The 57671-nt window shown below is 44.5% G+C and carries 41 protein-coding genes (2 of these 41 running past the window's edge); 15 read left to right on the top strand and 26 right to left on the bottom strand.

The window, feature by feature from the left end:
- Together GPLA_RS04500 and GPLA_RS04495 are read right to left on the bottom strand one after the other, a co-directional pair.
- Nucleotides 1-1167: the 5' portion of a M24 family metallopeptidase gene (locus tag GPLA_RS04500; RefSeq protein ID WP_007103653.1), read on the bottom strand. The gene continues 93 nt to the left of window position 1, outside the view; 1167 of the gene's 1260 nt are visible here — the first part of the coding sequence; its start codon is at nucleotides 1165-1167; the stop codon falls past the left edge of the window.
- A 256-nt stretch (nucleotides 1168-1423) separates the two neighbouring features.
- Nucleotides 1424-2413 carry a GlxA family transcriptional regulator gene (locus GPLA_RS04495; RefSeq protein ID WP_007103652.1) on the bottom strand — a complete coding sequence of 330 codons (990 nt, stop codon included), beginning with the start codon at nucleotides 2411-2413 and terminating at the stop codon, nucleotides 1424-1426.
- A 144-nt stretch (nucleotides 2414-2557) separates the two neighbouring features.
- On the opposite strand from GPLA_RS04495, the gene GPLA_RS04490 reads away from it, so the two are divergent.
- Both GPLA_RS04490 and GPLA_RS04485 read left to right on the top strand, forming a co-directional pair.
- Entirely contained in the window at nucleotides 2558-4474 is a 1917-nt protein-coding gene (locus GPLA_RS04490) for a beta-ketoacyl synthase (RefSeq protein ID WP_007103651.1), read from the top strand.
- Nucleotides 4475-4813: 339 nt separating this feature from the next.
- Entirely contained in the window at nucleotides 4814-5317 is a 504-nt protein-coding gene (locus GPLA_RS04485) for a TFIIB-type zinc ribbon-containing protein (RefSeq protein ID WP_226993054.1), read from the top strand.
- Nucleotides 5318-5464: 147 nt separating this feature from the next.
- On the opposite strand, the gene GPLA_RS04480 is transcribed toward GPLA_RS04485, so the two are convergent.
- Both GPLA_RS04480 and GPLA_RS04475 read right to left on the bottom strand, forming a co-directional pair.
- On the bottom strand, nucleotides 5465-5683 hold the full coding sequence (locus GPLA_RS04480; RefSeq protein WP_007103648.1) for a hypothetical protein: 219 nt from the start codon (nucleotides 5681-5683) through the stop codon (nucleotides 5465-5467).
- Nucleotides 5684-5795: 112 nt separating this feature from the next.
- Nucleotides 5796-7043 carry an acyl-CoA dehydrogenase family protein gene (locus GPLA_RS04475; RefSeq protein ID WP_007103647.1) on the bottom strand — a complete coding sequence of 416 codons (1248 nt, stop codon included), beginning with the start codon at nucleotides 7041-7043 and terminating at the stop codon, nucleotides 5796-5798.
- A gap of 851 nt (nucleotides 7044-7894) precedes the next feature.
- Here GPLA_RS04475 and GPLA_RS04470 point away from each other — a divergent pair.
- The 3 genes from GPLA_RS04470 (at nucleotide 7895) to GPLA_RS04460 (ending at nucleotide 9515) form a co-directional block, all read left to right on the top strand.
- A complete protein-coding gene (locus tag GPLA_RS04470) occupies nucleotides 7895-8104 on the top strand; it encodes a cold-shock protein (protein WP_007103646.1) in 210 nt (69 codons plus the stop codon).
- A 336-nt stretch (nucleotides 8105-8440) separates the two neighbouring features.
- The gene (locus GPLA_RS04465) at nucleotides 8441-8956 is read left to right on the top strand and encodes an LEA type 2 family protein (protein WP_007103645.1); all 516 of its coding nucleotides are present in this window, start codon (nucleotides 8441-8443) and stop codon (nucleotides 8954-8956) included.
- Nucleotides 8957-9080: 124 nt separating this feature from the next.
- Nucleotides 9081-9515: a cytochrome b562 gene (locus GPLA_RS04460; RefSeq protein ID WP_007103644.1), complete on the top strand. Its 435-nt coding sequence runs from the start codon at nucleotides 9081-9083 to the stop codon at nucleotides 9513-9515.
- 100 nt (nucleotides 9516-9615) lie between these two features.
- Here the strand turns inward: GPLA_RS04460 and nhaD are convergent, their stop codons facing one another.
- The gene (nhaD, locus tag GPLA_RS04455; protein ID WP_007103643.1) at nucleotides 9616-11007 is read right to left on the bottom strand and encodes a sodium:proton antiporter NhaD; all 1392 of its coding nucleotides are present in this window, start codon (nucleotides 11005-11007) and stop codon (nucleotides 9616-9618) included.
- 312 nt (nucleotides 11008-11319) lie between these two features.
- Between nhaD and GPLA_RS04450 the strand changes: the two genes are divergently transcribed.
- Nucleotides 11320-11571 (top strand): hypothetical protein, encoded by a 252-nt coding sequence (locus tag GPLA_RS04450; RefSeq protein ID WP_007103642.1) that lies wholly within the window; start codon nucleotides 11320-11322, stop codon nucleotides 11569-11571.
- 72 nt (nucleotides 11572-11643) lie between these two features.
- On the opposite strand, the gene dgt is transcribed toward GPLA_RS04450, so the two are convergent.
- On the bottom strand, nucleotides 11644-13092 hold the full coding sequence (dgt, locus tag GPLA_RS04445; protein WP_007103641.1) for a dGTPase: 1449 nt from the start codon (nucleotides 13090-13092) through the stop codon (nucleotides 11644-11646).
- 183 nt (nucleotides 13093-13275) lie between these two features.
- Nucleotides 13276-14076: a hypothetical protein gene (locus tag GPLA_RS04440; RefSeq protein ID WP_007103640.1), complete on the bottom strand. Its 801-nt coding sequence runs from the start codon at nucleotides 14074-14076 to the stop codon at nucleotides 13276-13278.
- A 544-nt stretch (nucleotides 14077-14620) separates the two neighbouring features.
- Here GPLA_RS04440 and GPLA_RS04435 point away from each other — a divergent pair.
- Nucleotides 14621-17263, top strand: coding sequence for a TonB-dependent receptor (locus GPLA_RS04435; RefSeq protein WP_007103639.1), 2643 nt, complete (start codon nucleotides 14621-14623; stop codon nucleotides 17261-17263).
- Between the two features lie 91 nt (nucleotides 17264-17354).
- On the opposite strand, the gene GPLA_RS04430 is transcribed toward GPLA_RS04435, so the two are convergent.
- The 7 genes from GPLA_RS04430 to GPLA_RS04400 all read right to left on the bottom strand — a co-directional run bounded on the left by GPLA_RS04430 (nucleotide 17355) and on the right by GPLA_RS04400 (nucleotide 25140).
- Nucleotides 17355-20477 (bottom strand): tetratricopeptide repeat protein, encoded by a 3123-nt coding sequence (locus GPLA_RS04430; RefSeq protein ID WP_040513891.1) that lies wholly within the window; start codon nucleotides 20475-20477, stop codon nucleotides 17355-17357.
- A gap of 307 nt (nucleotides 20478-20784) precedes the next feature.
- Entirely contained in the window at nucleotides 20785-21702 is a 918-nt protein-coding gene (locus tag GPLA_RS04425; RefSeq protein WP_007103637.1) for a hypothetical protein, read from the bottom strand.
- A gap of 47 nt (nucleotides 21703-21749) precedes the next feature.
- A complete protein-coding gene (locus GPLA_RS04420) occupies nucleotides 21750-22397 on the bottom strand; it encodes a hypothetical protein (RefSeq protein WP_007103636.1) in 648 nt (215 codons plus the stop codon).
- A gap of 55 nt (nucleotides 22398-22452) precedes the next feature.
- Nucleotides 22453-22920, bottom strand: coding sequence for a hypothetical protein (locus GPLA_RS04415; RefSeq protein ID WP_007103635.1), 468 nt, complete (start codon nucleotides 22918-22920; stop codon nucleotides 22453-22455).
- Between the two features lie 34 nt (nucleotides 22921-22954).
- Nucleotides 22955-23215 (bottom strand): DnaJ domain-containing protein, encoded by a 261-nt coding sequence (locus tag GPLA_RS04410; protein ID WP_007103634.1) that lies wholly within the window; start codon nucleotides 23213-23215, stop codon nucleotides 22955-22957.
- 297 nt (nucleotides 23216-23512) lie between these two features.
- A complete protein-coding gene (locus GPLA_RS04405) occupies nucleotides 23513-24139 on the bottom strand; it encodes a methyltransferase family protein (protein ID WP_007103633.1) in 627 nt (208 codons plus the stop codon).
- Nucleotides 24140-24177: 38 nt separating this feature from the next.
- The gene (locus GPLA_RS04400) at nucleotides 24178-25140 is read right to left on the bottom strand and encodes an alpha/beta hydrolase (RefSeq protein WP_007103632.1); all 963 of its coding nucleotides are present in this window, start codon (nucleotides 25138-25140) and stop codon (nucleotides 24178-24180) included.
- Between the two features lie 566 nt (nucleotides 25141-25706).
- Between GPLA_RS04400 and GPLA_RS04395 the strand changes: the two genes are divergently transcribed.
- The gene (locus GPLA_RS04395; protein WP_007103631.1) at nucleotides 25707-26777 is read left to right on the top strand and encodes an oxidoreductase; all 1071 of its coding nucleotides are present in this window, start codon (nucleotides 25707-25709) and stop codon (nucleotides 26775-26777) included.
- A gap of 270 nt (nucleotides 26778-27047) precedes the next feature.
- On the opposite strand, the gene GPLA_RS04390 is transcribed toward GPLA_RS04395, so the two are convergent.
- On the bottom strand, nucleotides 27048-27968 hold the full coding sequence (locus GPLA_RS04390; RefSeq protein ID WP_007103630.1) for a family 16 glycosylhydrolase: 921 nt from the start codon (nucleotides 27966-27968) through the stop codon (nucleotides 27048-27050).
- A 316-nt stretch (nucleotides 27969-28284) separates the two neighbouring features.
- Between GPLA_RS04390 and GPLA_RS04385 the strand changes: the two genes are divergently transcribed.
- The 3 genes from GPLA_RS04385 (at nucleotide 28285) to GPLA_RS04375 (ending at nucleotide 31228) form a co-directional block, all read left to right on the top strand.
- A complete protein-coding gene (locus GPLA_RS04385; RefSeq protein ID WP_153810531.1) occupies nucleotides 28285-29682 on the top strand; it encodes a hypothetical protein in 1398 nt (465 codons plus the stop codon).
- Between the two features lie 147 nt (nucleotides 29683-29829).
- Nucleotides 29830-30621 carry a hypothetical protein gene (locus GPLA_RS04380; protein ID WP_007103628.1) on the top strand — a complete coding sequence of 264 codons (792 nt, stop codon included), beginning with the start codon at nucleotides 29830-29832 and terminating at the stop codon, nucleotides 30619-30621.
- A complete protein-coding gene (locus tag GPLA_RS04375) occupies nucleotides 30551-31228 on the top strand; it encodes a hypothetical protein (RefSeq protein ID WP_153810530.1) in 678 nt (225 codons plus the stop codon). The genes GPLA_RS04380 and GPLA_RS04375 overlap by 71 nt, the downstream gene beginning before the upstream one ends.
- 121 nt (nucleotides 31229-31349) lie before the next feature.
- On the opposite strand, the gene GPLA_RS04370 is transcribed toward GPLA_RS04375, so the two are convergent.
- The 4 genes from GPLA_RS04370 to GPLA_RS04355 form a co-directional block, all read right to left on the bottom strand.
- Nucleotides 31350-32729 carry an efflux transporter outer membrane subunit gene (locus GPLA_RS04370; protein ID WP_007103626.1) on the bottom strand — a complete coding sequence of 460 codons (1380 nt, stop codon included), beginning with the start codon at nucleotides 32727-32729 and terminating at the stop codon, nucleotides 31350-31352.
- A gap of 55 nt (nucleotides 32730-32784) precedes the next feature.
- On the bottom strand, nucleotides 32785-35946 hold the full coding sequence (locus tag GPLA_RS04365; protein ID WP_007103625.1) for an efflux RND transporter permease subunit: 3162 nt from the start codon (nucleotides 35944-35946) through the stop codon (nucleotides 32785-32787).
- 3 nt (nucleotides 35947-35949) lie between these two features.
- On the bottom strand, nucleotides 35950-37140 hold the full coding sequence (locus tag GPLA_RS04360; RefSeq protein WP_007103624.1) for an efflux RND transporter periplasmic adaptor subunit: 1191 nt from the start codon (nucleotides 37138-37140) through the stop codon (nucleotides 35950-35952).
- Nucleotides 37141-37601: 461 nt separating this feature from the next.
- Nucleotides 37602-39590, bottom strand: coding sequence for a GumC domain-containing protein (locus GPLA_RS04355; protein ID WP_007103622.1), 1989 nt, complete (start codon nucleotides 39588-39590; stop codon nucleotides 37602-37604).
- 502 nt (nucleotides 39591-40092) lie between these two features.
- On the opposite strand from GPLA_RS04355, the gene GPLA_RS04350 reads away from it, so the two are divergent.
- The 3 genes from GPLA_RS04350 to GPLA_RS04340 are packed head-to-tail and all read left to right on the top strand — an operon-like array spanning nucleotide 40093 to nucleotide 44388.
- The gene (locus GPLA_RS04350) at nucleotides 40093-40755 is read left to right on the top strand and encodes an ABC transporter ATP-binding protein (protein WP_007103621.1); all 663 of its coding nucleotides are present in this window, start codon (nucleotides 40093-40095) and stop codon (nucleotides 40753-40755) included.
- A 1-nt stretch (nucleotide 40756) separates the two neighbouring features.
- A complete protein-coding gene (locus GPLA_RS04345; RefSeq protein ID WP_040513881.1) occupies nucleotides 40757-43267 on the top strand; it encodes an FtsX-like permease family protein in 2511 nt (836 codons plus the stop codon).
- Nucleotides 43255-44388, top strand: a complete 1134-nt coding sequence (locus GPLA_RS04340; RefSeq protein ID WP_007103619.1) for a lipocalin-like domain-containing protein — start codon at nucleotides 43255-43257, stop codon at nucleotides 44386-44388. The genes GPLA_RS04345 and GPLA_RS04340 overlap by 13 nt, the downstream gene beginning before the upstream one ends.
- A 58-nt stretch (nucleotides 44389-44446) precedes the next feature.
- Here the strand turns inward: GPLA_RS04340 and GPLA_RS04335 are convergent, their stop codons facing one another.
- From GPLA_RS04335 to GPLA_RS04320, 4 genes are all read right to left on the bottom strand, one after another.
- The gene (locus GPLA_RS04335) at nucleotides 44447-46090 is read right to left on the bottom strand and encodes an AMP-binding protein (RefSeq protein WP_007103618.1); all 1644 of its coding nucleotides are present in this window, start codon (nucleotides 46088-46090) and stop codon (nucleotides 44447-44449) included.
- Between the two features lie 79 nt (nucleotides 46091-46169).
- A complete protein-coding gene (locus GPLA_RS04330) occupies nucleotides 46170-46952 on the bottom strand; it encodes an enoyl-CoA hydratase/isomerase family protein (protein ID WP_007103617.1) in 783 nt (260 codons plus the stop codon).
- A gap of 225 nt (nucleotides 46953-47177) precedes the next feature.
- Entirely contained in the window at nucleotides 47178-47750 is a 573-nt protein-coding gene (locus GPLA_RS04325; RefSeq protein WP_007103616.1) for a winged helix DNA-binding protein, read from the bottom strand.
- Nucleotides 47751-47826: 76 nt separating this feature from the next.
- The gene (locus GPLA_RS04320; RefSeq protein ID WP_007103615.1) at nucleotides 47827-51579 is read right to left on the bottom strand and encodes a hydantoinase B/oxoprolinase family protein; all 3753 of its coding nucleotides are present in this window, start codon (nucleotides 51577-51579) and stop codon (nucleotides 47827-47829) included.
- Between the two features lie 203 nt (nucleotides 51580-51782).
- Here GPLA_RS04320 and GPLA_RS04315 point away from each other — a divergent pair, with 203 nt between their 5' ends.
- Complete coding sequence (locus tag GPLA_RS04315; RefSeq protein WP_007103614.1) at nucleotides 51783-53009, top strand: Nramp family divalent metal transporter; 1227 nt, start codon at nucleotides 51783-51785, stop codon at nucleotides 53007-53009.
- A gap of 97 nt (nucleotides 53010-53106) precedes the next feature.
- Here GPLA_RS04315 and GPLA_RS04310 read toward each other — a convergent pair whose 3' ends face one another.
- The 3 genes from GPLA_RS04310 to GPLA_RS04300 all read right to left on the bottom strand — a co-directional run.
- The gene (locus GPLA_RS04310; protein WP_007103613.1) at nucleotides 53107-53553 is read right to left on the bottom strand and encodes a DUF3010 family protein; all 447 of its coding nucleotides are present in this window, start codon (nucleotides 53551-53553) and stop codon (nucleotides 53107-53109) included.
- A gap of 407 nt (nucleotides 53554-53960) precedes the next feature.
- On the bottom strand, nucleotides 53961-56864 hold the full coding sequence (locus GPLA_RS04305) for a TonB-dependent receptor (RefSeq protein WP_007103612.1): 2904 nt from the start codon (nucleotides 56862-56864) through the stop codon (nucleotides 53961-53963).
- 181 nt (nucleotides 56865-57045) lie between these two features.
- Nucleotides 57046-57671, bottom strand: partial view of an MFS transporter gene (locus GPLA_RS04300; protein ID WP_007103611.1) — the 3' portion only. It continues 646 nt past the right edge of the window; only the last 626 of its 1272 coding nucleotides appear in the window; its start codon lies off the right edge, out of view; its stop codon occupies nucleotides 57046-57048.

Genomic DNA, 57671 nt, shown 5'->3' with positions numbered 1-57671 from the left:
ATCCTCTAATCGAATACCGAATTCATCGGGTATGACCAGCATAGGTTCATTACTAAAACACATGCCTTTGGCGAGTGGGGTTTTGTTGCCGCCAACCAAATAAGGCCACTCGTGAATATCTAAACCAATGCCATGGCCGGTACGATGTGGGCAACCAGGTGTTTGATATTCTGGGCCTAAACCTTGTGAGGCTAAGTATTGCCGAGCCGCTGCATCGACGTCTTCGCATGGCACATCGATTTGGGCGGCGTTAAAGGCGGCAAGTTGTGCGGCTTTTTCATCGCCCCAAAACTGTCGTTGCCGACTCGTTGGCTCACCAAATACATACGTTCGGGTAATGTCAGATATATAGTCGTGTACTTTGCAGCCGGTGTCGATTAACACGACATCCCCTTCCTTGAGAATTTGCGGATCTTTAACACCATGTGGGAATGAAGTCGCGACCCCAAAAAGCACAATACAAAAATAATTGCCCGGCGCACCAACCTTTTGATGTGCTTGTTCAATGAAAGCTTCAACTTCTGTGGTACTGATTCCTGGGTGCAACATACTTGCAGTTGCTTGATGCACGGCCAGTGTCATATTCATGGCCCCTTGCATTAACGCTAGCTCGCTAGCGGACTTATGCATTCTACAATGGGCAGTAACCTCTTGTGCGTTGATGAGGGTTAAGCCAGCTTGGGCTTTATTGATACCGTCGAATATAAAAAACTGCGCGCTTTCGTCTATACCAATAGTGGCGGTATCGGCTATGTTTAGTTGTCTTAAGACGTCAACAAATAAGCCATATGGATTTTCATGCTCTTGCCAGCCGTGTATTGGCCCATCTATGACTTTAAACCCATTTAGACTGCCAATTTCAAAGTAAGGCGCGATATATTGCACAGCGCCTTTTGCGGGCAAAATTGCCCCTACCATGCGCTCACTGGCATACCATTTCATACCGGTAAAATACGTAAGGTTGGTACCTGCATTTAGATAAATAGCGGCGATATTATGGGCTTGCATATACCCTTGGGCTATAGCCATACGCTTTAAGTGTTCTGCTGGCTGAATAGGCACAAGGTATTGAGTCATATCGCTCAATGTGGCTAATGCTTGCTCAGGTGTTTGCGTGCCAATTCCTGTGCCGGTGCCTGTAATAGTGTCATTATCAAGAGTCGTCATTTTTTCTCCTATTTTTGGATGCCGATTAAGAACAAAGTTAAGCAACCTATAAAATGTTTAATAAAGCTATGATATCACTGACATTGGCAACACTGCGCCGATGTCAATTACATATTATTTTAACTCGTTCACTTATGGCCTGCGGCCACTTTACACGCTGCGTGTGCGGGGCATTCGCTCCGCGAACTGTGCGCACCTTCTGCCCTTCGCTTATCAAAGTATGCGGTTTTAAAAAGTGTCTAAAACATAGCTGTTTTCAATCAGCAGTAAATAACTTAGCACGCACAGTTGTTCTGTATTCTCGAGGTGAGGTGGCCAGTAACTTCACAAACAAAGAGGTGAAATACCCCACATCTTGATAGCCAATTTTATCTGCTACTTCACTTACGGTTAGATTACTTGTTTGTAATAAGTCTTTGGCGATTTCAATACGGACTTTTTGTAAATACCCTAGCGGTGTTTGGCCAGTGGCATTTTTAAAACGGCGGTTAAATGTGCGTACGCTCATTTCAAAACGCCCCGCGACCTCGCTCAGGTTAATCTGCCGGTTATAATTGTCTTGCAACCAAATTTGCGCTTGGACTATTTCCTCATCGGGGTGCTGTTTTGTGCTGCCTTCAAAATAACTGGTGTTTTCATAGGGGCGGCGAATTTCATGGGAAAAATTTCGCTCAACAACGCTGGCTATCGCTTCGCCATACAGTCGTTTAACAAAATGCACGGTGAGATCGGCCATCGCATTCACGCTCGCCGAGCAGTACAGATTGCTAGCTTGGGTAATGAAGTATTGACGCTTTAATTTGACTCTTGGGTAGTCTCGCTGAAACTGATCAAAATAATGCCAGTGAGTGGTGGCAGGTTTATCATTGAGCAATCCTGCTTCGGCTAAAAAACAACAGCCTGTGCCTACTGCCGAGAGCATGGCGCCATTTTCATAAGCTTTACGTAACCACGCTAAAATTTCGGGGTGTTTTTTTACAATTGGCCTAGGGTTTCGCCACAGAGCAGGTAAATAAATAATATCGCTGTCACCCACGTCTTCGAGTTTGGTATCGGGTAACAATGAAAAACCAATACTGGTTTTAATTGGCAGTTTATCTATCGATGTGGTTTGAATAAGCACGGGTTCAACTTGGCTGCCTTCTTTTGCACGAGCAGCACTTTCGGCGGCACGCAACATTTCAAAAGGCAAAGTCGCGCTAGTGGCCAGCATATTATTGCAAAGTAAAAAGGTAATTTTATGCACAAGTTGGCTTAGTCAATTTGGGAGATATTAGGCAAAGATAACGAACTTATGGCTAAAACACCACGCTTTATGGCCAGTATAACCCTGCCAGAACACAAATCTAGGCAGTAGACTGCGGGTACTCAAACATTTGGTATCTTAAATATGTCTTCATTACCGGTCATCGTTGGATTTGGCGGTTTTAATGCCGCAGGTCGCAGTTCATTTCATCATGCTTACAAACGAATGGTGATAGAAAGTTTACCTGCGAGTGAACAAGAAGAAACCCTGCTTGGTTTGGCCACAATGATGAAGTTGGTGCGTTGCGAAAACGGTCTCTTTATTGATAACGCGATGGAAAATAATCAACAAACCTTAACACCAGAAGAAGTGGTTGAACGTTTTTCAGAGCAAATTTTAAATTCGACCCTCATTCGCACTATCGAAAAAAGCCACTTCGATGTTAATGCCGTGCATTGGCACAAAAACATCACTATGCAATCAACAGACAAAACAGGCATTTGTTTTGAATTGCCCCGTAAACAATTACCTGATCCAATACCGACAAATTGGCAGTTAACTGATGTTGATAAGGACCGAGTGAAAGTTGAAATTATCGGCGAAGTCGATTTCAAAATAGACAGTTATCGTGAATGCCCAGTAAAAGTAGCAGGACAATTACCCAGCGGATTTAATCCCGAAGATCACTACAATGCTCGCTTTCATCCTCGCGCCTTACAAATGGCGATTATGGGCGCATCAGATGCCATTCGTTCATTAGGCATGGAATGGAAAACCATAGTTAATGCGGTCAAACCAGACGAAATAGGCGTATACGCCAGTAATGCCATGTCACAGCTGGATGAAAACGGCTTTGGGGGCATGTTGCAATCACGCTTAAAGGGCGGCCGAGTCAGTACTAAGCAGTGCCCGTTAGGCTTAAACACTATGCCTGCTGACTTTGTGAATGCTTATGTGCTAGGTAACGTAGGTCATACGAGTGCAATTGTTGGCGCCTGTGCCAGCTTCCTTTATAACCTCAGTGCTGCCGTTGAAGATATAAAAAATGGCAAGCGCCGTGTGGCCGTCGTTGGCAATGCCGAAGCCCCAATATTGCCAGAAATAATTGATGGTTATGCCACCATGGGCGCACTTGCCAGCGAAGACAATTTAAAACGTTTAGACAAATCTGAAACCGTTGACCACCGCCGCGCCAGTCGTCCTTTTGGTGAAAATTGTGGTTTTACCATCGCAGAATCGACCCAATACGTGGTGTTAATGGACGATGCATTGGCGTTAGAGCTAGGGGCGGATATTCATGGCGCAGTGAGCGATGTATTTATTAATGCTGACGGTTACAAAAAATCCATATCAGCACCCGGCCCAGGTAACTACATCACCATGGCTAAAGCCGTATCTGCGGCTCGCGCGATTGTGGGTGACGAGTCTGTTCGTGAGCGTTCGTTTATTCAAGCCCATGGTTCAAGTACACCTGCCAACCGCACCACAGAATCACGTATTTTTCATGATGTAGCACAGATCTTTGATATTCAAAACTGGCCCGTCACTGCGCCAAAAGCGTATGTGGGTCATCCGTTGTCGCCGGCGAGTGCCGAACAGTTAGTGGTGAGTCTGGGCGTGTTTAAGCATGGATTTATTCCGGGTATTAAAACCATCGATAAAGTAGCAGATGATGTATTTGATGAACGCTTAAATATTTCAATAACCGATATTGATAAAGGTCCTGGGAATCTTGATGTTGCCTTTCTAAACTCCAAAGGATTTGGCGGTAACAATGCAACGGCGACGTTATTATCGCCTCACGTTGTCAATACCATGCTCGCTAAGCGATACAGCACTGAAGATATTGCGGCTTATGAGTCTCGCCGTGAACAAGTACGTGAAAAAGCCAAGGCCTATGATCTATCAGCCAGTCAAGGCAACTTTGATACTATTTATCATTTTGGCCAGGATCTTATTCAAGAGGATGAGATTCAAATGACCGACCAAGAAATCCGTATTTCCGGATTTGCCAATCCTATCGACTTACGAATGAAAAACCCTTTTGAAGATATGATTTAGAACAAGTAGAAAAATAGAAAAACACAGAAAAAAGTCCGGCTAAATTAGCCGGATTTTTTATAAAAGTGACTTAGGTAAAATAGGCGAATACGGGACGGTGAATCGATGAGTAAGGGTTGCTGACCTTTGGTAGCTGAAACGACTTTGATCTGGTTCTAGGCTTTGCAGCCTAGTTGTTTCCTTTGTTTTTTTGCGAGAAAAATTAGCGAGATACTCATTGTAAGTCATTTTTATTTAGCCATTTATTAGCCCACTTAATCACTGTTTAAAAGAACAAATTGACTATGGAGGATGTTGTCGAGATTATTGTGTTTTCTGCGGGAATAGGGATGTTGGAATATGATGCTTTGTCCTCGAACTCATTCGCCTTTGAAAAAGGTGAATGTTGGTAAGGTGCCGGTTTTTGTTAGTGAGGCTTGTGCTGGGGTGTTTTTCGAAAACGCGACTATTCAGCACTTTGAAAAGCCTTCTGAAAGGCGTGGAGCAACCTTGGCTGCACATCTTGAGAAATTTCATGGCGAACGTCTTGGCTTAGACGAAAGAGTTAACTGCCCTACCTGTACGGACACTGTCATGCTCCGTCGCTTTTATAGCTTGTCTCATGCGGTTGAGATTGATGAATGTCCCGGCTGTGGCGGTATTTGGCTAGATACGGGCGAGTTAGCTAAACTGCAATCACTATTGCTCAATGAGAAAGAGCGTGCCCTACTGCGTGCGCAGCTTATTGAAACACATAGGCCAAGTGAGATATCCGGCTTGCCTCACATTAACGACAACTGGCTGCATCGCGACAACAAAATCAGCAACCTAATCGACCTTACGTTTTTTCTAACAGGTGATTAGAATCAGCACCATACCTATTAGTTGTGTACCCTCCCAAAAAAGCACAAGCAGCGACAGGCCTCCGATGCGAAATTCCGCTAATGGGGATGAAAGTAAGCTTGGCTTAGGTTTTACGTCTCTGAAGCTGTTTATTTTCTGATAATTTTTCTATCGGGCTCTAAGAAAGTCTTTATCCAGTGCGCCTGAGATATTACGCAGTTCATAATCAATAATTTCGGCAGTACGAGGGGCGCCTGCACTTTCTGTCATTTCTGCAACAGCAGTGATGATCAGTGCTTCTAGTGCGTCGCTGTGGTTAACCTTTTCTTGGTCCGCTGCAGCTAAAACATCAGCTATACATTGTTTTGCAATACTATATTTACTCATTTTTCTCTCCTCGGACAAAACCTGATATCAGATACAACAAAGGCCAGATATGCTGGCCCTTGTTAATTTGTTACTCACGCAATAGGCTTTAGTTAGCTTTAGTTAGCTTTAGTTAGCTTTTGTTACGTTCATATTCACGTACTTCATTTCGCCCCACCACCATATGATGAACCTCATCTGGGCCATCCGCATAACGTAGGGTACGCTGGCCTGCATACATAGCAGAAAGTGGTGACCATTGTGAAATACCGGTAGCACCATGCATTTGCATAGACTGGTCAATAATTTCGCAGACCCGCTCTGGCACCATCGCTTTGATCATGTGTATCCAAATACGTGCTTCTTGGTTGCCCAGCACATCCATGGCTTTAGCCGCTTTCAGTACCATCATACGCATGGCTTCAATGTCGATACGCATCTTCGAGATGACTTCAACGTTCTTACCAAGCTGATATATTTTTTTACCAAAGGCTTCTCTTGAGGTCGAACGTTCAAGCGCCAGTTGCAATGCTTCTTCCGCTTGGCCAATTGAACGCATGCAATGGTGAATACGACCTGGGCCCAAACGAACTTGAGAAATTTCAAAGCCACGGCCTTCACCTAATAACATATTGGTTTTAGGTACTCGCACGTCTTCAAGTTTAATGTGCATATGTCCGTGAGGCGCATGGTCATGACCAAATACATGCATTGGGCCAACAATCGTTACCCCTGGTGTGTCTAATGGCACGAGTATTTGTGACTGTTGTTTGTGTGCTGGCGCATCTGGGCTACTTTTAACCATGCAGATCATGATTTTACAACGCGGGTCACCGGCACCAGAAATATAATATTTCTCACCATTTATCACCCAGTCGTCACCGTCTTCAACAGCCAAGGTGGAAATGTTTTTTGCGTCAGAAGAAGCAACATTAGGCTCTGTCATGCCAAAACAAGAACGTATTTCACCTCGTAATAGCGGGGCCAGCCATTTTGCCTTTTGCTCAGGTGTGCCTACTCGTTCTAACACTTCCATATTACCTGTGTCAGGTGCTGAACAGTTTAATGTTTCAGACGCCAACGGTGCTTTACCAAGTTCAACGGCAATATAGGCGTAGTCTAAGTTAGACAAACCCTGTCCTGTTTCAGCATCTGGCAAGAAGAAATTCCACAGACCCGCTTCTTTTGCTTTGCTTTTAGCGCCTTCAAGCAATTCCATTTGACGGTCAGAATAGCTCCAGCGATCAGCAAGCTTTTCACCAATTGAATAAAATTCTTCTTGGATGGGAATAACATTTTCTTCAATGTGTTTCTTTACCGCGAGATAAAGTGGACGCACGTCCTCAGACATACGTAAATCATTTAAATCTTCAGTCGACATAATTGTTCCTTAAAATTGAGTGAAATCTGACGTGTTTTACTGACGCTTCATGACACAAATATTGAAGGTTAGATTTCAAATAAATCAGTCCAAATATAATATGTAAATGAAGTGTAAATGGCCAATTAAATCGTTACAAGAAACTGAAATTATTGATATTTTTTTAAAATATGTCTTTTTATAGCGCCTTTATAAAAGCGGATTATAGGGGTGTATCACTGTTACTTTTTAAAACGGCATTTTTAGCAAAGTGCGAGCAAACTATGCGCAAATAAAAATTTAGTCACCAGCTGTGCTTTTTAAAAATAAATGACCTCTAACGCAAATTTTACCATGTGGTTTTGTACTTAAAGTGTGTTAACAAGATCCCCTTTTGCTCTTCAATGAAAAGTATTGGGTCTTTAGTTAATTTCCATGGTTAATGTCCAGAAACTAGCCAAGAGTGGATAAATTTAGCGCCAGTGAGTTTTCACCACTCAGGGCACAAATAACCAGCAGATGAGTAAACGTATTTTTATACGTTTATAGCACCAACCTTGCTGACAATGGATGGCCTGTCATATTCAATATCCAGCATGGCTGTGAACACGCGAAGCGTTTTCTTATAGATATGGCGATAGTGATTTCATCTAATTTCTTGACTTACCCTATCAATTGGGAGTATTGTGCGCTCAAGCTTTGAGAGAAAGCTTATTTTTTGAATCCCACGATGTTAGTTATTAAGTAGTACTCTAGTCATATTAGTTTATTTGTAATTCTTCGCGTTATCCTCAGTAAAATAATCATTTTCTTCACATGCTTTATAGCCACAATTTTTTGGCGCATTTTTAATTATTTCTAGGATATCTATTATGTCTAATACAACTACTGGTTCAGTAAAATGGTTTAACGAAGATAAAGGCTTTGGTTTTATCGAGCAAGAATCTGGTCCTGACGTTTTCGCACATTTCAGTGCCATCGTTAGTGAAGGTTTTAAAACTTTGGCTGAAGGCCAACGTGTAGAGTTTACTGTTACTCAAGGTCAAAAAGGCCCACAAGCAGAAAACATCGTCTGTATCTAGACCTTGTTAATCAGCGCAGTTAGATGCTGCGCTATCGTTTCACTCATACACTTTTATGAGTGAAACCAATTCTCTTTTTATGTAAACGAGTATTGAACACAAAAACTCGTCGTTTTATTCCCACTCATAATTCAAGTCATTCCACCTTATACTCAATCTTTGTTCTTTTTCCTTGCATTAAAAATTTGATTAATTTTAATCAAAGCAAATCAGTATCCACTATGTAAACTCACGACAACCTTATCCTTGGCCCATATTCAAACTTGCGCTTATATTTGACTCCCCTGCCTGCTGCGGCGATGATGTTGCTTATTCTAAAATAGGGATATTGAGATTATGCCGCTTTACTCTGAACCGCATTCGACCTCAACGAAATTGAATCTAGTCTTTCTACTTTTCATGACTTTATTACTGTCATCTTGCGCCACCCTTAACCCTGATTTTGAGAAACCTGAGTTACAGTTAACCAACTTGAGTATGCTGCCGGCTCAAGGCCTAGAGCAGCGATTTCGTCTGACGTTTCGAGTGACCAACCCGAATAATATCTCTTTCCCGGTAGATGGCATGAATTTCAAACTCAACCTACGCGGACTCCAAGTGGCTACAGGTGTTAGCAACAAAAAATTTGTGCTTGAGCCATTGAGCGAAAATACGTTTGATGTTGATGTCAGTGCCAGCCTATTTAATTCAGGCCGGGTATTGCTGGACATTATGAACGCCAAACCGGATGAGCTGGCCTATGAGGTTAATGCCAAAATATTCACCAGCAAAGGGTTATGGGGTAGTATTCCCGTGTCGCGTACGGGCGTTATTCCGTTTGGATTAAATAAGCAGAGCAAAATCGTACAATAAAAACTATTGCGTCTCTTGTGCGTCAACTTGTATCAAAAACCTTGTGCTGATGGGCAAGCGCCCAAGCAAAACGTCAATACATTTATGCTAGACTGCGCGCCTTGTTAAATGAGTGAGTGCAAAAATGACGTTGTTAAAAAGCCTAAGCCTAGCGGTAGCGATGATATGTGGCCTTCTGCCACTGGGTAATCAAGCTTATGCGGATGAGCCTGTGGTAAAAGTGGTGGCAAGTACTGATGTAGAAGCAACCATGAAGTCGATGTCTTATACCTACAGACAAGCCATGTTAACAAGTGAAGCGAACGTGATGCTGAATCTAATTGACAAGCTACAGCAGTTGGTCGCGTCTGTGCAATTGGTGCAGTTTGACCAGAAAAGACAATCAGTATTGCAACAAGGCTTAACTGAAGTGCAATCGCAACTGGCGTTGGTCCATGCAAGCTTAGTTGCCCGCGATATCAACACGGCTAAAGAGCAATTAAAGAAAGTCGCAGCGCTGCGAAAGCAATATCATAAAGAACGCAGTCCAAGCATATGGCAACTGCTTTTTGGCGATTAACTAACGAGTGGACAATGCCCGAAGCGGCCCAGGAATGAGTGCCGATCGTAAAAAAACACCCACTGTTTATCATGTCTAAAAAAATACCTGGTTTGTATGTTTAGCCATTGATAAAAAAATGCAGCAAAATTCCGCCGACATAACCCAATGCAATAACCGGCGTCCATTTTAAGTGGCTAAAAAAGGTATAATGCCCACGCGCTTGCCCCATAAGTGCGACGCCAGCTGCAGAACCAATGGATAACAGGCTACCCCCTACCCCAGCAGTCAATGTGACCAATAACCACTGAAATTGGTCCATCTGGGGCTCCATCGTTAACACCGCATACATTACCGGAATATTATCGACAATTGATGATAATAGGCCGACCAGCACATTGGCATTGGTAGGCCCTAAATCACCGTACATATAGGCAGACACCAGACCAAGGTAACCCATAAAACCTAACCCACCGACGGCCATGATTACCCCATAAAAAAACAATAGTGTGTCCCATTCGGCGTTGGCGATATGGGCAAATACGTCAACTTTGCGCTCGTGGGCTTGTGCGTCGGGTACGCCGGGATCGGCCAACATGGCCTTAATCTTTAAGCTCATGTAATAACTGAATATTTTCAAATAAGCCAAGCCGGTCATCATGCCAAATACCGGGGGTAAATGGAGAAAGTTCTGAAAACTGACCGCGGTGACAATCGTTAGTAAAAACAACGAAATGATGACTACGGCGCCCTTTTTCATCCCTTGCACTTCTTCACTGTCCGTTTGCGGACGACCTGAGGGGATGTAAAATTGCATGATAAATGCGGGGATAAGGTAATTAGCAACAGACGGCAAAAATAAATTCAAAAAGGCGCCAAACGCCAGCTGTCCTTTTTGCCAAACCATTAAGGTGGTGATATCACCAAAGGGACTGAATGCCCCTCCTGCGTTAGCTGCTATCACTATGTTAATACAAGCCAGAGAAATAAATTTAGGTTTTTCTTTACCTGTGACTAATACCACGGCACACATGATCAAGGCAGTGGTCAGATTGTCCGCAACCGCTGATAGAAAAAATGCCAAGATACCCGTTATCCAAAACAGGGCACGATAACTAAACTCCTTTTTCACTAACCAATACCTAAGGGTACTAAATACCCCCCGCTCTAACATGGTATTGATGTAGGTCATGGCGACCAAAAGAAAAAAGAACAATTCGGCGTATTCCAGAAAGTTACGACGGATCGCCAACTCTGTCGATTCGGTGTCGCCGCTGGCGCGATAGGCAAATGCAATTAATATCCAGATTATCCCTGCGGCCAATAATACCGGTTTGGATTTACGCAGATTTAATTTTTCTTCCAGAATAACAAGTAGATAGGCAAGCACAAAAATGCCAATGGCACTGTACCCAACCCAATGATGGGTCAAATTTAATTTATCAGGCAGCTCATCGACGGCAAGAGCCGAAAATGACAGTAATAACATGGCAAGCAAACTGAATGACTTCAATCTTAATTCCTCAGAATTATCCATGAGCCAAGATGCAACTAAAACCTGTTAGGATCAAGATCCGACGGCCATATTTTGAGGCCTCATTGATACGTCCCTGTTCAGAGACCTTGCTCTGCTAAGGTATTTTTTAGCCCGAATAGCTAATCATTCATCAAACAAATGCGACGCCAGCAGTGCTAAGCTCTCATATTGGTATGCCAGCGTGCAGTTTTGCAGCTATTTTTTTGTGTATCCCTTACCCCAGAGGATCTGCACCTTGTATTACTGAGCATGATATTATGCCACCACACAAGATAATCAGAGGCGACGATGGCCAAGCCGAATACAAAAGCGCCGGCTAAAAGTGTGAGTATTTTTTGTAGCCGCTGTCAGCATCCGCTTTTTAAGTACAAAAAAGGCGGAAAAGGCGCACTGGTGAAATGCTTTAAAGAGCGCATTAGCAAAGATTTTACCACCGAACCCGGTACCTGCCCCGAATGTAAAACTGTGTTCGCCAGAGATATGCTCATACGCGGCACCCCTGCTTTTAAGATGATAGGCGGCAAGGTTTGGTTCAAATAAACACCACAGGCATGAATACCTGATGCCTTATTTACGCCCCTTTAATGTCACGCTAAGTGTTTACGCTGCGGGTCAATCAACCACCATAAGCGCGCGGTATTCATCATAAGCGAACTGATCCGTCATGCCGCTAATATAGTCTTGCAGCAAACGGCAACGATAATAAAACTCTAACTCTTCACTGGGCTCATTCTGAATCGCATGTAGGTAGGCTCTTAGATGCTTGTTGGGTAATTTTTTAATTAACCTTCTTTCTAACAACGGCGCGTTTTTAGCTTGCTGGTAAACGTCTGTAAATTGTCCTTTGGTGAGCTTTAGCAAAGGTTGATAACAATCGAGCAAGCCGTTAATAATCTTATAACCTTGTAGTTCTCTGGCTTCGACTTCTTTGTTGCAAAAGGCATATTTCAGGGCGACTTTTTTAAATGCTTCGGATAATGCATGAGCTGCGCTGTTATCTTCTAATAAGGCTTGGTTGAAAGAACCATGAAAAATAGCCTGAATGTTAACGATAAATCGCTCAACCGCATGACCAACCAACGGATGCAGAACACCGACTCTTAGTGATATGAAAAACTGACTTTCTTTAGATATATCATCGGCCTCAGCCGCTTTGTATGCTTTTGCGGTGATGTTTTGCATCAAGCCTGGGTTGCTGTCCAAGTTAAAGTCACTGTGTATCAATAAAAATTCTTCACACAGGGAGCTTTGCAGTTTTTCAACATCGAGTATGCCTTTCTCTACTGCATCTTCTAAATCGGCAATACAGTAGGATATATCGTCTGCGGCCTCCATTATGTAAGAAGCTGGATGACGATGACCCACTTGCATTTCTAATGCATCACAAAGCGTTTGCACATAATTTTTTTCGCTAAAATAAAAACCAACCTTTTTCTTCAGGTAGTTAAGCGCTTGCCCTTTATCAGGCTTAATGTCAGTCCCGCAGCGGGTATATTTAAGTACGCCAGCAACCTGAGTGTACGTGAGGTTCAGTTGCAGTAAAGAATGGATAAGCCTAATCGCTTGGGCGTTACCTTCAAAATTACATATGTCTCGCTGTAATTCCGCCGGCAAATTAAGGGGTTGCCCAGCTGATATGGGAAAAGAAGATGACAAATTTTTATTAAACCAGTCATTAATCGCTTGCTCACCAAAATGACCAAAAGGTGGGTTACCAATATCGTGCATCAGGCAGGCCATTTCAACAACGCTTTCTAAATGCCGTTCAAAGTCGATTAAATTATATTCCGCCTGTTTTTGGGGATCTAACTTATTGAAAATACTCTGGACTATGTATCGCCCCACTTGCTGGACTTCTAATGAGTGGGTTAATCGACTTCTGACTGCCGCATTGCGTTCTAAGGGAAAGACCTGCGTTTTTTGCTGAAGCCGCCTTACCGCAGCGGAATTGATGATGCGACCACGATCACTTTCAAAGTCGAACAGTAACGATTTGCTGGACTCCCTCTTTCTCGTATTGTGCAGTCGGTTACTGGTTAGCTTTTTAGAAAAATCAATCATGGGTACATCTTGCTACATCAAAGTTCATCGACAATACAACAGAGGCTGACCACATGACAATTTTCACACGAAATAAAACAAAGCGTTAGCGATGAAATTTGGGGGGAATTTCTGACTATGACGAAAGCGTTGGCACAATTAAAGGACGTGCTTCTTAAATTAGCAAAAGAACGAAGACTAAATTTACTTACGGTTACGCGTGCGATAATCCTGTACGCGTTTATCAAACTTGCGCACAATTCTACCAAACCGCCCGCTGTATACGTGAATAAGCTCAATATTCTTAGCGATTAAAGCCGCACTTAGAAACTTCTCATGCAAAATAGCGACGCTTTTATTTCGGATGACTTCATTATCGCTATAATTAGCTCGATACCAGCCTTTGCCTACTGGCCTGAGCCAACCATTGATATGCTCTTGCATAGCACTATCAACTACCATTTGATCAAAATAGATCGATTCGTCGGTCACGTATTCCACAGCCGCACGCAGATTATCATTTATAAAGATTAATTCTTGGTAAGCAGTATAATCTACCACAAAAAAGTAGGATGAAACCCACTTGGACAATGCGAGTTGGTCTACTTTATACTCTATATTTCGGCTATCCACTCGCCCTAAAATGAAGCCTGAATAATGCTTTGCTGCCAGTTTTAGCTTTTTATTATAAAGCCATATCGTTAACCATGAGAAATAGTGGTTCTTATCAAACGTGTCATTTACGAAACAAAATGAATCATCTTCCTTTAGCGTGTACTGCTCCTCTAAATATTGCTTACCTTTTTCCCAACCAGAAAATTCAAAAAAACTATTATCCCCTTGAATTAAATCGATATCTTCAGATAAAATCTCGTAGCTTTGCTCTCCATTATTGATAATAATGATCTTGGCTTTTCTTCCGCCTAGGGTAAGAAATCGATTCAGCCGCAGCAGGGATTTATCAAGATTAACAGGGGCATAAACTAAGAATAGGCAATAGATCATATGTCGGTAACTTCGTTATTAGTTTCAAGGTATCACTGTGTATTTGTTATGCTCTAAATAAATTACGTCACCTAATTAACATTAACTTTATTAGAAAGCGGTGAAATAACAACAGCTTGCTATGATGCTTACATCTTACACGATTTATGTAAAAACTATCTTCCCCATCACTATTTAGTTGCAATTTTCTTCCATGCTGAACTAGTGACACAATCGACGCTGTAATCATGTATCCGAGAATTTAAGCCGAGCGAGAAAAAAAATCCCTTAGCTACTTTGGCGTAAAAGACGCCTCACGCCCGAGGTAAGTAATATTCGTTCATACAACGCTGATTTGAAATTAATCGCTAAATACCTGTTAAAAACGATTGGCGCCGCTATTTTTAGACGGCTATAGTTGCTCTATCCCCATGATTTTAAAGCGGGGCTTTCAAATACAATCAAAACAAAATACTGGTAAACATTTCTCTAGTTGTGCACATGTTAGCCAGTTAACACTCCAATGAAACATGGATAAAATCGATCTTGAAAAGGACACGCACACATGGATAAAACTAATACCATCCAGTTTAAAAAGAAGCCTATTGCAGTGCTGATCTCACTTACGTTGGGATTTCCCATTCCAATAGTCACCGCCCAAGAAATAGAAGAAGAAGTCGAAACGCTGCGCTTAGAAACCATCACGGTTGAAGCGCAAAAACGTAAACAAAGTATGCAGACGGTACCTGTGTCTGTTAGCGCGTTTTCAGGTAAGCAACTAAACCAGGCTGTAATTAAAGATATATTTGATGTGGCCGGACTCGTGCCCGCTTCATCAGCTTTTCAAACTCAGAATGTTACCAATACCAGCTTTTCGATACGCGGCATCGGCACCTCATCGCAAAACTTCGGCTTAGATCCCTCAGTCGGCCTATATGTTGATGGGATATACCGAGCTCGACAAAGCTCCATGGTCAACAATTTGGTTGATATCGAAGCGGTCGAAGTGTTGCGCGGTCCTCAAGGCACCTTGTTTGGTAAAAATACTCCCTCAGGTGCAATACTTATCCGTACGGTGGCGCCCAGTCATCAAGCAGGAGACAACTTTATAGAGGGTACGATTGGGAATTACGGTTTAGTTAATTATTCAGCGGCGGCCTCGGTATCCGCCATCGACAATGTTCTTGCCTTTCGCTTAACCGGATTCGGCAGTCAGCGTGATGGTTTCGTCAGCGAAGTGAACACGGGTGATGATGTGCTAAACGACAGGGACCGATGGGGCGGTAGACTTCAGGCTTTATATACCCCCAACGATGACGTGACTTTACGTATTATTGCTGACTATGCAGAGATCAATGAAATTTGTTGTGCAGCACCGGTACAAGTTAGTAATGCTCAAGCAATTGGCATAGAGGGTAAATTTGGCACTGACAGCCTTTTATCCCAAGCCCCCTTTAATGCGACGATATTTGATGGCAGTGACTTTTTCGACTATAAAGTCGCGCTGTCATTTTTACCTGAATCAAGGGTAGAAGATAGCGGATTGTCAGCTCAGTTAGACTGGGATATTAATAATCAATTCACCCTGGTATCCATTTCTGCTTATCGAAGTTTCGACTCCTTTGACAATATTGACAGTGACTTTACCGATGCCCATTTATTTGGCACACGAAATGATTCACAACAGCACTCATTTTCCCAAGAAATACGCATGGATTACACTGGTGACAAGGTAACCGCTATTCTCGGTGCCTATTATTTTCGTCAGAATTTAGATCTTGATTACAGCTTATATACCGGTGAACAGTTTAATGATTTTTTCCTTACTGGTTTTGCTCAAGGCGCATTTAATGGTTTACTTGCCGGCATTGATGCTTTGAACAGCGCAAGTAATGGGCTCATTGCACCCTCAGCCCCACCAGCGCCTGCTTTTTCAAGTTTTGATCACCGTGCTGAGCAAAAACACGAGAGTTACGCAATATTCGGCCAAATCGATTATCAATTGTCTGATGAGCTCACGCTTACCACTGGCTTAAGGTACACCGACGAAAGTAAGGATCTATCAACGATTTTCAGCGAAAACTTACCCGACGACGCTGCCTTCCCTTCCTTTTTTAGCTCAGTGGGCGACCCCAACAGCCCCGCATCTATTGTGCCTGGCACACTGCTTTATGGCGCAGGTTTAGCGGGAAATGTTTTAACCGGCATCCAAGCTGGCACGATTGATATTACCACCCCTAGCGGACAAGCAGCATTGGCAGCTCTCACACCTTTTCAAACCCTAGGTTGGGGATTTAATCCGCTTGGCGCCATTACAGCTGGCCGCTCAAATATTTCTGATACCTTGAATGATGACCAAATAACAGGCACCTTAAAACTGAGTTACACCCCCAACAGAGATACCCTAATTTATGTTTCGTATGGCACGGGCTACAAATCTGGAGGTACTAACACAGATAGAATTACAGAGGGTTTTGAGCCCATTTTTGCTGCGGAGAAATCCAGAGCGTTTGAGATTGGCATTAAGAAAGACTTCCCTGAACAAGATCTCAGAATTAACGCTGCCGTTCACACGACAAATGTGGATGACATACAAGCCAATACTTTTACCGGTACAGGCTTTAATTTACAAAATGCAGGGGATTATAAAACCTCAGGCTTGGAAGTAGAGCTGACGTGGCTGCCCACAGACACGATTGAGGTGGGTGTTGTATATGCCAGAGTCAATGCAGAATACGACAACTTTATGCGCGGGAATTGCTGGATTGCATACACCTGGCACACAGGTATTACTGATCCAGGGCAAGAAAGTTCAGATCCCAACGCGCCAAATCCGTACTGTAATCGATCGGGTGACCGCCCAACAGGCGAGCCTGAAGATTACGCCATGGTAAAGGTTAAAAAAGACTTCACTATTAGTGACAACATTGATGCCTATCTCGTGGCCGAATATTCTTACACTGGTGATGTAGTCTTAGACGGCAGTAACGATCCCTTTGCCGTGCAAGAGTCATACAGCTTGCTTAATGTGCGTTTTTTCATGAACTTTGCCAAATACAACATGGATTTAGTGTTTTGGGGGCGTAATGTTTTGGACGAAGAATATATTAATCATGTGAACTTCAACACGCCCCTACAGGAAGGAAAGTTTAATGCCTATATATCTGACCCAGCGACCTTTGGCGTGACATTGAGAAAACGTTTTTAGCGATAACAAATCAAGTATAAAAGAATCCGCCCTTGTGAAGACCCCAATAATGAGCGTTTCAAATTATTGGGGTGCTTCAATTACCCCATTTTTATTGCCAACGGGCGTCTCTTGCATTGTCGATATTGCTGCGCATTGCACGGATAAATGGATGATCTTTACCATATATAACCAGCCCGGTTTCCAGCGCTAATTCGTAATATTCAATGGCTTTGTTAAAGTCCCCTTTAGCGTACCAGGCGCTGCCTAAGTTACTGCGCGTAGCAGCTACGTTTGGATGGTTTTCACCTAGCGTTAGTATATAAGTCGACAATGCCTTCTCATAATAGCTAATAGCTTTGTCATATTGCCGTTTTGCCTGCCAACAGCTGGCTAAATTGGTTTGTCTAATTGCGACCGAGGGATGATTCTCACCAAAAATAAGTATGCCGTTTTTCAAGGCTAATTCGTAATAAGAGATAGCCTTGTCATATTGACCGAGCGCTTTGAATACACTACCCAAATTGCTGCGTCTTTTAGCTACCGATGGGTGCGCTTCACCAAAATTTTTAATGCCACCTTCTAGGGCGAGTTCATAGTACTCAATTGCCTTGTCATATTCACCTAATGCTTCCCAAGCGCTGCCTAAATTACTTTGCCGAATAGCGACTGCAGGATGGTCTTCACCAAAGGTTTTAATGCCACTAGCAAGCGCTAGTTGGTAATATTCAATCGCCTTATCGTACTGGCCTTTAGCTGACCACAAGCTACCTAAATTACTGCGCCTTATGGCAACTGATGGATGGTCCTCGCCAAAGGTCGCTATGCCACTACCCAGGGCCAGTTCATAATATTTAATAGCTTGATCGTATTGCCCTTTTCCTTTAAATACTCTCCCCAGACTACTGCGTATTTCAGCTACGTCAGGATGCTGCTCCCCCAAAGTCATGATATTACTTGCCAATGCTTGCTCATATAAAACTAACGCTTTGTCATATTGCCCCCTCGCTAACCAAAGACTGCCTAAATGACTCTGCGTTGTGGCCATCACGGGGTGCTGTTCACCTAGGGATTGACGCGCGCCAATCAAAGCGAGTTGGTAATATTGTTCGGCTTTATCGTACTGTCCCTGAGCTTGCCACGCGCTGCCTAAGTTATTATACGTTTTAGCCACCTCTGGGTGCGTCTTATCAAAGGTTTTTAAACTTTGCTGTAATGCCAACTCGTAATAATGAATGGCCTTAGCGTATTGACCCTGAACCTGCCACAGGCTGCCCAATAATCGGCGCGTTAAGGCAACACTTGGATGTGACTCGGCGTAGGTTTGAATATCACTAGCAAGCGCCTGCTCATAATACTGCATCGCTTTGTCATATTGACCTTTTTCCTGCCATACACTGCCAAGGCGCCTACGCGTATCAGCGACTTCAGGATGGCTTTCCGTAAGGGTTAACAAGCTACTATTTAGCGCCAGTTGATAGAGCTCAATCGCCTTGTCGTATTCGCCTTTTGCTTGCCAAAGGCTGCCGAGGAGCCTATGGGTAATCGCGACATCAGGGTGTTGTTCACCGAAGGTTTTTATATCACTAAGCAAGGCCAGTTCATAATACTCTAGCGCTTTATCATACTGGCCTTTTTCCTGCCATACACGACCAAGTTGCCTGCGTGTCTTTGCCACGTTAGGGTGACTTTCGCCAAACGTTAAAAGATGACTGCCAAGAGCCAGATTATAAAACGTGATGGCTTTATCATATTGTCCTTTTGCCTCCCATACGCTACCGAGTAACGCGTGGCTAACCGCGACTTTGGGGTGCTGCTCACCAAAGGTATTTATTTCGCTTTCCAAGGCTTGCTCATAATAATCTAAGGACTTTTGATACAAGCCTTTTTCTTGCCAGACACTGCCAAGTTGTCTGTGAATACTAGCGACTTCTGGGTGGCTATCTTTAAACGTTAGCAAGCTACTGCTTAACGCCAGTTCGTACAGCTTAATCGCTTCATCATACTGGCCTTTTGTTTGTAAAAGGCTACCTAATCGCTTGCGCGTGTCTGCGACACTAGGATGATCCGTACCGAACGTTTTAATATCACTGGTCAAAGCTTGGTTATAGTAGGTTAGCGATTTTTCGTATTGGCCTTTTCTCTGCCATACACTCCCCAATTGCCGACGCGTGTTAGCAACGTCAGGATGGGTTTCGCCAAAGGTTAAGATGTTAATATCAAGCGCCTTTTCATATTGCTCTAACGCTTTGTCATATTGCCCTTTCGCCTCCCATGCGCTACCTAAACTATTCAGTATGGTCGCCACAATGGGATGATTTTCCCCCACTGAGTTCAGACTGCTGGCCAGTGCTAATTGATAGTAGTAAATTGCTTTGTCATATTGTCCTTGGGTTTGCCATGCATTCCCTAACTTATTGCGCCTGGTTGCCACTGTTGGGTGGTCTTCTCCAAGACCTGAAATGCCACTTTTGAGGGCCAATTCGTAGTACTTAATCGCTTTTTTGTACTGCCCCTTTGCTTCCCAAGCACTGCCTAAGTTACTGCGCCTTATGGCCACAGACGGATGATCTTGCCCATAGGTCGCTATGCCATCGTCAAGGGCTAACTCATAATTTTGAATGGCTTTGTCATACTCGCCTCTAGCCTGCCAAACCAAACCGATATTGCTGCGTATGGTGGCTATAAACGATTGGTTGTTAGCTGGGTCGCGTAAACTGCTTGCCAGTGCCTGCTCATAATAATGAATAGCTTTGCCATATTGGCCTTTGGCGTACCACACCAAGCCCAAATTACTGCGTATCGAGGCGACTTCGCGATGGTCCTCACCAAACGACGCTAGGGAGCTAGCAAGGGCCAACTCATAATACATAATGGCTTTGTCGTATTGGCCTTTGGCTTTCCAAGCTAACGCTAAATTATTGTGTGTGGTAGCGACATTAGGGTGTCTTTTACCGAAGGTCTCAATATCACTGGCCAGCGCTTGTTGAAATAACTCAATGGCTCTATCGTACTCGCCCTTCGCGTACCATGTTATGCCTGACTGGCTAGGTGTCGTGGTGGTACTTGACTTGATTTTCTCACTTTGCGCTAATGCTGTTGTCACCAGACAAGTCGCGACAATGAAAGCCAATAACAGGCTTTTTATGCTGTGCAGTGAACATGACACCCGTCTGTTAGTGTGTGATGCACGCCCAACTGAAGTTGTGAACTGATTATTACGTGTTCCGTTCATACGCATTCAATGACCAAACTGCTTGTTTAATTTCGTTCTAAAATCAAATGATAAATAGCTGACACGATGAAAACGGGTGAGTGTTGCACCTTGCTTAACCTTGTCAGATCATATCGTCGTTATTTGGTTTGTATTTTAAGAAAGAAAAGAATCAATACACAGAGGTATATGAAACACAGCATCCTAGCTCTTCACGTTGTATCTTAGTAAGTCTGCCATAAATGTCTATCATTCAATGATATTTGTAACCTGGCGCGACAAGAGATTGTATCCGGTAGCGCATGCCGTTGCATGCACTATTATGCAATTACGCGTCGGGACGCAAATAGGCGATATCGTCTTCGTCATCCGCGTGAAAATCGTAGCCGCCATCAAAATCATTATTCAGCTCATTCGACACTGTCATAGGCAGTTCTAATATATCCTGACTATACATAGCGGCATTTTCTTGCTGATTGATGATCCCGGTCAAATCGTTGAAATCTAATAGATTTACCTCTTGCAGATAGGTTTTTGTAGTGGCCGATAGCTGCTCAGTGAAACGGCTGATACAGGCTGCTAATTTGCTATGCAGCACGTCTTTTTCGGTGCCCGTAAGGTAGGTAATAAATTGCTGATATAAAGTGTTCGTGAACACTTTTTTCTCAGAATCGATGAGTAAAAGCGCAACCCCAGTGTTTAAGAATTTTTGCAGTTCGAACGTTAACACGTCTTCATCATGATCAATAATGAGGCTGTTTGCACTGTAACTTGCCCCAATATGTTTGTATATCTGCAGCAGTCTGGCACTTTGTTGACCTTCTTTGACTAGCGTTCCATGCATCAAGCTAATGTCAGAAGTATCGCTTATGCCCTGCGCATAACGCGTGATCGAAATATCTTCAAAGTATGTGGGAGATATTTTCTTTAGCTCAGCGTATTTTGCCCAGCCCGCTCTAAAGCAATACACTATGCCTTGATCTCTTATGATACTTTTTGCTTTTTCAGTATCATTGCCACATAGATCTAACAAACCTAAGTTGCTCATACCCAGGACAATTTCACAGCCCTTTTTAATTTGGTCGGCATAAATTATCGATAAATTATCAGACGCTATGCGCAACGACATATCACTTAATTGCTGTTTGGTTTTGTGCATGAATTCGGCAGAAAAATAACCTTCACTCTCGCCATCTTTTAAGACCAAAAGTAGAAAAGGATGATTTCTTAACTGTGCAATTTTCATTGTTCTATCCTACTGAATGAAAGCATAAATACGGTGATTTTTGCATATTAAAGCGGTGCAAACATATCATCGGTATCCATTTCAAGGGCTGTCACGCGTTGTTTATTGGCATTTTGTTTCAATGTAATTTCGATGTTTTCCAGTGTGCCATTGGTGCTCACCGTCATCACTTCTCGGTAGGCCTCTTCACTTAACGATTTAATTTTCATTAACAGTTCTTCAATACTGCCGGATGCTTGTTCTTCGTCTTCTTCCATTTCTGAAAAGTCGTGACCAACAAACGGCAACGATAAATATAAAAGACCAAAGTCGTCTTCGACAATGACTTTCAGTATGTCCAATTGCTTTTCTTCATCATCCGTAGTGAGAAAAATTTGGGTTAATAGGCTATGCGCTTCCGTTTGGGCACAAAATACGTGATCTTCGTCCATATTTTGCCAATATGACGGCTCAACGTTTAATAGCTGCTTAATTGAATCTGCATCCATCAACCAAGTGGCAATAGAAGGGATGGTGGCGTCGTGCTCTCTGACAATTTTAGCAACGGTTAAAATATCCATTTCCGTTAACACCGCAAGCATGGTCTCGTCGCCTTGCTCAGAAGCGATGGCCTCTAATGAGGTGCCAGCACGTCGACCGCTGTGCTGTGCTTGTTCCATAATATCACTGGCAAGAATTAGTGCATTTTTAGTCAAGGTGAATCCTCAAATTTTGTATTTATGTATCGGTTGTGAGTCGAACTGAGCAAGATTAATAGTTATCACCATCGTAATGCGTCGCATAATCATCGTTTTGATCCTGCTCAGACTCATCGGCTTCGGCCTTTAACGGCGTGGTGTCGTAGCCGTTATAAAAATGGATGAGTAAAATAGCTTTTTTTAAGTCTTGTTCAGCATGGGTCATAATTTCAGTAATACACGCCCGTGCGTCGGCATGAACCCCCACAAACGGTTTAACGTCGCCCCAAGAAAGTTCTTTGGTAAAGACGATTTTTGCTAAATTTTCGCTATCAATTCTAACCTTGGTTGATATTGCCATGGCTAATTGATCCACCATGCCGTTAAACAACAGAGGCATTTGCTTCAATTGCTCAAACAACTTAGTCAAATAATTTGATAATAAATCAGGATTTTCAGGATCAGCATAAGAGGTCATATTTTCTAAATACATCGAAAAATCACCACTTAAATAGTCAGGTACGCTTGCTTCAAATTGCATTTATAGTTTCCTAGGTGACAATTTATTTCAATGTCTAGTTGAAGGCCGAATGCCAAAATGAATCAGCAACTTCACGGGGATCGGTGATCACCGTATAGTTTTGCTTTAGGTACAAGGCCCGCTTTTTGGGGTCCGAAATAACATCATACGCCTGTTGAATGAGCTGAAACTTTTCTTTGGCTTCCACGCTATCATTTCTGTCAGGGTGATATTTATTGGCGAGTTTTCGATAGGCTTTTTTAATATCGATGGTGGTCGATGATCTGCTCACACCTAACTGTTCAAAATAATCCATAGACTCCTCACTACCTCTTGCTAGACAACAAAAATAAGGCTGTTGACATAATGGACGCGATTTTACCTTCGAAACGACATTATTGACATCAGAAAAAGCGTGCAAAGTAGATTAGTTTTCAGCGGCTGATATATGGGCTTTTATGGCCATCAATAAAGCCTCCTCATGGGTGCACGTATTGAGCAAGCTATATTCTTTTTAAGGGGCCATGATGCGGGCTGAACATGCTTGATCTAACATCACCCCAGCTCAAAGGTAATGAGGTTAATAGCTAGGGGTTTGTGCCCTGAATCATGTTTACAGCCACCGACGCGTACCGGCTTTGTACTGAGCAAACGCCGCAGGGAATGCACTGGCTAAGTGCTGTTCTTCGACAATCGCCTGACGATAGAGGGTAAATAAGCCCACCAGTAAACAAATCAGCGAGAATAGCGAAGGTAAGGCCAAAAAGAAGCCTAATTGAGACAGCGCAATAGCGCTAAACATGGGATTGCGAGAATAACGATAAAAACCGTGAGTCATCAACTGTGCCGGCCCTTTTGGATCTATTCCAGAGCGCCACTGACTGCCCATACTTAAATGTACAATGATAGTGAAGACGAACCCACAAGTGAGCAACAAATTCCCAGCAAACATAACAGGTACATTGAGCATCGAAGGCAGCAATCCTAAAAAGCCATCGATCTCAGGGAAGAAAAAACGAAAGACACAAATCATCCAAATTGTGGCGCGAAATACACGGAACGCGATGTGATTCCACCAAGATGTGCAAAAACGCTGCCCAGGGAAAACCTGCTGCTGGCCACTGCTTCTTTTGGCCCAAATAATTTTGCTGATGTAAAAAAACGCCACAAAGGTATAAAAAACAGCGAGATATAAACGAGTAAACTCAATGATCCCCACAGTGTTGTCAGTAATAATCATAATTCCTTTTACATGCTGTCTAATGAGTCTTCAATATCTTAATGGGCAAAACCTAATGTAGCGAGTTTTGATTGTACATTTTTCACCAGCACCCCATCTGCCCAGTCAATAAAATCGGCAGTAACCTCATCACGGTTGGTTTCATTGAGCATTTCGTGTCGTCCACCAAGGTAAAATTTGCTGGTTACCGCGCTGAAACCATGTTTTTTGTAAGCGGCTAGCAAGCGTTTGACCCCGGTTGTGTTTTCCCCCACCGGATCCTCGGTACCTGAAAACACATATATAGGCTTAGTTTTATCCATATTTTCAATGGCATAATCATTGGCTATTTGCCCAAGGGCAGCGAGCATGGTTAGCCAAGTTTGCACCGAGCACTGAAAACCACACAGGGGATCAGCTAGGTATTGATCAACCTCTTTATCGTCCCGAGATAACCAGTCAAACTCAGTACGATTGGGTGCAAACGCTTTATTATAGGCACCGAATACCATGGTTAAGATCAATGGACTATGGCCTTTCGCCCCAATGCGATACCGTTCAAATTTGGTTATTAATCGGCCTATTTTCAATAACAATCCTGCAGGCCCATTGGTAGATGATAACGCTACCCCAGCGATAGAGCTTCCGTGGTGAGCCAAATAATCCTGGCTCAGAAATGAACCCATCGAATGGCCAAATAGAATGACAGCTAGGTTCGGATGACGGCGCTGAATATGTTGATTCACCAATGCCAAATCACTCAGCGCTTTTTGCCAGCCGTCATCATCTGCCATATGCCCTAATGCTTGACCTTCAGTGACACTCAACCCGTGCCCCCTATGGTCATTGGCGACGACTGCATAACCCGCATGGTTAAGAGCAAGGGCAAAACGCTGATAACGCCCACCATGTTCACTCATACCATGGGCAATATGTATTACGGCTTTCACCACACCTTCGGGTAGCCATTCACGACAATATAACACCCCTTCATCGCTGGTATTGACAGTAAAACTATGCAAATAACTCTCCTCAATACCAAGCGCTACCTTTACGTTCCGTTTTTTTTAAGTCTATGACTATTGCTTTGTAGCGGTATTATATTCTCCGATCCTAACGGACTGACATTGAAAATCCAGTGACAATACTAGACGGTAATTTAGGCATAAATCGGATAAAGTAACTTAAAATAACGTACAAGCCGTTAAAATAGCTTAAACATTAAAAGCACAAAAGAACGCTCAGTAAGTAAAATTTTAACTAACAGAAAAAAGCAATCAGGCAAAATTACAGATAGCAAAAGCTGGCGCAGCATTTGTGGTGGAAAATGATCATATTCTGTTAGATACCAGCACTACGCTTACACGGCGATAGCAAGTCAACTTGTAGAGCCTGTTACTGTGGTGACCAATTCAGTTGACTGTTTGCCATTGTTACCCACGAACAACCAGCAAGTCCAATTGCTCGGTGGAACATTTGGTCCCGCACAGCGCTGTATCTTTGGCCGCGCCGTCGTAAGCATTGCATAAGCGTATTCGTGAGCTAGCTATTCAGCTCTTCATCACAACACAAACAAAGGTCAGGCAATATGACGATAAATACCCATTCGCCAATAACATACACGCCTATTAAAACCGCCATCATTGGTTATGGCTATTCAGCTAAAATATTTCATTTACCTTTTATTCGGCATCTGCCTGAATTTGATCTAGTGGCCATTAGCAGTAGTCAACATGATGCCGTAAGCAAAGATTGGCCAAATGCTCAGCTTTACGTTTCACCAGAAGCGTTAATCACTCAAAGTGATGCTGAGCTGGTAATCATCACCGCACCTAATGATGTGCATTTTCACTTAGCTAAACTCGCCCTGGAGAACGACAAGCATGTGATATTGGAAAAGCCATTTGTTACCAACAGTCGTGACGGTGAAACCTTGATCGCTTTGGGGCACGCAAAGCAAAAGTTGCTAAGCGTATTTCAAAATCGTCGTTACGACGGAGACTTCCTAACCGTGCAAAAATTAATCCGTGAAGAGCGTTTAGGTGATATTAAAGTCTTTGAAGCACATTTTGACCGCTTCCGCCCACAAGTACGCCAGCGCTGGCGGGAACAAGCCAGTGACGGGGGCGGGATATTATTCGATCTTGGGCCTCACTTAATTGATCAAGCATTACAGCTATTTGGTATGCCTCAATCCATAACGGCCCAGTGCCGTATCGTACGTGATGGCGGGAGTACAGTAGATTTTTTCAATCTGGTACTGCACTATGCCGACAAAATAGCGATTTTACATGCCGATATGTTAAGCGCCACGCCTAACCGACGCTTTACCATTCAGGGTATTAAAGGCACTTACCAAAAATTTGGACTTGATCCCCAAGAGTCACGTTTAATTGCTGGCCTTACACCTAGCCAAGCAAATTGGGCAGATGAAGATGCCAGCCAATATGGCCATATTTATAGCGAAGGAGAGACAAAGGTGGTCGTCACTGAACGAGGTGGTTATCAAGGGTATTTTCAAGCCACAGCAAACAGCATTCTCCATGATGCTGCGCATCCTGTCACCGCTGAACAAGCGTTAAATGGCATTAAGCTTATTGAGCTAGCCTTAAAAAGTAGTGAGCTAGGGCGGACTTTGCCGGTAGTTGATAAAAGTTAAGTCAAGTCCAGATCATTAAAAGCTACCCTAAAATGGGATTGACAACCTCTAGGTTATATATTGCATTGACTGGATAACAAGCGTGACACTATAAACGTACGGTCGGTCGCTCGGTCGATGCATTCAAACACGTTAATTCTCTTCCCTCACATTATTTATACTTAATGATGTGAGGGTTTCTGCCACACACGCACATATTCGATGGCAAAATCGACGACGCCATCCTCGTTTTCACCTGCAGGACTGTTCAGTTCGAGATCTTCTTTGCTATCAGGTATGCCAAGGGAAGGTCTCTTGATCTAACCATAGATTCAGTGGTTTATTAGCCACATAACCTTGATAATCTGCCGGGACTTGGCGATTCTCTCGCGCCCATTTTGTCACTTGCGATGACGTCACGGTAGAAAGCAGCTTGCCATCGACATAGTATTTGACACCATTTTCATCCCACTCAACACCATAGATATGGAAATCATCGGCCACTCGAAAACCCAAATCGTGGTGCTCGGTATACACAGGTTTACCAGTTTCATTAACTGCTGGGTTCCAATCACGGCTCGACCACCAAAGTTCGCGGTCTAAATCGAGTTTTTGCACATCACGGTGATCCCCAAATAGCTCAAAAAAATCGAACTCAAAGCCCTGTCCCATAGACCAAAACGCGCTAGTGACCTCGGCATCTGCGGCCTTGCTTTTGATTTCCATATAGCCATATTTAAATGCTTTGCGTGAAATAAAACAGGCTGTAGTGATATTTGCATGGGGCATAGCCTCACCGAATACCGGTACCCTAATTTCGTCACTAAATGGAAAATCCGGCTCCCAGCGGGTTTCAAGTATCAACTTACCGTTTTCTAAGCGATAGTTACGCCCAGAGAACTGTGACGGGGCACGCCCTCTCCAAACTTTTTTATTTGGCTTATCCGGATGCCGATAGACGGGTTTACCGTCTTCAAACTTGCCGACTATATACCAACGTGCTTCATCGATAGTCTCCCCATCAAATTCATCACTGACTTCGCGATTTAATACCCAACCACCTGTGTTCGCTGGATCAGAAAAGGGCAGTACGTCATGAGATTTTGCAACGTCAATCCCTTGGCTACATGCTGTAAGGCCTAACGTTAAGCAGATAAAGCAAAACTGCACCAAGCGACTAAGCTTATATTGTGCAACATAAGTGTATTTCATTACCTTCCCTCAGCATAAACATACTATGTTTATGAAAGATGAATGTTTTGGCACATGCAGGGACTTAAAGCAAAAAAGGAAATCCAATGCGTATAACGGGATGCCGATTAATGCCATTACTACAAGCTTCTAATAGTGGTTGGCCTACCTGAGTAGAGTATGGATAAAGCAAATAGCGAGTGCCTACAGTCACAAAAAACGCTATCTTTAAATAAGATGCCTAGCATGGATCCGCTATGAATAGACAAGCTGATATAGCCTTTTTGGTAAAAACACCTTCATGTCAATCTACTTTAACGGAAATGAGGTAAGAAACATGGAACACAAACGACAGTTTTTAATTTGTAAAAAGGAATTGATTCTTCCCAATTTTCATCGTGTTAGGCTGTTTGCAGGGTTCTTCCTTTATTATCATATGGATTTAGATATAGCGGCTAGTGACGGCAGCAAAAATCTATTGCTTGGCTCAGCGTTCAAAAGTACCCCAGGTGTCATATCAGACGATTTGCGCGCGATAAATACTGACAATATTGCTGATATCACCTCAAATTGGAGTGGCCGTTGGCTCGTTATTGTCGCTAACACACTGCACCTAGATCCTGGCGGAATGTTGGGTTGTTATTATGGACTACAAGCAGGCGAACCAGTTTTATCTTCCAGCTTAGCGTTACTAAATGAGATTTTCTCTTTCGAAAAAAATAACGATTTCAAAGATATTAAACATGGCAATGCCATGAACTGGTTCCCCCCACCATTAACTATCTTCAACGGGGTGAAAAAGTTGTTGGTTGGTCAGGCTATCAATATAAACGAAGGGACGATCAAACGAGCAGGTAAACGAGAGAACAAGTTTAGGCACTTAGCCCAGAGTGAAGTTTATACAACATTAGCAATACGATTAACCACCATAGTTAAAAATGTTTGCCGGGTATATGGAGATGAAATCTATTTACCTCTCACGGCTGGTTTTGATTCCAGAACCCTGTTAGCCGCTTTGTTAAATAGTCAAACTTCGTTTTCTGCCTTCTTATTTGAACATGACAATATTTCTGCAGCAGATAATAAAATCCCCGCCACACTTGCCGCAAAATTTAAATTTTCATTTTCCTTCATCAACCGAGAAAAAGCGTTTAATAAACAGAAATATGACGAATATATAGCACATTCAGCAGGACAAGCAGCTGATGCTGATGGTTTATTTCATGCACATAGCCAGTTTGAATCTTTGGCTAGTAAATCTACCAATAAAAAGAAAATCATACTAAGAGGCGGGGTGTGGGAAACAGGGCGAAACTTTTACCCCACCATTGATAACGCACTAACGCTAGAGGAAGATATTCTAGCTAATTTGAAACCGCGTTTTCCCATTTTGAGGGAATCTAAATTACATGAAGAATCTGTGAAACTCTGGATTCAACATACTCAAGCAACCCACTCAAATCTGAGTTTTAGAGATAGATTTTACCTAGAACAGCGGGTCTCAGGTTGGCTCGCAGCGCTCGAGCAAGCTATGGATTTAACCAGTTTTGACCGTATACACCCAGCTAACTGCCAAGACATAGTTGATTTACTTGCATTGACTGAGTTCAATCCACAGCCCAAAATCATCCAAGAATTGCAGCTCAAATTACTTGAAACAGCGTTTAATCCGAGATCGTTAAAAGAAATCCTCAAAGATTTCTATTACTACGCCTATCACAAGTTAAGACAGTAGTCTGTTATGTATTTTGTTTCGATTTAAAATCCGTTTCCTATTCAAAATAGAGAACGATGATAACTAGTCACGTGTGCCCAAGCTGGGATAGTATAAATATGACAACGGATTTGTGCTAAATACTTTTAATGGTAACGAGGAAAAAACATGGAACATAAAAGACAGTTTTTAATTTGTAATAAAGAATTTTCACACACCAATTTTAATCATGTAACATTGCTCTCAGGTTTTTCACTTTATTATCATACTGACCTAGATGTCGCATTTAGTAACTGTAAAGTGAACGTTTTAATCGGCTCAGCGTTCAAGAGTACCCAAGGTACTATATCAAACGATTTGAACACTATAAATACTGACAATATTGCTGATATCACGTCAGATTGGAGCGGTCGCTGGCTAATAATTATAGGAAATTCGCTGCATATCGATCCCGGAGGAATGTTGGGTTGTTATTATGGACTACAAGCAGGCGAACCAGTTTTATCTTCCAGCTTAGCGTTACTAAATGAGATTTTCTCTTTCGAAAAAAACAACGATTACAAAGACATTAAACATGGCAATGCCATGAACTGGTTCCCCCCACCATTAACTATCTTCAACGGGGTGAAAAAGTTACTGGTTGGTCAGGCTATCAACATAAACGAAGGGACGATCAAACGAGCAGGTAAACGTGAGAACAAGTTTAAACACTTAGCCCAGAGTGAAATTTATACAACATTAGCAATACGATTAACCACCATAGTTAAAAATGTTAGCCAAGTATACGGAGAAGAAATCTATTTACCGCTAACAGCTGGTTATGATTCCAGAACCCTGTTAGCCGCTTTGTTAAATAGCCAAACTTCGTTTTCTGCCTTCTTATTTGAACATGAAAATATCTCTGCGGCCGATAAAAAAAACACCAGTAATATTAGCTCAGAAATTCAACTTTCTGTTTAGCTTTATCAAAAGGTCAAATACTTTTGATAAAGCTAAATATAACGAATATATAGAACATTCATCTGGGCAAGCAGCTGACGCAGGTATTTTATTCCATGCATATGATCAGTATGAGCCTTTAAAATCAAAGTCTCATAGTAAAAAGAAAATCATACTAAGAGGCGGGGTGTGGGAAACAGGGCGAAACTTTTATCCCACCATTGATAACGCACTAACGCTAGAGGAAGATATTCTAGCTAATTTGAAACCGCGTTTTCCCATTTTGAGGGAATCTAAATTACATGAAGAATCTGTGAAACTCTGGATTCAACATACTCAAGCAACCCATTCAAATCTGAGTTTTAGAGATAGATTTTACTTAGAACAGCGGGTCTCGGGTTGGCTCGCAGCGCTCGAGCAAGCTATGGATTTAACCAGTTTTGACCGTATACACCCAGCTAACTGCCAAGACATGATTGATTTACTTGCATTGACTGAGTTCAATCCACAGCCCAAAATCATCCAAGAATTGCAGCCAAAATTACTTGAAACAGCGTTTAATCCGAGATCGTTAAAAGAAATCCTCAAAGATTTCTATTACTTCGCCTATCACAAGTTAAGACGGTAATTGTCACGACGTACAGGTGTCAAGTCTCCCTGCTATTGCCCATTATAACTTAGGTGATAGATGAGGGGGATTACCCCAGCCATCAGTATAGCTTGTACCTGCCTACACTATGTTTGAAGCCTTAACCTTCATCTTGCACCGTATCACGTTCTGCTAGACCGCCACCTAACACACGATAAAGGGTAATGCGATTACCCAAATCCGCTTGCTGAGTGAGAATAAGGGACTGCTTTGCGCTATACATAGTGCGCTGGGCTTCTAGCGCATTTTGAAAGCTATCCACACCGCCTTTATAGCGCGCTAATGACAGCTCGTAGCTACGCGTCGCAGCCGCGACTAATGCGTTCTCGGCGTTCAGTTGTGCTTGTATCGTTGCCCTACGCGCTAATGCATCAGCCACTTCTGCAAACGCGCTTTGGATCGCATATTCATATGCCGCCAGAAACTTAACTTGCTGAGCTTCGCTGTACGCTAGGTTGGCATCGTTCGCTCCACCATCAAATATCGGCAACGTGATACTCGGCGCAATCGTCCAGATTGAACTAGCGCCGCCACTGAAAATATCCGCTAACACTGAGCTGGCTAAGCCACCTGTAGCCGTTAATGACAAGGTAGGAAAGAACGCAGCCCTAGCAACCCCTATATTGGCATTTGCGGATTTCAAGTTGTGCTCTGCGGCCAACACATCAGGGCGTTGCAGTAACACAGACGATGACAAACCAGCAGGTACCTCTGTCACCAAACGTTCGACGTCCGGCAGCGCATCAGGTAGCAGGCTATTATCAAACTGCTCACCTACGAGCAAACGAAGTGCGTTGATATCTTGATTAACTTGCGTAGTAAAACTGGCGATATCCGAACGAGCACTGTGATAAATAGTTTGTGCACTGGCCACATCTATCCTTGAATCAATACCCAGCTCTAAACGCTTATTGGTAATGTTCATGGTTTTTTGTGCATTGGCGGCGGTTTCTTGGGCTAAGCTCAATTGGTTTTGATCTGCTGCTAGGGTTAGCCAAGCATTGGCTATTTCACCGATAAGCGAAATCTGTGCTGCTTTTGCGGTTTCTGCACTGGCCAAATAGGCTTCCATTTGCACGTCACTTAGACTGCGATTTTTACCAAATAAATCTATTTCATAGCCGCTTAACCCAGCTTCAGCTTCATAGGTAGTCGCAATATTACCGGCTGATGATTTGCTGCGAGTACCGGTCAACCCAGCATTAATTTGCGGAAATAAATCTGCTCGTTGAATACGATACGTGGCCCTTGCAGATTCAACATCCGCCAGGGTTTGGCGCAAGGTTCTGTTGCTGCCTAGCGCCAACTCAATAACGTGTGCTAAACGGTTATCTCTAATAAAGTTTTTCCATGGCACCTGCATCGCCTGTTGGCTAAACAGACCTTGTGTTTGGGCACTAGGTTGATTATTCCACTGAGCGGGTACAGGTAACTCAGTACGGGCATAGTCTGGCGCGAGTGTACTGCAGCCAGCCAACATAAGCGCCCCGGCAAGAGGTAAAAGTCTGCCGCAGGGCACAATATTCATGCTTAGTTTAATCACGGGCATTCTCCAACTTTTTTGGTTCATCGTTGTATACAGGGCGCCTTTTTGAGAAAACGCCACGTATTAACACAAAGAATAGAGGCACGAAGAAGATACCTAGGATCGTTGCCGTAATAGTGCCTCCTAAAATACCTGTACCAATTGCAATCCGGCTGTTTGCACCTGCACCTGAAGAAATCGCCAGAGGCAAAATACCAAAAATAAAGGCCAATGAAGTCATAATAATCGGCCGTAAGCGCAGTTTAGCGGCCTCAACCGCAGAGCCAACCAGCGACATACCCTTTTGATATGATGCTTCAGCAAACTCAACAATGAGGATGGCGTTTTTAGATGCCAGGCCGATTGTAGTTAACAGGGCAACCTGAAAGTAAATATCGTTTTCTAATCCGCGAAGTGTGGTCGCCAAAGCTGCACCGATTACGCCTAATGGGATCACCAAAATCACCGAAAACGGCACCGACCAGCTTTCATATAAGGCAGCAAGCGCTAAGAACACCACAAGAATTGAAATTGCATACAAGGCTGTAGATTGCCCGCTTGAAAGTTTTTCTTGATAGGACAGTCCACTCCAGGCGAAGCTGAGTTTACCTTCTCCGACTTCTTGTACTAAGCGTTCTAATTCATTCATGGCTTGGCCTGAGCTGACGCCACTGACCGCTGAACCCTGTATACTGTATGACGCAATACCGTTAAAGCGCGATAAGCTTTGCGGTGCACTTGACCAAGATGCCGAGCTAAACGCTGAAAAAGGTGTCATCGTGGTTTCACCGGCGGCATTTTGCCCACGCACATGCCAATCATTTAAATCTTCTGGTTTAGAGCGAAATTGAGCATCACTTTCTATATACACCTTCTTTACTCGACCATCATCAATAAAGTCATTCACATAAGAACCTGCCCACGCTGCGGTTAACGTGTTAGACACATCCGACAATGACAAACCAAGGGAAGTAGCTTTACCGTGATCAATATCAATTTTCAACTGGGGTGTATTACTCAAAGCCCCCTCTCGTATCCCCATCAGCAGCTCACTTTGACGCGCCTTAGCAAGAAACGTGTTTTTTAATTCAGTCAACTCGTCACGACTGGTACCAGTGGCCGCTTGTAACTCAAAGCTAAATCCGTTGCTTTGACCCAAACCTTGAATGACCGGCTGAGACAAGGCAAATATTCTGGCGTCGCGCACAGATGACAAATTTTTGTTCATACGACCAATCAGGGCATCAGCACTTTGATCGTCTTCAGTACGTTCGCTCCAAGGGGTTAATGAAACAAAACCCATGCCCGCATTTTGGCCGCTTCCTGAAAAGTTAAAACCTGAGATACTAAAAACACGTTGAATGTCATCCGTTTCTTCTTCGAGTAGATAGTGCTCTACCTGTTCAGAAACAGCGCGAGTACGTTTTATTGATGCGCCCTCAGGCAAGTTAACTTGGAACATAATGCTGCCCTGATCTTCTTGAGGTAAGAAGCCTGTAGGCATACGCACTATCAATAAACCCAGCACCACAACAATAACCCCGTAGCCAACTATCCAGCGGACCTTGCGGGTCATAAGACGCCCTACATGACTGGTATAAGATGCGGTCAAATTATCGAACATACGGTTAAAGCGTGCAAAAAAGCCTTTCCCTTCAGTGCTATGAGGCTTGTTCGTTAAGAAACTCGCACACAAGGTTGGGCTAAGCGTTAAAGCGACAATCACCGATAACGTCATAGATGAAACAATCGCTATGGAAAACTGCTTATAAATTACCCCTGTTGAACCGCCAAAGAATGCCATAGGAATAAACACAGCTGAAAGCACCACTGCAATACCTATCAGCGCACCACTTATTTCTGACATCGACTCGATTGTGGCATCTCTCGGGGAGAGGTTTTTTTCTCGCATCAGCCGTTCGACGTTTTCTACCACCACTATGGCATCATCAACCAATAGACCTATGGATAACACTATCCCAAACATGGTCAGGGTATTAATCGAAAATCCAAAAGCAGATAACACCCCAAACGTACCAAGTAACACCACAGGTACCGCAATGGCGGGGATTAAAGTGGCACGCCAGTTTTGCAGGAACAACCACATCACGAGTACCACTAACACAACCGCTTCGACCAAGGTTTGTACGACTTCGCTTATGGAGATTTTGATAAAATCTGTGCTGTCACGGGGAAACGTAACTTCGTAACCTTCAGGTAGGTTTTTAGCAAGCTCGGCTACTTTGTCTTTAACCCGAGTAGCCGTATCTAGCGCGTTGGCTCCAGGTGATAACATGACCGCAATACCAGACGCGGGGTGTCCGTTAAGACGCGGGATCGCATCGTAACTTTCGCTACCAATCTCGACTCGCGCCACATCACCTAAACGTACGTTTGCTCCGCTTGTATCTGACTTTAAAATAATCGCGCGAAACTCATCTGGCGTTTCCAGCATAGACTGGGCGGTTACAGTTGCATTGAGTTCTTGATTATCAAGCGCAGGCACTGCACCGATTTTACCCGCAGGTACTTGAATATTCTGGGCAGCTAAGGCAGCTGTGATATCCGACGGCATCAGCTCATAAGCCGCAAGTTTTGTTGGGTCCAACCATATACGCATCGCATATTGCGAGCCAAATACACGGGTATCACCTACGCCTTCAATACGAGCCAATGAGTCTTCCATGCTGGAGGATATATAATCAGAAATATCGAACGCAGATGCTTTATCAGTGGTGTCATAAACAGCGGTAACTAGCAGAAAATCCGTATTGGACTTGGTCACGGTTACCCCTTGGGATTGCACCGATTCAGGCAAGCGTGAATTGATTTGCTGCACCTTGTTTTGCACTTGAACCTGCGCGAAGTCCGGGTCTGTGCCCTCTTCAAATGTGATATTCACGGAAGCTGAACCGTCTGACGTACTCGACGATGAGAAGTACAACAAGCCATCAAGCCCTGTTAGCTGTTGCTCCAAAATTTGTGTCACGCTGTTTTCGACAGTTTCAGCGTCAGCCCCAGTGTATGAAGTACTAACTGAAATAACAGGCGGGGCAATCGTAGGATACTGTGCCACAGGCAGCGACATAATCGACGCAATGCCCGTGAGCATAATGATAATTGAAATAACCCAAGCAAAGACTGGGCGGTCGATAAAGAAACGAGCAAACATGACTTACACGCCCCCTTGCATAGGCGCGCTAGTGTTTGATTGCTTATCAACACTGACCATTTCACCACTAGTGCGCATTTTTACTTCAACGGTTTTTACTTCACTGCCTGGACGTACCTTACTCGACCCCTCGACCAAAAGTTTATCACCGGCATTAAGACCCGTGCCTATTAACCATTGGTTATCAATTGCATTCAGGGTTTGTACAACACGAGATTGCACTTTGTTGCTCTCGTCGATGACATAAGCATAGGCATCACCTGCCGCGTTATGATAAATACCCTGCTGGGGTACCAGAATAGCGTTGTCGTCCACAGCTTCATTGACTTGGGTGCGTACAAACATACCAGGCAATAACACGCCATCAGGATTAGGAAATTCAGCGCGTAGCGTCACTGCACCGGTAGATGCATCCACCGACACTTCTTGCATTTTAAGCTGCCCCTTCAAGTTGTATTCACTGCCGTCTTCAAGGATAAGTGATACGTCGGTAGAGCCTTTCTTAATACCTGATTTTGCCAATAGCTGACGAAGCTTGAGGATCTCCGTACTGCTTTTGGTCATATCCACATAGATAGGATCCAATTTACGAATGGTAGAAAGTGCCGTAGCCTGCGATGCCGTCACTAATGCACCAGGCGTCACACCTGAAATACCGATTCGCCCCGATATAGGCGCTTTCACCTGAGTAAATTCAAGATTAATACGCGCCGTCTCAAGGGCTGATTCAAACCGTTCAATATCCGCTTTGGCTTCTAAATAAGTCGCGTGGGCGTCATCGGCATCCTGTTGAGACACACCTTCAAATTTAAGTAGATTGGCAAAACGTTGATCTTTCAATTTTGCCGTTTCAACAGAGGCTTTGGCACTGTTTAAGTTTGCTTTGGCTTCATTAAATGCTGATTGAAAAGTAGCTGGCTCGATTTGATAGAGCACATCTCCCTGCTTCACTTGGTTTCCCTCAACAAATGAACGCATTTGAATAATGCCTCCCACCTGAGGACGCACTTCGGCGCTTAGGGATGCCACCACTCGTCCCTGCATTTTAGTGTCAATATTATAAGCGGTCGTGGCGACTGTGATATACGAAACAGCGGTGACTGGCGCAGCTCGCTCTGGCACACTCTCTTGCTGACAGCCACTGAGTAAAATGGCAAACAGTACAAGTCCGCCAGTGGTGATTGAATCTTTCATAATAGAGCGTTCCTAAATAAGTAAATAAAAAAGACGAGGCTTAAGACAAACGAACATTCGCGCTATCCATAGGTAAAAATTGTAAAAGCCTACAATTGGCTAAATCTTAACAATACGCGGGTTAAGGCAGGGTTAAACCGGGCAATAAATAGTTTTGAATAGGCAAAAATGCTGGGGTGAACCTGACTAAAGATGTAAGCAAATATATTGATTTCCGACATAACACCGAAACAGCTAAAACAATTGCGTCTCACCCGTTCAGTTGGCTAATGCTATTCATTCACTGCGTAAATTCGCCATACAACAAAGCGAAATCACTTATTACATAGATTCAGTTGCCTAGAATTAGGAAGGTAAGCTTGCAAGGCCGGAAATTTTCCCGCCTCTTGAAACATTATCTGCTGGGATTAACTATACCGTTGTCCCTATTTTTGTTAACACGAATAGGTCGTCAGAAGCACTCAAGCGTCAACGTCAGAGTGGGGAAGTATTGTCTCTATCTGTTCGATATCTACCGACTTACCATGTCGATTAACCACGCGGTATTTGGCCAATTCCGCAGGTTGAAGATAACCTGAAAGTTGTTCCAAATCATTTAGACGCACACCCTGGCTAACGAGATAAGTTAAATAAGTGTGGCGTAAAACCTCGGTAGACAATTGTTCAGGGAAAGGTAACTCTGCGTCATGTCCTGCGTTGATGACTAATTGGCAAAAATCTTCAATCGACAGAGGACTTGACCACAATAAATCATCCGCCTGCAGACCTTCACAAAGCTGTTCGATAATTGTCGTCAATTGACTCGTCAACTCTATTTGGCGAGCGTATGCGCCTGTTATTTGCAGCTGAGTATATGCCTGCACAAAATCGCCTTTGGTAATTTTACCAAGCTCGGTAGCATTCACCCCGCTTAGTAATAAGCTGATAACCACCTTGGCTTGCTTATTTGCCACACGGTACAACTCTTGGCACTCGGCGGTTGTCAGTAAACGGATATTACTCTGCTGAGTGTGCTGCTCGCCTAATTGCAACGGTTGAGCCCTAGCACCTAACTTAGTCTGCTCAGCCCCTTGCAATTCCGGGTAATGATTCCCGTGCTGTTGACCGGGTAAAACCACGAAGTTAGTTCCCCCAGTTTGTAACGACTTTTGCCGCACAACAAAACTGAAAAGCAGCAGTGCCATCACGGCTAACACGATAGCAGCAACAATACTGATAAGTGTGTCTTGCCAATAGTTTGGGCCGGTAGGAAATTCTGGCGTAAAAGGCTGTTCGAGTATGCTTATTTTGGCGTCAAAAGGCTTCGACACTTCCTGTGCTACAAGCTGGTTTTTCAAGGTTTGAGCCTGTGATTGCAATTCTTTTAGAGCCTCATCTAAACGACGATACTGTTCTAACTTTTGATTGAAACCTTGCGCCTGATTCTCGACATCCGCCAATTGCTCTCGCAAGGCATTAACTTTACCCACAGATACGGCCAAATTGCGCTTGGAATCTTGCAAATACAACAACTGGCTGTCAGCAATTTGCTGTTCTAAGTCTTCGCTTAGGGTAATAAATTTTTGTTGTTTGGCAACCACCTCTGGATCCCGCTGCAAATATTCTTGGGTATATTTTTCTGACAGTGCAGATAACTCTGCCGCTAATTCTTGCAGGGCCGCGCGATTCAAATCAATATTCGCCTTATCAACCGGACGTTCAACCCGTTGGCCATTAGCAAGTGACGCATTCAGACTATCTAGCTCTGCGAGTGCTTGCGCTTTCTGTGCTTCGGCTTCATCTAAGGACACTCCCAATCCTTTTATTTTGTTTGGAATTCGATTCTCGGTACGCTCTAAAGATATAATATCGTTGGCTTGCGAAAACCCATCTACAACCTGTTCCTGCTGAGCAATTTTTTGCTCCAGTGCAGTCAATTGCTGCTGATATAGCAGTATTTCATCTGAGCCATTACTAACACGTTCCCGCTCAAGTAACGACATATACAATGACAGCCACTGCTGCAGTACGGATTTGAGCAGTTCAGGAGCGGGCCCGGCAGTTTGCAAGGTTATTATTTGTCCTGTTTCACTGGACGTTGCGCTAAGCATGTCTCTCAACTGCTGGACGTTAAGGTCAATCAAATGCTCTTCACGTAACTTTATGGACAAGGCCTGCAACAGACTGTTGCTAGTCAAACGTTGTTGGTTAAGGCTAAGTTGTTGCTGAGCAATATAATCAAGTTCTTGGGCATTTTGCGTGGTATAGGAGAAATGCATAATCGCCTGACTCTGAAATTCAGGCGCCCTGCTCCAAATAAAAATATTAGCTATCGTCACAACAAAAAGGAACACACCGACCAGTACCTGCCAACGCTTTGTTTGCACTTTTTTTTGTTCTTGCGCCGCAAGAGGATCGTATCCACCGCTAGGCATATTGGGAATATAATCAACTTTATTTGTAAAGGGCATTGTGCGATTCCATTTGACTTTAATTTGGTAAAATACCGTGTGGATCTTAAAATAAAACTGAGTAATTTACTGCCTATCATTTTTAGTTTTTCTAGGTTTTTCTGCATTCGATTAAAACCTGACGCGGGATTAAGCAAGCGTTAAAAAGCCATCTTCACTCTGTATTACTCGCATTTTTTAGCCTATTTTTCTATTTCGAATGTTGCCTGAGACGCTAGCGCACAAGTGTGTAAAGCGAATATACAAGGAAAAATTTTTTCGACTGCAACCACGACTAAAATCTGACAAGGTTAAGTCAGTTTGGCTATTTTTGGCCTAGCCAGCTTACCATTAGATGATTCTTTTCTCACACATGGACGAATTCAGTGCATAAGTCACATCTCGTCGACTCGAGCCTTTTCAGTTATCAATATGCCAATGCTTATCCGGCAACACATAGTGCTCATTACAACCCATGCTAATATAATGATCCTTAGCATTAACCGGTCAGCAGCCAAACACCATGATCCAGGCCCATAAAATTTGTAAAAGCTATCAAGATGGCGATAGGCGTCAGGTGGTATTAAGTGAGCTAGATGTAAGTTTGCCTCCCGGCGGACAAATGAGTATTCAAGGGGAGTCTGGTTCGGGCAAATCGACCTTGTTACATATGCTTGCAGGCTTAGACAAACCTGACAGCGGTCAGCTAACAGTCAACCAGCTGAATTTAACCACGATAGGCGAGCGCCAAGCCGACCATTACCGCCGCTCCACAGTGGGCTTGATATTCCAGCGCTTTAATCTGATCGATTGTCTGTCGGTCTATGACAATCTATGTTTACCGGCCCGGCTAAACAACAATCTTGATTCAGGCTATATTGCACAATTACTGGATGCGCTAGGTATCGCCCAGCACAGTAAAAAACGGCCTAATCAGTTATCCGGTGGTGAACAACAACGGGTCGCCATCGCGAGAGCCCTGTCTCACAAACCCGCGTTATTGCTGGCTGATGAACCCACTGGCAACTTAGATAATAAGAACAGCAGCAAAGTCGCCAAGCTGCTCTATGAGCAATGTCGCAGATTGCAAACTAGCCTAGTTGTAGTGACCCATAGCAGCGCAGTGGCAGCTCTGGCCCAAGAGCATTACCTGATGATGGATGGCAAGCTGGCGCGGGCTAATTAATATGCGTCTCTTGTTCTGGTATTTACGCACTGTGCTGCAAAGTTACCCCAGCGCCCGGTTCCGTTTGGCACTCTTGTATATGGCACTGATGATAGGTTGCTTAGGCGTCAGTGCGGTACTGGTTATCAATCAAGGCGCCCAGCAAAGTTACGCTCAGCAAGGTCAGGGTTTACTGCCTTTGGTTGAGTACAAGCTGGTCGCGGCGTCTGCCCCACAGCTGAGTAAATTCGATTACGCGCAAGTGCACCGCTTAGGTATCACAGAAGCGGTGGCTGTGTCTCAGATATCAACAATATTGTATAGCGCGCAGCATCAACCGTTGACCCATCAACCCATTGATATTATTGGCTTTGATACTCTAGCTCTGCTTAATTATCGAACTAGCCAGCAGCAGAAGCAAACACGTCAGCAAGGGCAATCGCAACAATCTAAGCTAGCACTTGAGCTCACCAGTCTTCCCCAGAATTCAGCTTTTATCTCTATAGGACTTTATACGAAATTACGCGAACAAGTGCCTAACCATTTAGAAATAGACGACAGCATTGTTATCACAACAGCACAGGGCCAGCACTTACCTTTGTTACAACAAGTCAATCTAGCCAACATGGATAATGAAATCGTGATGGACATAAGCCTCTTTGCCCGGCAATTTGGCGATACGCCCATCAGCGATATCCTGCTAGTAGGGGAAATTAGCCCCCAGCGTTTAAACGATATCCGTCGTTTGTTACCAGCGCATTTAACGCTGTTGACCTTGCCCAGCTCCGAGCAAAACACCGGCATGCGCGACAGTTTTAAACTAAACCTGCTCGCCATGGCATTACTGATGTTTGTGGTATGCCTATTTATCGTAATGAATGCCTGCCAGTTATTAATTATGCAGCGCTTACCTATGCTCAAAATATTCCGCCAGTTAGGAATTTCACGCTTAAGCATAATAACCGGCCAACTGGTCGAATTATGGCTATTAACCTTGCTCGCAGCCGCCCTGGGTGTCTATTTTGGGGTAACACTAGCCCTTTATTTAGCGCCAGGTATTCAAGCTACCCTAGAAAGTCTATTTCGGGTCAGTGTCGGTTTTGCAGAGGTCTCTTATTTAAGTTTGTTCGTGCAGGTCTTATTACTCAGCACCCTGGGCATCACCCTTGCCGCTCTATTGCCAGTCAAACAGCTTAATCAAACTTTATATCGCGCCGATTCGACTTCCCCAGCTAAGTCGTTTTGGTTTACACCCATGACTTGGCTGCTTTTAGTGTCAGCAGCCATCACCTTATGGTTAAGCCAGACGATACGGGTCAGTTTAATGGGTATTGCTTTGTTGATTTTGGCGGGCTGTTTCGTTTTGATTGCCTGCTACCCTTATGTACTCAACGCGACAAGCGCACTTGTGCCCAAGCGCTGGCCGCTATTGCACTGGAGCCTGCAACATAGCCTATGGTTGTCTGGGCGCAGTAAAATAGCCTGTTGTGCTTTTTTTATTGCCCTGATGAGCAATATCGGTATGAACTTGATGGTCGACAGCTTTCGTCAAGCAACCCATGATTGGCTCAACCAGAGGTTAATAGCCGACTATTATCTGTATCAGACGGACAACATAGATGCGGCCACCAGCATTAAACAACTAAGGCTGAATATTCAAGCAGTGCAACGCTTTGAGCTTAAGGCTCAATATGCAGGCTTGCCTATTCAGGTGCATTCACACCCCAGTGCCACGAGTTTTATTGCGGCGCTTAAAACCCAAAGCCAGCTACCCGACGCGGGGGCGGTATATGCCGCGGGTCAAGGCGCTTATGTAAACCAGCAATTTGCCCTGCGTAATAAGATTAAGCTAGGGCAATCTATATCAGTGCCGCTGAATTCAGGCGTAAGCGCTTTTGCAGTAGTCGGTATCGTCTATGACTATGGCAATCCCTATGGGCAGATATTATTGCCGCCAAAACTATTTGACGATAAGAGTAAACGCTCAAATGTGCTGGCTTTATATGCCAGCGCGGCGCAAATGAATACCTTAAGTGAGCACCTTGAACAGCAAGGTTTTAACCGCGCTCAACAATTATATAGCGCCGATCAATTGCTCGATTTATCGATGGCAACGTTTGAACGTACTTTTATTATCACCGACAGTCTCAACATAGTGACCTTATTGGTTGCCGCCATTTCTTTGGCTTGCGGGATCATCGTATTAATGCAAGATACCAAACCCCAGCTGACGTTGCTGCGTACCTTGGGCGTGAGCCGCTGGGTGATGCAAGGACTCTCGCTGCTGCAATATCTCTTTTTATGTTTGCTGGCACTGGTATTTGCCATTCCCTTTGGCGTATTGCTCAGTTGGCTATTGATCAATTTTATCAACAAACAAGCGTTCTACTGGACGTATCCTTTGAATATTTCCATTAGCCAAATTACGTCCGTGTCAGCTATGGGTCTGTTACTGGTCAGCGTGATTATCCTGTTGCCTTTATTGTGGACGAATAACAAACCGCTGATTAAGGATATTCGATGGCTAAGTTAAGCTTTTTAAGGCTAGCGACTTTGATTACGCTATACCCCATAATGGTATTACTGCTAGGCGCATGCAGCGATCAGTCGGTCGGCAGCGACCCAAAAAGCGTTTTATTTTCCGATTCAACACCGGCCGTTAAGGGCACACCCGCTAGCCCAAATTATGTGATCACTCTGCCGGCAGATCACTTAGCCCATCCAGATTTCAGTGTGGAATGGTGGTACCTAACCGCTAATTTACACGATGAAAATGGCGCCGACTACGCCTTCCAGTGGACCTTATTTCGCTTTAAAACCCGTGACCAAATCAACGCTTGGGACAACGGGCAAAGTTACATGGCTCATGTGTCTTTACACAGCAAGAATAAACACTGGTTTGCAGAGCGTTTCGCCCGAGGCGGTGTGGGTAATGCGGGTGTGACTGAGCAGCCTTTAAGCCTATTTTTAGATGACTGGCAATGGCAAGCGGACGAAGGACAAGGCTTACTATTCCCTTCAACAATAACTGTCCGCAATATTCCTGATACCCAGATGAAACAACCAGCACAAGATATCGAGGTTAGTTTGCATCTGTCCACTCATGGGCCCTTTGTGCTACATGGGCAAAAAGGTTATAGCGTAAAGTCAGTCACGCCGCCTTTGGCTTCGCACTATTACAGTCAGCCGTTTATTCAAGTCACCGGGGGGTTGCGTGTCAACGGTCAAGAACACCAACTTACAGGGCAAGGTTGGTTTGATCATGAGTGGAGCTCACAGCTTATGGACACTAGCACTGCGGGCTGGGATTGGTTTTCTATACATCTGGATAACGGCGCCAAGATTATGGCTTTTCGCATGCGTTTACCAGGCCAAACAGACTACATATCAGGCAGTTATATCGAGCCCAACGGCACTTCTACTGCCTTGTCATCGAGTGAATTAGCTCTGGTGCCTCACAGCCAAACCCAGGTGGCGGGTCGATTATTTCCTTTGACTTGGCGCCTGAGTCTAGCGAATAAAAATATTGAGCTTAAACTGCAAGCCAATAAAAGCGACCAGCTTAACTCAGGTCGCTTTGCGTATTACGAGGGAGCATTAAACATTAGTGGCACCCATAGCGGTAAAGGCTTTATGGAGCTAACCGGTTACTAGCCTTGCTCTAAATTCAGCGCATGCTAATCAGTCCACAGTGGGTAAAGACGCTGTAGGGTTAGTGCAAATCCTCTTCCCATAATATTCCGTCAGGCCGTGTATCATCAAACAACCAACTATAATGACGCTCCACATCACTGCGTTTCACTTTAGTGGTGGCGGTCAGCAAATCGTTTTCTACCGTCCAGCCATTGCTGCATACCATGATGAAATCAAGTCTCTGATGACTCTCTAGCTGGCTGTTTACTTGGGCTAAGGTGCCTTGTAGGGATTGAACGATATCTTTTGCTTTACGTTTACATGATTGATTCAACACTACCATGGCCACAGGTTGCTTTTGTCCCGCCCCTAACACACAAGCTTGCTCCACATTTAAGTTGGCAAACAGCAAACTTTCAATAGGGACTGGCATCACATATTTGCCCTTGGCGGTTTTAAATTGCTCTTTAATACGGCCGGTAATTTTGTATGCCCCAGTAGACGTAATGGTCGCCACATCACCGGTTCTGAACCAACCATCGACAAAGTTTTCAGCGGTGGCTTGCTCGTCATTGTAATACATTGAAAACACAAGATCACCGCGAATGAGTATTTCGCTATCAGCGGATAGCTTCATTTCAATGTTAGGCATCGGCTTGCCTATGGTGCCTAAGTCTTCATGACTAAACGGCATGTTGCCACTGGCAAGACCCGTGGTTTCGGTCATGCCCCACCCTTCATTGATGGGAATACCGAGGCGGTGATACCAAGCCAAAACTGACTCTGACATAGGTGCTGCACCTGAACCAAACGTACGTGCTTTATGTAGACCGAGCTTTTTACGGATTTTACCCGCCACTAATTTACCGATAATGGGCAGCTTGAGCATTTTATCGAGCTTTTCAGCACCCACTTGGCTGATCACTTGCGCTTGGAACACTGACCACAAACGCGGCACAGAAGAGAATCCAGTCGGGCTGGCGTGTTGAATATCGGCAACGAACGTTTTTAAATTTTCAGTAAAATAAACTTCCACTTTCCGACGCACAAAAACCGCCACTAAACTGCGCTCAGTAATGTGTGTTAGGGGTAAGTAACTGATTGAGCGATCGCCGTCTCGTATCTCAAATAACGTAATCACGTTGTCCGCGGCAGAGGCAAAGTTCTTATGAGATAGCACCACGCCTTTAGGCAAAGACGTGGTACCTGAAGTATAAGAGATAGTCGCCATGTCTTCGGCACTTGGCATGTAAGGATTTTCAATTGGCTCGAATGCTTTTATCCAATCTCCCCATTTTTCATGGCATTCAACTGTAGGATAAGGGAAGGATATACTTAAAAGCGACTGGGGAATGGCTTGTTTCGCTGCATCTAAGCTATCAAGCTTACCGACAAAAATCGCTTTGGCACCACTGTGTTTAATAACGTGCTCAATGACATTAACACCAGCGGTGGCATAAATTGGCACGCTGACCATACCTGCCATAGCAATGGCAAAATCTGTAATGATCCACTCAGCACAGTTTTTCGACATAATGACAATACGGTCACCTTTTTCAAATCCTTGAGCATGAAGACCTTGGGCAATACGCTGGGCTTGCTGTACTACATCAGCCCAAGTGAAAGTGTGCCACTTACGTTCAATCGGCTGATGAAAAAAAGGTTTATCCGGATGAGCAGCATAGCCGTCAAATAAACTGTGCAAAACCGTTGTATTGTCCATAACGTTCTCCTAATTAAGTATCACACTAGGGGAAAACCCTAACATGCAAAAATAAGTCACTTGTGGTCGAAACTCGTCGTTAACTACCGATGAATTGTGCGGGGCGTTTGGCTAAAAAAGCACGACTGCCTTCTTTTGCATCATCGCTATGGGCACAGATATTTTGTAATTTCGCTTCATGATTAATGGTTTGGCTTAAATCGCTGTGCATCGCCTGATTAAGTGCTTCTTTGGCATAACGCAGTGACAAGGGAGCTTTGTGGCAAAGTTGCTGGGCTAACAATATACTTTGTTCGAGTAGTTCATCGTCATTTACTACCTTGTTACATAGCCCTAAGCTAAGGCAATCTTCTGCCGCCAATTTGGTGCCTAACGCAATAAGTTCATATGCACGTTTACGACCAACCGTGTGGGCTAAGTGCCAAGTGGCACCACCATCGGGTATCAAGCCAATGGCGCTAAAGGCTTGATATAGATAAGCGCCTTTCCCCATAACCGTTAAGTCACAGGCCATGGCGAAGGCACTGCCTATGCCTGCGGCGGCACCATTGACCGCGCTGATCCAAGGTTTAGGTGCCTGTGTTATGGCCATTAAGGCAGGTTTATAAGACAGTATGAGCCCCTGCTCTACATCGAGATCGTCAGGCATAGACTCCGATAAATCTGCTCCCGCACTAAACGCGCGGCCTTGCCCAGTTAAAATCACGACGCGAATATCGTCGTCGCTGTTCACCCGCTCAGCTGCATCGCGAAAGGCGCTGCGCTGACTTTCGTCAAAAGCATTGAGTTTCTCTGGGCGGTTAAAACGAATAACGGCTACGGCACCGTTGATGGTGGTGGTTACAGATAATGATTCTGGCACGATGATTTATCTCAGCTAGGTATCGCTGCAACCTCAGCAAGACACCATTAAAATGACATTCAGGTCATAGACAATGCCACTGAGTGGGTAAAATTGTAAAATTGAATCTAACTATGAGTGACCATATTCAGATGTTATAGAAGTGTTAATATGCTATTTGACGCGGGATTAAGAGTGAAACTGAGCCGCGGTTATGTGTAAACGCGGCTCAATTTGCACATACTGTTACAAAGACGCAGCCGCGCGAGATGCTTGGTCGTACAATCCAGACATCGAACGTAGGGTAGCCGCTAACGTCACCAACTGGTCGGCGTCTACATCTAACAATTTTAAACCATCAAGCAAACACTGCTCACGCACTCGGCCGTACTCTTCGCAGGCTGCGCGACCTTTATCTGACGTTGCGTAAAAAATTTCTTTACCGCGCTTGCTGCCGACGACTAATTCAAGTTTAAGCAGTTTTTTTATGGCGTAGTTGACTGTATGGGTATCAATGATATTGAGCATGAAGGCAATATCATTCAGGCGTTTTTCCCGGCCTCGGTGATTAATGTTGTGCAGAATAAGAATATCTAACACCGCCAGCTCACCAATACCGGACGCTGTGGCGCAGCGCACCATCCATTGTGAAAACGCGTTGTAGACGATTGTCATGCCATATTCCACTTCAGACAAAGGCCAGTTTTCAGGGGAGGCTAAGTGCTCAGATGACACTATTTTTTGCCCGTGCCCATGAACAGTTCCGCCTTGCGGGTTATTGCGTGTTAAGCCTTCAGCCTGTTTTTTTTCTTTACTCACGGCATTACTCTCTGTTACTGGATTTACGATATTTGTTGTATGCTTGTTTTTAGCCCACTATAAGTTGCCAAAAACATTATTGATCTTCGCTGATTCGGCCAAATCCGCCGCCAGTGGGGGTTTGAATAACCACAACATCGCCAGATTGTACTTCGCTCTCGTTGCTACCACCAAGGTCGCACCATTTTTGGCCGTCGCGCTCAATCCAATTGTGCCCAAGCTCCCCTGCTTGGCCACCTTTCACACCAGCGAGCGGTACTTCACGATGGCCAGACAAAATCGCGCACTGCATATTGGCTAAGAAGCGAATACGCCTTTCTATACCGTCCCCGGCATGCCATTGTCCTTTGCCTCCTGAGTCACGGCGTACCACAAATTTATCGAGTAAAACCGGATAACGTGACTCAAGTATCTCAGGATCCGTTAAACGTGAATTCGTCATATGGGTATGTACCGCTGCTGCACCGTGAAAGCCAGGTCCAGCCGGCGCGCCAGAGCATATCGTTTCGTAGTACTGATACTCGTCATTACCAAAAGTTAGGTTGTTCATGGTCCCTTGACTCATGCCTAAGGTACCCATCGCACCAAATAACGCATTGGTCGCCGCTTGGCTAACCTCAACGTTACCCGCCACGACGGCAGCGGGATAAACAGGGTTGAGCATAGAGCCCTGTGGCACAGTGATCGTCAGTGGGCGCATACAGCCTGCGTTAAGTGGAATATCACTATCCACCAAACAACGAAATACATACAGCACCACCGCTTGGGTGATGGCCGCTGGCGCGTTGAAGTTACTCGGTTGTTGTGCGCTGGTTCCGGTGAAATCGATACTTGCACTGCGGGTGGTTCTGTCAACATCAACCTTAACGCAGATGCGCAAGCCGCCATCCATTTCATAGCTGTACTGGCCGCCTTCCAACGAGTCTATCGTGCGACGCACGCTTTCTTCGGCGTTATCCATAATGTGCTGGGTATAGGTGTTCACTACAGGCAGAGTGTATTCATTGATGAGTTTAAGTAGCTCTTGGTACCCGCGGCGATTTGCGCCAATTTGTGCATGCAGGTCAGCGACATTTTGCGCGAAATTTCGTACTGGGTATTTTGCCCCAAGCATCAAGGTTTCTAATTCATCCTGCAAAAACTGTCCTTTTGAGACGAGTTTCATACACGGAATAATCACCCCTTCTTCGATAATGGTTTTCGCTTTGGGTGACATTGAGCCCGGTGCGATACCACCAATGTCTGCGTGATGCGCTCGACTGGCTACATAGAATATAACCTGTTCATTATGCTGGTCGAATATCGGCGTAATTACCGTCACATCGGGTAAATGTGAACCACCATTGAAGGGATCATTGTGAATAAAGACATCCCCGGCCTCTATGCTTAAACCACTTTTTATCAACACTTTGACTGTGGCGTCCATTGAGCCTAAATGCACTGGAATATGTGGCGCATTGGCAATTAAGCGCCCGCTTAGGTCGAACACTGCACAGGAAAAGTCTAACCGCTCTTTGATGTTCACCGAGGACGAGGTGTTACGCAGCACTATGCCCATTTGCTCAGCAATAGACATAAATTGATTATTGAAAATCTCGACCAACACCGGATCGCTTTGCCCCTGTTCTGGCTTATTCTGCTGTTTTTTGTCCGTGGCTGAAATATCATTATTTGACGTTTTTGCCGCACTGGCCGTTTGCGCTTTGTGTAAAACTAAATGCTTGTGCGCAGTCATATTCGCAGTCCAGTTAGGCTCGACTATGACAGTACCATTGTCTTCTATGATAATGGCTGGGCCTTGCACTTTATGACCAGGAAGCAACTGATTCAATTGATAAATGGGGGTGTTATGCCACTGCCCAGCAGAGAAGATTTGAGTTTTTTCTTGGGCCTGGGGTAAACCACTATCGATAAGGGGATAAACTGGCTCGTCAATATGTTGCCCGCCACCAGCAGATTCCATGGAGATCGATTCAATAATGATCTCTTTATCTGGGGAAATAAAGCCATACTGGGCCAAATGTACGCTCTCAAACTCGGCTTGCATCTGTGTTATCGAGCCTTGCACAATAGGCAAGGTCGTATCAGTTCCTTGGTAACGTAAAAACACGGTTGCGCTATGGGTTTGCGCGTCGCTGGTTATACCTTGCTCCGTAAGCTCATTACCGGTATGGGCTTTCAGGCGGGAAAATGCCTGATGCAAATCAGCCAAACTGCTGGCATCCATTACATGCTGGAACGTCTCAGTTCGCTGGCTACGAACATCAGCCAGTCCCATACCATAAGCAGATAAGATGCTGGCGAAAGGATGAATGAAAATAGTCTGCATACCCAAACGATCAGCCACTAAACAGGCGTGCTGCCCGCCCGCACCACCAAAACAGGTCAAGGCATATTGTTGTACATCGTAACCGCGCTCAATGGATATTTTCTTAATCGCTTGCGCCATATGCTCAATGGCAATGGTTAAAAAACCTTCGGCCACTTGCTCGCCGCTGGCATCCATTCCCTGTTTTTGCGCGATGGCATTAAAGGCGCTTTTAACCACTTTATCGTCAATGGCTTGCTTGTGCTCTGGACCAAATAATTTTGGGAAAAAACGTGGATCGACTTTGCCTAAACATACATTGGCATCAGTGACGGTTAACGGCCCGCCATTTCGATAAGACATGGGCCCAGGAAATGCCCCAGCTGACTCAGGCCCAACCCGAAAACGCTGTTCGTCAAAATGTAACACTGAGCCGCCCCCGGCGGCCACTGTATGCACACTCATCATAGGTACACTCATGCGCACGCCAGCGACTTGGGTTTCAAATGCACGCTCATAGTCACCGGCGTAATGGGAAACGTCGGTAGACGTACCGCCCATATCAAAGCCGATGATTTTATTAAAACCTGCTAATTCACTGGTGCGTACCGCGCCAATAATGCCACCTGCTGGCCCAGACAATATCGCATCCCGCCCTTGGAATTTACTGGCGGCCGTCAAGCCTCCAGATGAGCGCATAAACTGCAAGCGTTTGTTGCTGCTTTGCTGCCCTTCTTGTTGAGGCTGGTCATCCGTGTTTGCCCCGATAGCGGCGCCCACCCGCTGCACATAACGGCGTAAAATAGGCGATAAATACGCATCAACGACTGTGGTATCACCTCTGGGTACAATACGCACCATAGGGCTGACATCATGGCTGGTGCTGATTTGGCTAAAGCCAATTTCTTTAGCAATGTGGGCAACACGTAATTCATGCTCTGGGTATTTGTAAGCATGCATGAGTACTATAGCCACACTGCGATACCCAGCAACATATTGCTGCTGAAGATTGCGTCGCACTGCTTGCTCGTCTAACGGCACAAGCACGTTACCGTCATTATCAAACCGCTCAGTCACTTCAATCACGTCTTGATACAACAACTCGGGCTTTTCAATATTTAGGGCAAAGGTTTTGGGGCGTACTTGATAGCCAATTTCCAGCACATCCCGTAACCCTTGGGTGATCGCCAACACGGTCGGCTCCCCTTTGCGTTCAAGCAAGGCATTTGTCGCAACCGTGGTACCCATTTTAACACTGCCAATTAAATGGGTTGGGATAGGGGCATCACCATCGATACCAAGAAAATCGCGGATCCCTTGCAGCGCAGCGTCTTCGTATGCGGTGGGGTTTTCAGAGAGCAACTTTTTGGTCAGCAAACGATTTTGCGGATCTTTGGCCACGATATCCGTAAATGTTCCTCCGCGGTCGACCCAGAAATCCCAACAGGGGCTATCGGCATTGCTGATCGCCTGACTCGGATTTTGAATAGGCTTACTCGATTTGTTTGCTGTGCTGCTCATGTGTCTTCATCCCCAGATTGAATGCTTTATCTGGGATCAATCTAACCATACAATGACAATTTATCAACATTTTATAAATATAATGTTGATATGCGTTTTTTATGTTGCTAAGTTGGCGCATCATCAACGTGAGCAAATATGCTTAACTGATATTGCCTAACGACATTAGATACGCTCAAGCGTGCACATAGGAATGAAGAATAATGCCCTCACTGAATTTCATTAAAAACGTTGGCCCGGGCGCGCTTGTCGCCGCAGCGTTTATTGGCCCAGGTACAGTGACAGTTTGTACGTTGGCCGGAGCTAATTTTGGCTACGTACTACTGTGGGCGTTATTGTTTGCCACCATAGCCACCATTATTTTTCAAGAAATGTCAGGCCGCTTAGGCACCATAGCGCAAAAAGGCTTAGGAGAAGCATTGCGCGAAAGCCTGCAACACTCCATATGGCGATGGCCGCTATTTGGTTTAATTGCCCTCGCTTTGTATGGCGGTAACGCAGCCTATGAAGCAGGTAACTTGTCCGGTGCTGCACTGGGCGTCAGTGCAATATTAAGCGGCCCTAGTGATGCGTCTTTTACATGGACGATATTGAGTATCGCGACCGTAGCAGGTTTGGCGTTATGGCGCGGTAGCTACCGTCAGGTTGAGCGCTTATTAATGGTATTGGTGCTATTTATGGGCGTGGCGTTTATCGGTACATTTGTTGTCAGCCAACCCGATCTCTCGGCATTTGCCCATGGCTTGTTTACGCCAACCTTACCCGATGACAGCCTGATCACAGTGGTGGCTTTAATCGGCACGACCGTGGTGCCTTATAATCTGTTTTTACACGCCTCAGCCGCGAAAGCACGCTGGCAAGGTGAAGCTGATTTACCTGCTGCCCGAGCCGACTCGGTTATCTCTATTGGTCTAGGTGGATTGGTAGCTATGTTCATTGTGTCCACGGCCGCAGCTAGTTTATTTTCCAGAGGGTTAGGTGCCAGTAGTGCGGCCGACATGGCCATTCAACTGGAGCCCCTTTTCGGTTCCTTTTCCAAGTATTTATTGGGCGCGGGTCTACTTGCCGCCGGATTAAGCAGTTCACTCACTGCACCACTGGCAACGGCATACGCCATCACAGAAATCATTAACCCGAAAGCGAAAATACGCGAGCTCATTTTTCGCAGTGTGAGCTTAAGTGTGTTGATTGTTGGGGTGGTATTTGCACTCAGCGGAGCAAAACCGATTAATATCATTATCGGCGCTCAGTTCGCCAATGGCTTATTACTGCCCATCATCGCTGCATTCTTACTTTACACCATGAATAACAAGGCATTGCTAGGCAAACACACCAATGGAATGCTAGCCAATGGTTTGGGGGCATTAGTATTTTTAGTGTCCGTGGGTCTAGGCGTACGTTTAGTGCTGAAATCACTCTCGGTGATGTAACTGCCGTCCTTGCAACGAATATAATCCGTTAAAATACCGGCAGTAAAAAAGGCGCTAAGCGCCTTTTTAAACAATAAATAATGCTATCTTTACAGGACTAGTCTTCTCTTGGGGCGTACTTATCTTTCATCAAATAAGCGAATGCGGTATTAAACGCGACTTCTTGATACATTTTAAGGCCAGTATCACCATAAGGGATATGCACTGGGTTGCGCTTTAGCGATTCTTTGATATCGGTTGATGACATAATCGTCACATCTAAATCAGCGATAAGCTCTATCGCCGCTTCTAATTTAAAGCCCACGGCACCACCAGCAAATTTGCCTTTCATAGGACGCTGACGAATAACCACTTTATCAACTTTGTAATCGCTCATTAGCTTGGCGAAAGTTTGCTGAAAATAGCGCAAATCTTTGCTGCTATTTATATCGGTTAAGGTCAAGCGACGACTGCGAAAATCGGGCAGTTGAAACACCTCGTCTGCCAAAGACAATAAACACACATTCACATCGTTACTATTTAATTCAACACCACAAACTCTCATAATTCACCCAACTAGTTAAGACCCGCGCAGTATAACGCAAAATATACTGGGTACAAGATACCCACTGCGCTTGCGTTCATTTAGTCGAGCTTATGGAACGTTATCGCCGCACCGCTGCCAAGTTGCATATCTAGTGTCAGAACGTCTTTTGCCGTTCCTTCTTACTCCTTAATTTCATACGTCATAGGATTGCTTTGCCAATTCACTTTATCAAGACGGATATTTGCTGAAACGCGCTAAAAACTCAGCATGGGGTAGCTAGACTTGCAAGCATTTAACTAGCGGAGGTTGTTAAGCCGCTAAAATTTATACACCTTAGTCACTCTGGGGTTACGCAAAGCCCAATCAATTAAGCAAAAAAAAGGCCCCTGCAGCGAAGATGCTGAGGGGCCAATACCCTGTATTATTTAATAGAAAGCATAGTTAAAGTTAACCATATAAGACGGACCGAACTGGCGGCGCGTGGTCACAATACCATTGTCGTCAACCGTTTCTTCATCCACATCAGTCAAATTGGTGCCTTGTAATGACACGCGTAATCCTTGCAAATAATGGATATCAGAATCCTCAAAGTCGTAACTGATTTGCGCATCTAGTAAGGTCACAGCATTACGGGTAGATGTTTCAATCTTGTTTGAACCACCACGCTGATAGGTGCTGAATTCAGAACGGTCAGTCCCCGCTAAACGTACTTCAAAACCGCCCATGGCGTAATAGGCCGTGACGGAATAGGTGCGATCCGATTGCCCGGGAATGGCAGTACCATCTTCTAACTCAGCATCAATTAAGGTAGCCGATGCTGCTATACCAAAGCCTTCTAGGGCATCTGCTAACATATTCAAAGGTACGTTTGCCGTTAACTCCAAGCCTTTTACTTCACCGGTTAAGCCATCTTCAAAGAAAGAGTAACTTCCGAAGTCTGGCGGCGTTATCACATCACCCGCTGAATAAGGGGTGTTCGCTGGACCATACAGGCCATCTTCAGACGCAATACGGTCATGAAATCCAGGGATGAAATAATCTGCGCCACCATTGGTAACATCATTACGGAAATTAATGCCTAGGTCACCATCCCGCGTCCAATTAACCAAATCTTTATAAAAGATAGCGGCTGAGACATAACCTTCATCTTCAAAGTAGTTCTCGAAAGACAAATCAAAGTTATTGGCTTCCAGTGGTTTCAGTAACGGGTTACCAGCAAACTTAGACCAAGGTGAGCCGTATTCATCTACCGCTGCTTGGGTATTAGGGATCGCAATTTGGTCGATATTTTGGTCAAACTTCACGAAGCCAGACGCTTTCATTTGATCGATTCGCGCACGACTAATCGTTTTATTGGCCGCAAAGCGCACAAATTTATTGTCCGCCACTTCCACACTCACGTTTAAGCTAGGTAACACATGGCTATAATCTGTACTGACCGACACTTTACAGTCAGCATCTATTTGCTGGTCGTTATCGGCGTCACATACGGCGAAGTTAGCGCCAACCACACCTGTATAACCAGATGAAGATTGGTCCGTTTGCACGTATTGCAAACCAATATTACCCATCACAGGGAAGTCACCTAGTTCAGTATTAAAGTCTACTTTTGCGTATAACGTGGTGACTTCTTCTTCTACCACATAGGTATCCCCTAAACGGTCAGGCTCAAGTAAGCCTGCGTCATTAAGGGTGTATTCACCGTCGTTATAAGGTGCAAAACCGTCATAAGCCACGACATACCCCAAGCCCGCCCACGTTAAATCGGCTAAGCCGTTATATAAGTATTCTTGCGGTATAACGCTAGAAGATGGATAGGATGAAGAGGTAGCAAAGAAGCCTTTGTTCTCTTTGTCTTTATATCGGTCGCTGTAGTTCACACCCGCCGTCACTTTGGTAAAGACATCACCGTCGAGTAAGCCAACGACTTCAAATTTATAGGTGGTGAGCTCTTCGCTAAAATCCGCGTAGTTTAAGAATCCATCCTGCGCATTGAGATAACTGTAAGGCGAGCCATTGGCGGTTAATTCAGTACTGGTAAATTGATCAGCCAAATTCGCTAAACCACCACCCCACTCTTGTGGGCCAGCCAATTGTAGGGCTGCTGGATCAGCAAAGGCGTCTAATCCTGTTGAGTCAGTAAATAAAATCCCGTCTTGGCTCATCTCAAAATTCCGTGTACCAAAACCTGATGAATCAAGCGCACCATTTCGTGCCAGTCCCGCATAAGATTCACCACGTAAGTCACGCTTAGTGGATTCACTGTTAGCCACGTCAACTTCAACTGACCAATTGTCATTCAAGTGATACTCAACATTTAAGCCGAACACTTGTAAGTCGCCGTCTTTTTTCGACGGGTCGGTTCTCAAAACTGGATTCACGCCGACTTGTGTGCCTGTGGTATTAATACCCGTTCCGGTCACGTCTTCGGCACTGAAGGGTTCAATAAAACCGCGTATAACACCTGAGTCAGAATAGCTGATGTCTAAGGCATCAATGACAATATCTAAGTTCTCAGTGGGTTGAAACTGCAATACGGCGGAAATAGTGTCACGCTCTAACACTGTGCTGATCGCTTGGGTGTCTAACCCTGATGGGGTGATTTGCCCATCATCGTTGGTATTGTAACCCCACACCCCGTACTTACGCTGGTTATTTGGTGACTCAGTACTCGCCAACGCTACGGCTAAGCCAATCGTATCATCCGCGAATTTTTCGACGAACGACAAAGACAAACGATGCCCCTTGTTATCAAACTCGGGATTGTCTGAATCGCGACCACTCAGCTCATAGTTGCCATTAACGGTTAATGTTTCTTGTGCTTGTAAAGGTCGTACAGTTTGCAAATCAACTGTGCCACCAATGCCTTGCACCATAAGCGCGGCGTCAGAGGTTTTATAGATAGTTGCACCGGTCATAATTTCTGATGGGTACAAGTCGTATTCAACGCCACGGTTATCACCGATGCCGATGAGTTCACGACCATTTAACGAGGTGCCTGTGAAATCTTCTTTGAAACCGCGTACTGAGATACCCGACGTACGTCCACCCACTCGTTCACCCGACATGCCTGGCAAGCGCGCCAAAGACTCCGCGATAGAAGAATCGGGTAATTTACCTATGTCTTCCGCAGATATCGCTTCAACAATAGACGTATTCTCCATTTTTACCGCTTGAGCACGGATAAGCGAACCACGAATACCTGACACCGAAATAACTTCAACATCTTCCGCCTGTGCTATTTCTTGGGCAAGTGAGTGATGCGAGTACATAGCCGTTGATACGGCGATTGACAACAAAGCTGGTTTAAAAAATTGTGTGTTCTTCATGTGTGTTCCTCATTGTTATGTTCTACAACGCACTATTTCCCAACATTGATTGAAAAGTCGCTGTATCACTGTACTAAGCTGACCTAAACTCGGTTGCTCAAAATTCACGTTAAATGCGTTTTTGACGGATAAAAGCCGCCACACCTAGAGTCCTATTTTCACGCTATTAAACACATTACGACTACCCGCCGTATTCTGTTTTTTCCACCGAGGCCAGATGGGCCTCAGTTGGATTAAAAATATAATTAAGTAATAAGCCGATGAATAAGACGCAGGCAAAACCCGTTGCCACGATAAAGCCGTATTTGGCGTCTCCACCATAGGCGTCACTGACTATCCCCATGATGAAGGGTCCTGCTGCTGCACCCGCGGCAGTAAAAAATAAAATAACACCGGCGACAGTGCCATGCTCACTTTTAGCGAAGCAGCATATACCTTTCGAATTAAAGGTAGGATAAATGACCGACATAAACACACCCGTCAGTGGGAAAAGATATAACGCAACGTCTTTCCCGCCGATTAAGCCACCGATGAAACACAGGGTTATGGCTAAGCTGAAAAGCATTAATACTAATGCCCAGTTGTAGCGCTGCATCATCCAAATACCGACAAACCTGCCCACGGCACGTAATGAAAAGAAAACCGATACCGCATACATAGCAAGCATTTTTTCAGGGCCAGTGGTGTAACAGGCAAATGACTCGCTCACAGAAACCGCGTCACAGACCAGGTAACTTGGCATCCATACATAAATCGCACTTTCGGCAGCCACGTACAAAAATGCCCCGATTGAAAATCCCATGGCAT

Source organism: Paraglaciecola polaris LMG 21857 (assembly GCF_000315055.1).
GTDB classification, from domain to species: domain Bacteria; phylum Pseudomonadota; class Gammaproteobacteria; order Enterobacterales; family Alteromonadaceae; genus Paraglaciecola; species Paraglaciecola polaris.
Note: the sequence above shows the minus strand (reverse complement) of the source record. Positions and strands in the feature narration are given on the sequence as shown.

Bases quoted from the DNA above. Each gene is read 5' to 3' on its own strand.
- GPLA_RS04465 (WP_007103645.1), top strand. From the start codon at position 8,441: ATGCCGCTTTACTCTGAACCGCATTCGACCTCAACGAAATTGAATCTA.
- GPLA_RS04410 (WP_007103634.1), bottom strand. From the start codon at position 23,215: ATGGATTATTTTGAACAGTTAGGTGTGAGCAGATCATCGACCACCATC.
- GPLA_RS04335 (WP_007103618.1), bottom strand. From the start codon at position 46,090: ATGGACAATACAACGGTTTTGCACAGTTTATTTGACGGCTATGCTGCT.
- GPLA_RS04480 (WP_007103648.1), bottom strand. From the start codon at position 5,683: ATGAGTAAATATAGTATTGCAAAACAATGTATAGCTGATGTTTTAGCT.
- GPLA_RS04315 (WP_007103614.1), top strand. From the start codon at position 51,783: ATGCCCTCACTGAATTTCATTAAAAACGTTGGCCCGGGCGCGCTTGTC.
- GPLA_RS04430 (WP_040513891.1), bottom strand. From the start codon at position 20,477: ATGAACGGAACACGTAATAATCAGTTCACAACTTCAGTTGGGCGTGCA.
- GPLA_RS04450 (WP_007103642.1), top strand. From the start codon at position 11,320: ATGGCCAAGCCGAATACAAAAGCGCCGGCTAAAAGTGTGAGTATTTTT.
- GPLA_RS04490 (WP_007103651.1), top strand. From the start codon at position 2,558: ATGTCTTCATTACCGGTCATCGTTGGATTTGGCGGTTTTAATGCCGCA.
- GPLA_RS04360 (WP_007103624.1), bottom strand. From the start codon at position 37,140: ATGAAAGATTCAATCACCACTGGCGGACTTGTACTGTTTGCCATTTTA.
- GPLA_RS04385 (WP_153810531.1), top strand. From the start codon at position 28,285: ATGGAACACAAACGACAGTTTTTAATTTGTAAAAAGGAATTGATTCTT.
- GPLA_RS04440 (WP_007103640.1), bottom strand. From the start codon at position 14,076: ATGATCTATTGCCTATTCTTAGTTTATGCCCCTGTTAATCTTGATAAA.
- GPLA_RS04470 (WP_007103646.1), top strand. From the start codon at position 7,895: ATGTCTAATACAACTACTGGTTCAGTAAAATGGTTTAACGAAGATAAA.
- GPLA_RS04415 (WP_007103635.1), bottom strand. From the start codon at position 22,920: ATGCAATTTGAAGCAAGCGTACCTGACTATTTAAGTGGTGATTTTTCG.
- GPLA_RS04310 (WP_007103613.1), bottom strand. From the start codon at position 53,553: ATGAGAGTTTGTGGTGTTGAATTAAATAGTAACGATGTGAATGTGTGT.
- GPLA_RS04395 (WP_007103631.1), top strand. From the start codon at position 25,707: ATGACGATAAATACCCATTCGCCAATAACATACACGCCTATTAAAACC.
- GPLA_RS04390 (WP_007103630.1), bottom strand. From the start codon at position 27,968: ATGAAATACACTTATGTTGCACAATATAAGCTTAGTCGCTTGGTGCAG.
- GPLA_RS04355 (WP_007103622.1), bottom strand. From the start codon at position 39,590: ATGCCCTTTACAAATAAAGTTGATTATATTCCCAATATGCCTAGCGGT.
- GPLA_RS04425 (WP_007103637.1), bottom strand. From the start codon at position 21,702: ATGAAAATTGCACAGTTAAGAAATCATCCTTTTCTACTTTTGGTCTTA.
- GPLA_RS04365 (WP_007103625.1), bottom strand. From the start codon at position 35,946: ATGTTTGCTCGTTTCTTTATCGACCGCCCAGTCTTTGCTTGGGTTATT.
- GPLA_RS04350 (WP_007103621.1), top strand. From the start codon at position 40,093: ATGATCCAGGCCCATAAAATTTGTAAAAGCTATCAAGATGGCGATAGG.
- GPLA_RS04305 (WP_007103612.1), bottom strand. From the start codon at position 56,864: ATGAAGAACACACAATTTTTTAAACCAGCTTTGTTGTCAATCGCCGTA.
- GPLA_RS04340 (WP_007103619.1), top strand. From the start codon at position 43,255: ATGGCTAAGTTAAGCTTTTTAAGGCTAGCGACTTTGATTACGCTATAC.
- GPLA_RS04475 (WP_007103647.1), bottom strand. From the start codon at position 7,043: ATGTCGACTGAAGATTTAAATGATTTACGTATGTCTGAGGACGTGCGT.
- GPLA_RS04370 (WP_007103626.1), bottom strand. From the start codon at position 32,729: ATGTTGGCTGGCTGCAGTACACTCGCGCCAGACTATGCCCGTACTGAG.
- GPLA_RS04435 (WP_007103639.1), top strand. From the start codon at position 14,621: ATGGATAAAACTAATACCATCCAGTTTAAAAAGAAGCCTATTGCAGTG.
- dgt (WP_007103641.1), bottom strand. From the start codon at position 13,092: ATGATTGATTTTTCTAAAAAGCTAACCAGTAACCGACTGCACAATACG.
- GPLA_RS04380 (WP_007103628.1), top strand. From the start codon at position 29,830: ATGGAACATAAAAGACAGTTTTTAATTTGTAATAAAGAATTTTCACAC.
- GPLA_RS04405 (WP_007103633.1), bottom strand. From the start codon at position 24,139: ATGATTATTACTGACAACACTGTGGGGATCATTGAGTTTACTCGTTTA.
- GPLA_RS04460 (WP_007103644.1), top strand. From the start codon at position 9,081: ATGACGTTGTTAAAAAGCCTAAGCCTAGCGGTAGCGATGATATGTGGC.
- GPLA_RS04375 (WP_153810530.1), top strand. From the start codon at position 30,551: ATGAAAATATCTCTGCGGCCGATAAAAAAAACACCAGTAATATTAGCT.
- GPLA_RS04320 (WP_007103615.1), bottom strand. From the start codon at position 51,579: ATGAGCAGCACAGCAAACAAATCGAGTAAGCCTATTCAAAATCCGAGT.
- GPLA_RS04345 (WP_040513881.1), top strand. From the start codon at position 40,757: ATGCGTCTCTTGTTCTGGTATTTACGCACTGTGCTGCAAAGTTACCCC.
- GPLA_RS04485 (WP_226993054.1), top strand. From the start codon at position 4,814: ATGATGCTTTGTCCTCGAACTCATTCGCCTTTGAAAAAGGTGAATGTT.